This window comes from Cesiribacter sp. SM1, assembly GCF_020178975.1.
In the GTDB taxonomy this organism is placed as follows: Bacteria; Bacteroidota; Bacteroidia; order Cytophagales; family Cyclobacteriaceae; genus Cesiribacter.
This window is the reverse complement of record NZ_JAHXBU010000043.1, coordinates 115,344-171,366: the sequence shown is the minus strand read 5'-3', so window position 1 is coordinate 171,366 and position 56,023 is coordinate 115,344. Positions and strand designations below refer to the sequence as shown.

General features: G+C 46.6%; 65 protein-coding genes and 4 tRNA genes (2 of these 69 only partly in view). 61 read left to right on the top strand and 8 right to left on the bottom strand.

Annotated features, from left to right (window positions below):
• On the top strand, positions 1-2,659 hold the 3' portion of the coding sequence (locus KWJ01_RS08040; protein ID WP_224995914.1) for a tetratricopeptide repeat protein. It extends 1,475 nt beyond the left edge of the window; 2,659 of the gene's 4,134 nt are visible here — the last part of the coding sequence; its start codon lies beyond the left edge, outside the window; its stop codon occupies positions 2,657-2,659.
• Between the two features lie 90 nt (positions 2,660-2,749).
• Complete coding sequence (locus KWJ01_RS08035; protein ID WP_224995913.1) at positions 2,750-3,778, top strand: low specificity L-threonine aldolase; 1,029 nt, start codon at positions 2,750-2,752, stop codon at positions 3,776-3,778.
• Positions 3,779-4,095: 317 nt separating this feature from the next.
• Here KWJ01_RS08035 and KWJ01_RS08030 read toward each other — a convergent pair whose 3' ends face one another.
• Entirely contained in the window at positions 4,096-4,968 is an 873-nt protein-coding gene (locus tag KWJ01_RS08030; RefSeq protein WP_224995912.1) for a DMT family transporter, read from the bottom strand.
• 215 nt (positions 4,969-5,183) lie between these two features.
• Here KWJ01_RS08030 and KWJ01_RS08025 point away from each other — a divergent pair, with 215 nt between their 5' ends.
• Positions 5,184-6,467: a replication-associated recombination protein A gene (locus KWJ01_RS08025; RefSeq protein ID WP_224995911.1), complete on the top strand. Its 1,284-nt coding sequence runs from the start codon at positions 5,184-5,186 to the stop codon at positions 6,465-6,467.
• Positions 6,468-6,504: 37 nt separating this feature from the next.
• On the opposite strand, the gene KWJ01_RS08020 is transcribed toward KWJ01_RS08025, so the two are convergent.
• Entirely contained in the window at positions 6,505-8,367 is a 1,863-nt protein-coding gene (locus KWJ01_RS08020; protein WP_224995910.1) for a glycosyltransferase, read from the bottom strand.
• A gap of 654 nt (positions 8,368-9,021) precedes the next feature.
• On the opposite strand from KWJ01_RS08020, the gene KWJ01_RS08015 reads away from it, so the two are divergent.
• The 4 genes from KWJ01_RS08015 to nadD are packed head-to-tail and all read left to right on the top strand — an operon-like array spanning position 9,022 to position 11,074.
• Positions 9,022-9,555 (top strand): sigma-70 family RNA polymerase sigma factor, encoded by a 534-nt coding sequence (locus KWJ01_RS08015; RefSeq protein ID WP_061992134.1) that lies wholly within the window; start codon positions 9,022-9,024, stop codon positions 9,553-9,555.
• A 60-nt stretch (positions 9,556-9,615) separates the two neighbouring features.
• The gene (locus tag KWJ01_RS08010) at positions 9,616-9,873 is read left to right on the top strand and encodes an anti-sigma factor (RefSeq protein WP_224995909.1); all 258 of its coding nucleotides are present in this window, start codon (positions 9,616-9,618) and stop codon (positions 9,871-9,873) included.
• A gap of 29 nt (positions 9,874-9,902) precedes the next feature.
• Complete coding sequence (gene gmk / locus KWJ01_RS08005) at positions 9,903-10,505, top strand: guanylate kinase (protein WP_224995908.1); 603 nt, start codon at positions 9,903-9,905, stop codon at positions 10,503-10,505.
• Complete coding sequence (nadD, locus tag KWJ01_RS08000) at positions 10,502-11,074, top strand: nicotinate (nicotinamide) nucleotide adenylyltransferase (protein ID WP_224995907.1); 573 nt, start codon at positions 10,502-10,504, stop codon at positions 11,072-11,074. The genes gmk and nadD overlap by 4 nt, the downstream gene beginning before the upstream one ends.
• Positions 11,075-11,183: 109 nt before the next feature.
• Here nadD and frr read toward each other — a convergent pair whose 3' ends face one another.
• The 3 genes from frr to KWJ01_RS07985 form a co-directional block, all read right to left on the bottom strand.
• Entirely contained in the window at positions 11,184-11,747 is a 564-nt protein-coding gene (gene frr, locus KWJ01_RS07995) for a ribosome recycling factor (protein WP_224995906.1), read from the bottom strand.
• A gap of 46 nt (positions 11,748-11,793) precedes the next feature.
• A complete protein-coding gene (pyrH, locus tag KWJ01_RS07990; protein WP_224995905.1) occupies positions 11,794-12,507 on the bottom strand; it encodes a UMP kinase in 714 nt (237 codons plus the stop codon).
• Between the two features lie 116 nt (positions 12,508-12,623).
• The gene (locus KWJ01_RS07985; protein WP_224995904.1) at positions 12,624-13,121 is read right to left on the bottom strand and encodes an acetyl-CoA carboxylase biotin carboxyl carrier protein subunit; all 498 of its coding nucleotides are present in this window, start codon (positions 13,119-13,121) and stop codon (positions 12,624-12,626) included.
• Positions 13,122-13,299: 178 nt separating this feature from the next.
• On the opposite strand from KWJ01_RS07985, the gene KWJ01_RS07980 reads away from it, so the two are divergent.
• The 52 genes from KWJ01_RS07980 to KWJ01_RS07725 all read left to right on the top strand — a co-directional run bounded on the left by KWJ01_RS07980 (position 13,300) and on the right by KWJ01_RS07725 (position 50,737).
• Positions 13,300-15,732: a M1 family metallopeptidase gene (locus tag KWJ01_RS07980; protein WP_224995903.1), complete on the top strand. Its 2,433-nt coding sequence runs from the start codon at positions 13,300-13,302 to the stop codon at positions 15,730-15,732.
• A gap of 111 nt (positions 15,733-15,843) precedes the next feature.
• A tRNA-Tyr gene (locus KWJ01_RS07975) sits at positions 15,844-15,926 on the top strand.
• 73 nt (positions 15,927-15,999) lie between these two features.
• Positions 16,000-16,072 (top strand) — tRNA-Gly (locus KWJ01_RS07970).
• Between the two features lie 66 nt (positions 16,073-16,138).
• Positions 16,139-16,210, top strand: a tRNA-Thr gene (locus KWJ01_RS07965).
• Positions 16,211-16,262: 52 nt separating this feature from the next.
• Entirely contained in the window at positions 16,263-17,450 is a 1,188-nt protein-coding gene (gene tuf, locus KWJ01_RS07960) for an elongation factor Tu (RefSeq protein WP_224995902.1), read from the top strand.
• A 125-nt stretch (positions 17,451-17,575) separates the two neighbouring features.
• Positions 17,576-17,648 (top strand) — tRNA-Trp (locus KWJ01_RS07955).
• A 21-nt stretch (positions 17,649-17,669) separates the two neighbouring features.
• Positions 17,670-17,861 carry a preprotein translocase subunit SecE gene (secE, locus tag KWJ01_RS07950; RefSeq protein ID WP_224995901.1) on the top strand — a complete coding sequence of 64 codons (192 nt, stop codon included), beginning with the start codon at positions 17,670-17,672 and terminating at the stop codon, positions 17,859-17,861.
• 20 nt (positions 17,862-17,881) lie between these two features.
• Positions 17,882-18,436 carry a transcription termination/antitermination protein NusG gene (nusG, locus tag KWJ01_RS07945; RefSeq protein WP_224995900.1) on the top strand — a complete coding sequence of 185 codons (555 nt, stop codon included), beginning with the start codon at positions 17,882-17,884 and terminating at the stop codon, positions 18,434-18,436.
• Between the two features lie 4 nt (positions 18,437-18,440).
• Positions 18,441-18,887: a 50S ribosomal protein L11 gene (gene rplK / locus KWJ01_RS07940; protein ID WP_224995899.1), complete on the top strand. Its 447-nt coding sequence runs from the start codon at positions 18,441-18,443 to the stop codon at positions 18,885-18,887.
• A 4-nt stretch (positions 18,888-18,891) separates the two neighbouring features.
• The gene (rplA, locus tag KWJ01_RS07935) at positions 18,892-19,590 is read left to right on the top strand and encodes a 50S ribosomal protein L1 (protein WP_224995898.1); all 699 of its coding nucleotides are present in this window, start codon (positions 18,892-18,894) and stop codon (positions 19,588-19,590) included.
• 2 nt (positions 19,591-19,592) lie between these two features.
• Entirely contained in the window at positions 19,593-20,129 is a 537-nt protein-coding gene (gene rplJ, locus KWJ01_RS07930) for a 50S ribosomal protein L10 (protein WP_224995897.1), read from the top strand.
• A gap of 26 nt (positions 20,130-20,155) precedes the next feature.
• Positions 20,156-20,533, top strand: coding sequence for a 50S ribosomal protein L7/L12 (rplL, locus tag KWJ01_RS07925; RefSeq protein WP_224995896.1), 378 nt, complete (start codon positions 20,156-20,158; stop codon positions 20,531-20,533).
• A 171-nt stretch (positions 20,534-20,704) separates the two neighbouring features.
• Positions 20,705-24,571 (top strand): DNA-directed RNA polymerase subunit beta, encoded by a 3,867-nt coding sequence (rpoB, locus tag KWJ01_RS07920; RefSeq protein ID WP_224995895.1) that lies wholly within the window; start codon positions 20,705-20,707, stop codon positions 24,569-24,571.
• 123 nt (positions 24,572-24,694) lie between these two features.
• Positions 24,695-29,014 carry a DNA-directed RNA polymerase subunit beta' gene (rpoC, locus tag KWJ01_RS07915; RefSeq protein WP_224995894.1) on the top strand — a complete coding sequence of 1,440 codons (4,320 nt, stop codon included), beginning with the start codon at positions 24,695-24,697 and terminating at the stop codon, positions 29,012-29,014.
• A 10-nt stretch (positions 29,015-29,024) separates the two neighbouring features.
• Positions 29,025-29,357, top strand: a complete 333-nt coding sequence (locus tag KWJ01_RS07910) for a DUF3467 domain-containing protein (protein ID WP_224995893.1) — start codon at positions 29,025-29,027, stop codon at positions 29,355-29,357.
• Positions 29,358-29,478: 121 nt separating this feature from the next.
• On the top strand, positions 29,479-29,859 hold the full coding sequence (gene rpsL, locus KWJ01_RS07905; RefSeq protein ID WP_224995892.1) for a 30S ribosomal protein S12: 381 nt from the start codon (positions 29,479-29,481) through the stop codon (positions 29,857-29,859).
• Positions 29,860-29,877: 18 nt separating this feature from the next.
• Positions 29,878-30,345: a 30S ribosomal protein S7 gene (gene rpsG / locus KWJ01_RS07900; protein ID WP_224995891.1), complete on the top strand. Its 468-nt coding sequence runs from the start codon at positions 29,878-29,880 to the stop codon at positions 30,343-30,345.
• Positions 30,346-30,348: 3 nt separating this feature from the next.
• Positions 30,349-32,466 (top strand): elongation factor G, encoded by a 2,118-nt coding sequence (fusA, locus tag KWJ01_RS07895; protein WP_224995890.1) that lies wholly within the window; start codon positions 30,349-30,351, stop codon positions 32,464-32,466.
• A gap of 6 nt (positions 32,467-32,472) precedes the next feature.
• Positions 32,473-32,778 (top strand): 30S ribosomal protein S10, encoded by a 306-nt coding sequence (gene rpsJ, locus KWJ01_RS07890; RefSeq protein ID WP_224995889.1) that lies wholly within the window; start codon positions 32,473-32,475, stop codon positions 32,776-32,778.
• Positions 32,779-32,966: 188 nt separating this feature from the next.
• A complete protein-coding gene (gene rplC / locus KWJ01_RS07885; RefSeq protein ID WP_224995888.1) occupies positions 32,967-33,599 on the top strand; it encodes a 50S ribosomal protein L3 in 633 nt (210 codons plus the stop codon).
• Positions 33,600-33,602: 3 nt separating this feature from the next.
• A complete protein-coding gene (rplD, locus tag KWJ01_RS07880; protein WP_224995887.1) occupies positions 33,603-34,238 on the top strand; it encodes a 50S ribosomal protein L4 in 636 nt (211 codons plus the stop codon).
• Positions 34,235-34,522 (top strand): 50S ribosomal protein L23, encoded by a 288-nt coding sequence (gene rplW / locus KWJ01_RS07875; protein ID WP_061987299.1) that lies wholly within the window; start codon positions 34,235-34,237, stop codon positions 34,520-34,522. The genes rplD and rplW overlap by 4 nt, the downstream gene beginning before the upstream one ends.
• Positions 34,523-34,533: 11 nt before the next feature.
• Positions 34,534-35,358, top strand: a complete 825-nt coding sequence (rplB, locus tag KWJ01_RS07870) for a 50S ribosomal protein L2 (RefSeq protein WP_224995886.1) — start codon at positions 34,534-34,536, stop codon at positions 35,356-35,358.
• Positions 35,358-35,636, top strand: coding sequence for a 30S ribosomal protein S19 (rpsS, locus tag KWJ01_RS07865; RefSeq protein WP_224995885.1), 279 nt, complete (start codon positions 35,358-35,360; stop codon positions 35,634-35,636). Before rplB ends, rpsS begins: the two co-directional genes overlap by 1 nt.
• 1 nt (position 35,637) lies before the next feature.
• The gene (gene rplV, locus KWJ01_RS07860; protein WP_224995884.1) at positions 35,638-36,015 is read left to right on the top strand and encodes a 50S ribosomal protein L22; all 378 of its coding nucleotides are present in this window, start codon (positions 35,638-35,640) and stop codon (positions 36,013-36,015) included.
• Positions 36,016-36,017: 2 nt separating this feature from the next.
• On the top strand, positions 36,018-36,761 hold the full coding sequence (gene rpsC / locus KWJ01_RS07855; RefSeq protein WP_224995883.1) for a 30S ribosomal protein S3: 744 nt from the start codon (positions 36,018-36,020) through the stop codon (positions 36,759-36,761).
• Between the two features lie 22 nt (positions 36,762-36,783).
• On the top strand, positions 36,784-37,203 hold the full coding sequence (rplP, locus tag KWJ01_RS07850) for a 50S ribosomal protein L16 (RefSeq protein WP_224995882.1): 420 nt from the start codon (positions 36,784-36,786) through the stop codon (positions 37,201-37,203).
• A 9-nt stretch (positions 37,204-37,212) separates the two neighbouring features.
• Complete coding sequence (rpmC, locus tag KWJ01_RS07845) at positions 37,213-37,407, top strand: 50S ribosomal protein L29 (protein ID WP_224995881.1); 195 nt, start codon at positions 37,213-37,215, stop codon at positions 37,405-37,407.
• A gap of 1 nt (position 37,408) precedes the next feature.
• Positions 37,409-37,666, top strand: a complete 258-nt coding sequence (rpsQ, locus tag KWJ01_RS07840) for a 30S ribosomal protein S17 (RefSeq protein WP_224995880.1) — start codon at positions 37,409-37,411, stop codon at positions 37,664-37,666.
• A gap of 2 nt (positions 37,667-37,668) precedes the next feature.
• Positions 37,669-38,037 carry a 50S ribosomal protein L14 gene (gene rplN, locus KWJ01_RS07835; protein WP_224995879.1) on the top strand — a complete coding sequence of 123 codons (369 nt, stop codon included), beginning with the start codon at positions 37,669-37,671 and terminating at the stop codon, positions 38,035-38,037.
• A gap of 5 nt (positions 38,038-38,042) precedes the next feature.
• Entirely contained in the window at positions 38,043-38,390 is a 348-nt protein-coding gene (gene rplX, locus KWJ01_RS07830; RefSeq protein WP_224995878.1) for a 50S ribosomal protein L24, read from the top strand.
• Positions 38,383-38,937 (top strand): 50S ribosomal protein L5, encoded by a 555-nt coding sequence (gene rplE, locus KWJ01_RS07825; protein ID WP_224995877.1) that lies wholly within the window; start codon positions 38,383-38,385, stop codon positions 38,935-38,937. The genes rplX and rplE overlap by 8 nt, the downstream gene beginning before the upstream one ends.
• Before the next feature lie 3 nt (positions 38,938-38,940).
• The gene (rpsN, locus tag KWJ01_RS07820) at positions 38,941-39,210 is read left to right on the top strand and encodes a 30S ribosomal protein S14 (protein ID WP_224995876.1); all 270 of its coding nucleotides are present in this window, start codon (positions 38,941-38,943) and stop codon (positions 39,208-39,210) included.
• A gap of 85 nt (positions 39,211-39,295) precedes the next feature.
• Positions 39,296-39,691: a 30S ribosomal protein S8 gene (gene rpsH / locus KWJ01_RS07815; protein ID WP_224995875.1), complete on the top strand. Its 396-nt coding sequence runs from the start codon at positions 39,296-39,298 to the stop codon at positions 39,689-39,691.
• 7 nt (positions 39,692-39,698) lie between these two features.
• Positions 39,699-40,253, top strand: coding sequence for a 50S ribosomal protein L6 (gene rplF, locus KWJ01_RS07810; protein ID WP_224995874.1), 555 nt, complete (start codon positions 39,699-39,701; stop codon positions 40,251-40,253).
• Between the two features lie 4 nt (positions 40,254-40,257).
• Complete coding sequence (gene rplR / locus KWJ01_RS07805) at positions 40,258-40,608, top strand: 50S ribosomal protein L18 (RefSeq protein WP_224995873.1); 351 nt, start codon at positions 40,258-40,260, stop codon at positions 40,606-40,608.
• Between the two features lie 7 nt (positions 40,609-40,615).
• Entirely contained in the window at positions 40,616-41,134 is a 519-nt protein-coding gene (gene rpsE / locus KWJ01_RS07800; RefSeq protein WP_224995872.1) for a 30S ribosomal protein S5, read from the top strand.
• Positions 41,135-41,138: 4 nt separating this feature from the next.
• The gene (rpmD, locus tag KWJ01_RS07795; protein ID WP_224995871.1) at positions 41,139-41,318 is read left to right on the top strand and encodes a 50S ribosomal protein L30; all 180 of its coding nucleotides are present in this window, start codon (positions 41,139-41,141) and stop codon (positions 41,316-41,318) included.
• Position 41,319: 1 nt separating this feature from the next.
• Complete coding sequence (rplO, locus tag KWJ01_RS07790; RefSeq protein WP_224995870.1) at positions 41,320-41,766, top strand: 50S ribosomal protein L15; 447 nt, start codon at positions 41,320-41,322, stop codon at positions 41,764-41,766.
• Positions 41,767-41,780: 14 nt separating this feature from the next.
• Positions 41,781-43,106, top strand: coding sequence for a preprotein translocase subunit SecY (gene secY / locus KWJ01_RS07785; protein WP_224995869.1), 1,326 nt, complete (start codon positions 41,781-41,783; stop codon positions 43,104-43,106).
• Positions 43,106-43,879: a type I methionyl aminopeptidase gene (gene map, locus KWJ01_RS07780; RefSeq protein WP_224995868.1), complete on the top strand. Its 774-nt coding sequence runs from the start codon at positions 43,106-43,108 to the stop codon at positions 43,877-43,879. The genes secY and map overlap by 1 nt, the downstream gene beginning before the upstream one ends.
• 2 nt (positions 43,880-43,881) lie before the next feature.
• Positions 43,882-44,100 carry a translation initiation factor IF-1 gene (infA, locus tag KWJ01_RS07775; RefSeq protein ID WP_061987261.1) on the top strand — a complete coding sequence of 73 codons (219 nt, stop codon included), beginning with the start codon at positions 43,882-43,884 and terminating at the stop codon, positions 44,098-44,100.
• Positions 44,101-44,106: 6 nt separating this feature from the next.
• Positions 44,107-44,223 carry a type B 50S ribosomal protein L36 gene (ykgO, locus tag KWJ01_RS07770; RefSeq protein ID WP_009194175.1) on the top strand — a complete coding sequence of 39 codons (117 nt, stop codon included), beginning with the start codon at positions 44,107-44,109 and terminating at the stop codon, positions 44,221-44,223.
• 2 nt (positions 44,224-44,225) lie between these two features.
• Positions 44,226-44,603, top strand: a complete 378-nt coding sequence (gene rpsM, locus KWJ01_RS07765) for a 30S ribosomal protein S13 (RefSeq protein ID WP_224995867.1) — start codon at positions 44,226-44,228, stop codon at positions 44,601-44,603.
• A 10-nt stretch (positions 44,604-44,613) separates the two neighbouring features.
• Entirely contained in the window at positions 44,614-45,006 is a 393-nt protein-coding gene (gene rpsK / locus KWJ01_RS07760; RefSeq protein WP_224995866.1) for a 30S ribosomal protein S11, read from the top strand.
• A 25-nt stretch (positions 45,007-45,031) separates the two neighbouring features.
• Positions 45,032-45,637 carry a 30S ribosomal protein S4 gene (gene rpsD / locus KWJ01_RS07755; protein ID WP_224995865.1) on the top strand — a complete coding sequence of 202 codons (606 nt, stop codon included), beginning with the start codon at positions 45,032-45,034 and terminating at the stop codon, positions 45,635-45,637.
• A 25-nt stretch (positions 45,638-45,662) separates the two neighbouring features.
• Positions 45,663-46,652 carry a DNA-directed RNA polymerase subunit alpha gene (locus KWJ01_RS07750; protein WP_224995864.1) on the top strand — a complete coding sequence of 330 codons (990 nt, stop codon included), beginning with the start codon at positions 45,663-45,665 and terminating at the stop codon, positions 46,650-46,652.
• Between the two features lie 9 nt (positions 46,653-46,661).
• Positions 46,662-47,171, top strand: a complete 510-nt coding sequence (gene rplQ / locus KWJ01_RS07745) for a 50S ribosomal protein L17 (RefSeq protein ID WP_224995863.1) — start codon at positions 46,662-46,664, stop codon at positions 47,169-47,171.
• A 136-nt stretch (positions 47,172-47,307) separates the two neighbouring features.
• Complete coding sequence (gene carA, locus KWJ01_RS07740) at positions 47,308-48,408, top strand: glutamine-hydrolyzing carbamoyl-phosphate synthase small subunit (RefSeq protein WP_224995862.1); 1,101 nt, start codon at positions 47,308-47,310, stop codon at positions 48,406-48,408.
• A gap of 13 nt (positions 48,409-48,421) precedes the next feature.
• Complete coding sequence (gene eno, locus KWJ01_RS07735; protein WP_224995861.1) at positions 48,422-49,699, top strand: phosphopyruvate hydratase; 1,278 nt, start codon at positions 48,422-48,424, stop codon at positions 49,697-49,699.
• A gap of 131 nt (positions 49,700-49,830) precedes the next feature.
• A complete protein-coding gene (locus tag KWJ01_RS07730; RefSeq protein ID WP_224995860.1) occupies positions 49,831-50,133 on the top strand; it encodes a septum formation initiator family protein in 303 nt (100 codons plus the stop codon).
• Positions 50,126-50,737, top strand: a complete 612-nt coding sequence (locus KWJ01_RS07725; RefSeq protein WP_224995859.1) for a hypothetical protein — start codon at positions 50,126-50,128, stop codon at positions 50,735-50,737. Before KWJ01_RS07730 ends, KWJ01_RS07725 begins: the two co-directional genes overlap by 8 nt.
• A gap of 9 nt (positions 50,738-50,746) precedes the next feature.
• Here KWJ01_RS07725 and KWJ01_RS07720 read toward each other — a convergent pair whose 3' ends face one another.
• Positions 50,747-51,850, bottom strand: a complete 1,104-nt coding sequence (locus tag KWJ01_RS07720) for an Ldh family oxidoreductase (protein ID WP_224995858.1) — start codon at positions 51,848-51,850, stop codon at positions 50,747-50,749.
• Positions 51,851-51,915: 65 nt separating this feature from the next.
• Positions 51,916-52,908 carry an exopolyphosphatase gene (locus KWJ01_RS07715; protein WP_224995857.1) on the bottom strand — a complete coding sequence of 331 codons (993 nt, stop codon included), beginning with the start codon at positions 52,906-52,908 and terminating at the stop codon, positions 51,916-51,918.
• Positions 52,909-53,215: 307 nt separating this feature from the next.
• Here KWJ01_RS07715 and KWJ01_RS07710 point away from each other — a divergent pair, with 307 nt between their 5' ends.
• Complete coding sequence (locus KWJ01_RS07710; RefSeq protein WP_224995856.1) at positions 53,216-53,830, top strand: DUF2652 domain-containing protein; 615 nt, start codon at positions 53,216-53,218, stop codon at positions 53,828-53,830.
• A gap of 37 nt (positions 53,831-53,867) precedes the next feature.
• Here KWJ01_RS07710 and KWJ01_RS07705 read toward each other — a convergent pair whose 3' ends face one another.
• Entirely contained in the window at positions 53,868-55,070 is a 1,203-nt protein-coding gene (locus KWJ01_RS07705) for a Pycsar system effector family protein (protein WP_224995855.1), read from the bottom strand.
• Between the two features lie 134 nt (positions 55,071-55,204).
• On the opposite strand from KWJ01_RS07705, the gene KWJ01_RS07700 reads away from it, so the two are divergent.
• Positions 55,205-56,023 carry the 5' portion of a hypothetical protein gene (locus tag KWJ01_RS07700; protein ID WP_224995854.1) on the top strand. 120 nt of this gene lie beyond the right edge of the window, so the window shows 819 of its 939 coding nt (coding positions 1-819); it begins with the start codon at positions 55,205-55,207; its stop codon lies off the right edge, out of view.

Here is a 56,023-nt window from a genome sequence, read left to right as displayed (position 1 = left end):
CAGGCTGGCCCTGCAGGATTGGGCTGCTGCGGCCACCGACCTGGAAGCGGTGGTAAATGCCGGCAAAGGAGATGCACAGATCCATACCGGTTTGGGAACAGCACAGTATCATCAGAAAAACTGGTCTAAGGCGGTAGACAATCTTACCATCGCCCTGCGCAGTGGCAGCGTACCACAACTGCTTGCCTACAGGGGGCTTGCCTATTACCACCAGCAGCAGGCCGATAAAGCATTCCCCGACCTGGATAAAGCTATTGAAGGAGGTGTTAAAGATGCTGCCACCTTTGCTGCCCGCGGCGATCTGCACCTGGCAGCCAGCCGCTATGCCCCGGCCATTGCAGATTTCGACAAAGCCCTGGCTGCAGGAGCAAGCGATCCTGGCCTCTACCTGAAAAGAGGTAAAGCGCAGCTGTTGTCCGGTAACGCGGCAGCGGCCATTACAGATTTGAACAAAGCACTACAAGCGGATAGTCGACTGCAGGAAGCATACTGGCTGCGCGGCAAAGCGCTCTTTAGCCAGAAGAAAACTACAGAAGCCATTGCCGACCTGCAAAAAGCCGAAGCGGCAGGCGTGCAGGAGGCAGAGCTCTACAGCATGCTGGCACTGGGCTTATATGAGGGCGGGCAGAAAGAACAGGCGCTTCCTTATCTGGACAAAGCCATTGCCAAAGGTGTTAAAGATCAGAAGATCTTTCGCTACAGGGGCTTGATCATGCTGGAAAAGCAGCAGTATAAGAGTGCCGAGCGGGAATTTACACAAGCCATTGACCTGGGTGATAAATCAGCAGAAGCCTATACTGGCAGGGCCGAAGCCTACTACCAGCAAAAGAACTATAGCGCTGCCATTGCCGACTGGCAGCTTGGCGAAAAAATAAAGCCATTAAGCCCCGAGCAGCAGGCCCAGCGAGGTAATGCATACTATGAACAAAAGGAATGGAGTGCTGCTGCTGCCGACCTGCAGGCGATTGCTGCTACTGCAGCAGGTAATGGAGAGCTGATGCTAAAGCTGGGCAATGCTTATGTTGCGCTTGAAAAACCAGCAGAAGCCATCAAAGCCTTTGAGGGTGCCGAGGCAAAAGGCGTTAAAACAGCAGCACTTTATTATGCACGAGGCAGAGCACGCCAGCAGCTAAAGCAAAACGATGCAGCAGTGGCTGATTATAGCAAAGCCATTGCCCTTGATGCTGAATTTGCCAAAGCCTATGCAGGCAGGGGGCTCCTGAAGTTTGCAGCAGGCGATGCTGCGGGTGCACAGCCAGACCTGCAGAAGGCAGTAAGCCTGGGCGAAAACAGCAAAGAAGTATTAAGTGCCCTGGGATTGTGCCAGTATAAGGCAGGAGCCTATGCCGATGCAGTAGCTACACTGGATAAAGCAGTAACTGCCGGTGCAGCTGAAAATGAGGTGTTCGCAGCCCGGGGCAATTCCAGGTACTTCCTGAAGCAGTATACAGAGGCCCTGCCAGATCTTAACAGGGCAATCCAGGGAGGAGCAGACGATATGCAGATCTGGTTAAGCCGTGGCATTAGCCGATACGAAACAAAAGAGCTTGCTGCTGCTAAGGAAGATCTCGACAAAGCTATTGCCAAAGGAGCAAAAGATGCTGCTGCTTACCATCACCGTGGCCATGCGCTCTATGAAGCCAAAGATCTGGAGGCGGCCCTTGCAGACTTCAGCGAGGCCATTCGCCTGAAGCCAGACTATGCCGATGCCTACACGCAGCGGGCAAATACCTACTTCCGCAAAGATGCTTATGCCGAAGCAATAGCAGATTATGATAAAGCCGTACAGTTGGGCGTAAGTGATAAGGTAGTGCTCAACAACAGGGGCAAGGCCAAATTTAATCTAAAGCAATATGATGGTGCCATTACCGATTATACGGCAGCCCTTGCGCTGGATAAAGGCTATACCAAAGCCCTCTACAACCGCGGCCTGGCTTATTACGAAAAAGGCGATTCGCAGAAAGCTTTCGCCGACCTAAGAGAACTGGAGCAGTTGGAAGAGCCTGCCCCTGAAACCCTTAACCTGATGGCAGATATCAGCTTTAAGGACAAGCAGTGGGATAAATCAATCGACTATTTTCAGCGTTCTATTGATAAAGGAGTGAAAAATGCTGATTTGTATTATAAGATGGGCTATGCGCAGCTGGAGGTAAATGAATATCAGGATGCCTTGGGAAGCTTTACCCAGTCAATTCTGATAGACGATAAGCAGCTGGCCTCTTATAAAAAGCGATCACAGCTGTACCTGATGATGCAGCAGAACCGCCTGGCCATGGCCGATCTAGATCGTGTAATCAAGCTCAACCCCAGCGATACCAATGCCTATTACAACCGGGGTACCATTCGCAATTCTGAAAAAAGCTTTGCCGGTGCCGTAGAAGATTATACCAAAGTGCTGGAGTTAAATCCTAACGACCATGGTGCCTACTTTTTAAGGGGAAATGCGCAAATGGGTATGGAAAAATGGGAGGCTGCCTTTAACGATTTTACACGTGCTTTGAAAATCGATTCCACTCAGCCGGAATACACCAGGAACAGGGGGTATGTGAAATTTCAGCTGGGAGACCGGGAGGGTGCCTGTACCGACTGGGTAGAGGCCTCGGGCAAGGGCGACAGCAAAGCCAAATTCTACCTGAATCAGCATTGTAAAAGCAACTAAACTTTATACCAATTATATCAAGCCGGCCATTGCCGGCTTTTTTTTGTGCAGGAACTTGGCAGTGCCGGTGCTAAGGCCCTACTTTTGAGGATGCAAAAAGAAATAATTGATCTTAGAAGCGATACCATAACCAGGCCAACTCCTGCCATGCTGCAGGCCATGATGGCTGCCGAGGTTGGAGACGATGTATGGGGCGAAGACCCTACTGTTAAGGCTCTGGAAGAAGCTACAGCCAAAAGATTTGGCATGGAGGCCGGCTTGTTTTGCCCCTCTGGTACCATGACGAACCAGATTGCCATTAAGGTTCTTACCCAACCCGGGCATGAGGTGATATGTGCGGCAAATGCACACATTTATGTGTACGAAGGCGGGGGCATTGCCTTTAACTCTGGCTGCTCTGTTCGTTTACTGCCTGGCGACCGGGGGCGGCTGGATCCGGCAGCGGTTGTAGCCAACATCAATCCCGATGATATTCATTTTCCGGTAACCAGTCTGGTGGCACTGGAAAATACCATGAACAAGGGAGGGGGCAGTATTTACACCCTGGATCAGATAGCAGCCATTTATAAGGTGTGCAGTGAGCGGCAGATTCCGCTGCACCTCGATGGAGCGCGTGTGTTCAATGCCCTGGTAGAAACAGGAGAGGATTCTCGCGAATACGGACGCTATTTTACCACCATATCGGTTTGCCTGAGCAAAGGCCTGGGAGCCCCCGTTGGTTCTGTGTTGCTGGGCAGCAGGGAGCATATTAAAAAAGCGCTGCGCATCAGAAAAGCTATGGGTGGCGGTATGCGGCAGGCTGGTTACCTGGCAGCAGCTGGTTTGTATGCACTGGAGCACCATGTTGAACGCCTGCGGGAAGACCATGTACGTGCACGCCGGCTTGGTGAAACCCTGGCGCAGTTACCCTGGGTAGCGCAGGTGGCGCCGGTAGATACCAATATTGTTTTATTTGATCTGCAAGGATGCAGTGTTCCGCAGGTACTGGAAAAGTTGCTTCAGGAAGGTGTGAAAGCGGCAGCATTTGGCCCTGCCAGTATACGTATGGTTACGCACCTGGAGTTTACTGATGAAAAGCTGGAAAGGCTTTTGAAGATTCTGGAACAGCTCCGTTTCTAATTTAAAAAGGCAAAAAAATAACAGGTTGAGCTGCATTTAAAAAATTCTTGTGAGAGAAGGAAAAAATGCTCAACCTGTTATGGAGTACTGCCGAAAAATTTATTAACCCGCAAATAAACCAACAAATATTAAAAAATTATGTAATGTTTAGTCTAAAAAATTAACTTTATTGGCAGCTCTGTATTTCAAATGTACGCAGAATTATGTGATAATCAATAATATCACTAAAATATATTTAATTTTTTCATTGTTGCGACAATGTAATTTATAAGCCGGTTGTGAATGAATTGCAGGGCCTTCAGAGGCCGTTTTTTTAACTATTTGCGGCTAACAAGATATACACCTGAAAAAATCAGCATGCTGAATAGTAATTTTTCTAGAGTCAGCTGGTCCTGCCCCAGCAGTATAGCGGTAAGGGTAGCGAAGATTGGCTGCAGGTAAATGTAGATGCCCACCACTGATGAGTTTACATAGCGGAGGGTCCAGGCATTGAGCATATAGGCAACAAAAGTGGTAAACACCACCACATACACAATGGCCAGCCAGATGATGGGTGGTATGCTTTGCCAGCTGGTGCTGGTGAACTCCTGCCAGCCAAAAGGCAGCACCATAAAGAAGCCAAACAGGAAAATCCATTTTACAATGGTTGCAGCTTTGTAGTGCTGCATCAGCGGCCGCACCAGCACCAGGTACAGGCCATAAGAGGTGGCATTCAGAAATATGAGCAGGTCGCCTAACAGTCCTCCCTGTGCAGTACTTTCTCCCTGCTGGAGCACCAGTAATACCGCACCTGTGAGGCCAAGCCCAATGCCCAGGGCTTTTTTTGTTGTAACACGCTCCCTTAGCAGGAGGGCAGAACACAGGAGTACCAGCACCGGTGTAACCGTCATGATGAGGGCTGCATTGATAGGAGATGTGAGGTTAAGGCCTGCCAGGAAGAACAGCTGGTTTGCAGAAACGCCAAGAAGCGCACACAGCAGTAGCCGGGGCAGGTTCTTCTTAAGTGCTATGGGCTCTCCGCCATAGATGAAGTGGTAACACCAGAATAGAAAAGTGGCAGCACCAACCCGGAGCAGGGTAAAACCAAAGGGTTGTATGTAATGTGGCATTACCTCTTTGGCAATGCTGTAGTTGATCCCGTAAATTACGCCCACGGCCGTAAGTGCCCCGTGAACCTGATATTTTTGCATGCCGCAAAGGTAGGCCTAAATTAGTTTACCAACTGCTGCAGAATGCTGCAATAGAAACAGTGTATGCAGTGTTGGTGAGGAACAGCTACAATAGCAACTGCAGGGCCATTCTTCCATACACGATATACCATATTACCATCACCACATGCCCTATACATTTTCCCGCAATTTTCAGGCAACTACTATTTTTACTGGCAGATTACTACCTTTAATCCATGAATCTGTTTGATCAAACCTCCACACAGGCCCCGCTGGCAGAACGTATGCGTCCGCAGCGCATTGATGAAGTAGTCGGCCAGTCCCACCTGCTGGGGCAGGAGGCAGCCCTGCGGAAGCTGATAGAGGCTGGCCAGGTACCCAGCATGATTTTCTGGGGCCCTCCCGGCGTAGGCAAAACAACACTGGCCAGCTTAGTTGCCAACTATACCGATGCTGCCTTTTTTACGCTAAGTGCCATCAGCAGCGGGGTGAAGGAGGTGCGTGAAGTAATTGAAAAAGCTAAGAACCGCAGTCGCACCATTCTTTTTATTGATGAGGTACACCGCTTTAATAAAAGTCAGCAGGATGCCCTGCTGGCAGCTGTAGAAAGGGGTATCATTACCCTTGTAGGTGCCACTACAGAAAACCCCAGCTTCGAGGTAAACCAGGCACTCCTTAGCCGCTGTCAGGTATATGTATTAAAGCCGCTGGAGATAGAAGACCTCAAGGGTTTGGTGCAGCGTGCCCTGCAGGAAGACAAAAAGCTGGCTCCCCGTAAGCTGGAGGTAGGTGAGTGGGATGCCCTCATCAGGCTTAGCGGCGGCGATGCCCGCAGGTTACTCAACCTGCTGGAGCTTACCGCCGACAGCCTGCCGCCCAGCAAAAAGAAGATAAAAGATGAGGATGTGGTTGCCGTATCGCAGCAGCGCCTCTCGCGCTACGATAAAAGCGGAGAACAGCACTACGATATTATTTCAGCCTTTATCAAATCAATCCGTGGCAGTGATCCCAATGCGGCCGTCTACTACCTGGCGCGTATGATTGATGGGGGCGAAGATGTTAAATTCATTGCCCGCAGATTGTTGATTCTTGCTTCGGAAGATATTGGAAATGCCAACCCCACGGCACTGGTAATTGCTACCAACACCTTTCAGGCAGTAACGGTAATTGGCTACCCAGAGGCGGAAATTATTCTCTCGCAGTGTGCGGTATACCTGGCCTGCTCTGCCAAAAGCAATGCCAGCTACAAAGCCATTAAGGAGGCACGGCAGCTGGTGCAAAAAACCGGTGATCTGCCCATTCCCCTCTACCTGCGCAATGCACCTACTAAGCTCATGAAAGACCAGGGCTATGGCAAGGGCTACCAGTATGCCCATGATTATGAGCAGAATTTTGCCAGCCAGGAGTACCTGCCCGATGAACTAAAGGGAACTAAGCTGTATGAGCCCGGGCAGAACGCCCGTGAGCATGAAATGCGCCAGAAGCTGCGGGCACTCTGGAAGGAAAAGTACGGCTACTAAGGCTCCGCAGTCAGATAGCTGAGCAGCAAGGCTCTTGCTACTGTTTCTCTTGCAGTACCTGCCTGTAATGGGCAAGCGTTTGCAGGGCGGTTTGTTTTTTATCGAAAGATTTAACAAAAACATAGGCCTGTTCGCTAAGCTGTTTCCGGTACGCCTCCTGCTTTACAAGGCGCTCTACGCCATCGGCCAGGCCCTGCACATCCTTTACGGCTGCTGTTAAGCCTGTTTGTTCGTGGCGCACAATTTCCGGAATGCCCCCGGCTCTGGTGGCAACCACAGGTACTTTTGCAGCAAAGGCATCAAGCAAAGTAGTGCCCAGCCCTTCTGTCTCTGAGGTCATCAGGAAAATATCGAGCTCCGGGAGTATTTGCGGAATGTTGTTCAGAAATCCGGGAAAGATGATATGCTCCTGCAGTCCTTTCTCCTCTACATAGGCTTTGATTGTGCGTTCTTCGGGGCCGGAACCTATAATAAAAAAGGCAATGGGTAGTTTCCGCTTCAGTAGTTCTTCCGCGGTATCCACAAACGTAAAATAATCTTTATGCGGGGCAATGGCCGAAATGTTTCCCACCAACAGCTTATCCTGCGGAATGCCCCATTTGCTGCGTAAAAAGTTTGTAGACTGCTCCCTGCTGAATTTCTGCAGATCAATGCCGCTGTATACCGTATAGAGCTTGTCTTTTTCATCTATATGGGGCAGCATTACCTGGCGAATAGCCTCCGAAACACAAAGAATACGCCTGATGTGCGGGTAGTTATATTTGTGGCTGGTAAAAAAGTTTGTCTTGGGGGGGAAATCAACACGCCTGCTGAGAATGAGCTGTAGATCGTTACCAATAATATCTGCCATAATAGCAATACCATGTGATTTGGAGCTGTGAATATGCACCAGGTCTACATGTTCACTTCTGCAGATCTGCTTTACACTCAGGGCTGTTTTAAGATCAAGGGAATTTCTGAACGACAGGCTAAAATATTTGATACCCTTATCCCGGCAGTATGCCTCGAATGGAGAGCCTTTTTGGCAAGCCACTATGTTCTCAACACCCAGAGCTGCTAATTCTTCTATGAGGTAAGCAATTTGCTGTTCACCACCCCGCCAGGAGGTTTCGCTGCTTAGGTGCAGCACTTTCAGCGGCCTGTTTTCATATTCCCTCCTTCTCAATCGCCAGGCCTTTACATAGCGTAAATACACATGCCAGCCGTAAAGGCTGGCAATAAAAAGGCCCTCCTTTCCATCCAGAAACCCCAGTTTTAGTATGTAAGATCGGAAAAAACGGAATGCCGGTTTAACCAGCATATGGTAGTAGGTGACCCTTATTCCCCGGGCTGCCAGATCTTCGGCAGAGGCTTTACTGTACTCATTATGTTTTTCCAGGAAAGTCTCCAGGTTTTTATAGGTATAGTGGGACATAGGGTTTTTCAGGTTCCCTGTTTTACCCTCTACCAAAAGGCTTTCATGTACCGCTTTTTTGCCATAGCCTGCACGCCTGCGATCGAACAGACGCGTAACCCAGTCGTTTTGCCAGCCACTGTACCGAATGCGTTTGCCCATGAGGTAATTGTGGCGTTTTACCTGGTAGGCCGGAAAAGGAGGAGAGGTCTGCAGTAAAGAAACCATCTCTTCTTTCAGGGAAGAGCAAATCCTTTCATCGGCATCAAGCATAAAAATCCAGTTGTGCTTTGCCTGCTCAATTGCCCAGTTTCTTTGTTTACTGTAGTTCTCGAACTTATGCTGCAGGATTCGAACATTGTACTCACTGGCAATGTCCAGGGTATTATCATTGCTGTACGAATCTACAATCAGTACCTCATCTGCCCATAATACACTTTCTATGGCCTCGGCAACAGATGAGGCTTCATTGTAAGTTAAAATAACGACTGAAAGCGGTATGGACATTTTAGGCAGATCAACAGTTATGGGCGTAAAAATAGCGAAGATTTAATCAACAGCCTTAAAAATGAGCTGATGTGCAGCAGCTTTTTAGCCGGCCTTGTTTAAAAGAGACTGAACCTTCTGTATAAATAAATGTAGCAGCAGGTTAATGTGCGGAATGGTGCTGCTTAATTGTCCTGCTCTGTATTTTTCAAACTTTAACAGCAGATAAAGACCTGGAGGTATTATGCTTACCGGCTTAAACATTATGCAGGCTGTATAGTGTTATTGGCAGGAGTCTATACCATAGGCTGTTGAATTACGTTTAAATGCTTTAAACCGGCTGCCAGGCCCCCAGGCAGTGTGGTAAAGATTGTATTGTGTAGTTAATAAATACGAAAATATGCTGTGTGCGATAACAGTATTCTTCGTATGCCAGTTAAAGAAGAAAGAATTTTCTAAATGCCCCGCCTTATGATTGAGAACGAAGATTGGGAGCCAACAGGACAGAATTATTCAGATGATGAAGATCGCTCTGAGGAAAATCGTTATACCAACAAATCAGGAGAAGATGATGATAACGATGATTCCGGGGATACGAACGATTCTGATGAGGATCAGTTAGCAGATGCTCCTGAAGGTGAAGTTACCGTAGAACGTTATTCCGAAAGACAAAAGATGCGCATCTTTGATGGTGAGTTTTTGCCTCATATAGATGCGATGTATAACTTTGCCTTTCGCCTAACCTTCGATGAGGACGACGCGAAGGATCTGGTGCAGGAAACCTACCTTAAGGCTTTCCGTTTCATTAATTCATTTGAGGAAGGAACCAATGCAAAAGCATGGCTGTTCCGGATATTGAAAAACAGCTTCATTAACGACTACCGAAAGAAGAGCAAAGAACCTGCTAAGGTAGACTATAATGATGTTGAATCGTATTATAATTCGGAAGATGCCCAGGTAGAGATGACAACCGATTTAAGGGTGGAATCGTTACGGGATATGATCGGTGATGAAGTGTCTAACGCACTGAATTCGCTGGCAGTAGACTTCCGCACCGTTATCATCCTCTGCGACCTGGAAGGGTTTACCTATGAGGAGATGGCAAAAATACTGGATATCCCGATTGGCACGGTACGCAGCCGCCTTCACCGCGCACGTAACCTGCTTAAGGATAAACTTCGTTCATATGCACAATCAATGGGCTATTAAGCATCAACGGGTGTTGATATAGGTTTAATTTTTTTATCTGGCTAAACTAATACTTGAGCAATGGAAAAAACGGATAATCAAGGGTGTTGTTCTGAGCATGACCGATGCTTGGAGATTCTTCAGCTGGTGCTGGATGGCGAGGCTTCCGATACAGAGAAAGAGTATTACATGCATCACATAGAAGAATGCATGCCTTGCTACCGCAACTACAACATAGAGTCAGAAATCCGCAATATTTTGCGCAGCAAGCTTGAAAAAAAGCCGGTACCAACGGATCTTGTAACCGTAATTCGTTCTAAAGTCAACGAGACAGCTTAATACTCTAGTCTAAAACTTCAGTTTTCTTAATGCATCAGGGCAAGGCCATCATTTTCTCCGCTCCCTCGGGTTCTGGCAAAACCACTATCGTAAAGCATCTGTTACAGACAAACCCCAGCCTGGGGTTTTCTATTTCTGCCTGCACCCGCGACAAACGCGGACGTAACGAGCAGAATGGTAAAGATTACTACTTTCTTACCCCCGAAGAGTTTAAGGAAAAGATCGATCAGAATGCCTTTGTTGAATGGGAAGAAGTATATCCCGGCAACTTTTACGGTACCCTTAAAGAAGAAATAGAACGCATCTGGGCAGAAGGCCGGCACGTTATTTTTGATGTGGATGTAAAGGGAGGCCTGCACCTGAAAGAATTCTTTGGTGATAACGGCCTTGCCATTTTTGTGAAAGTACCCTCCCTGGAAGTGCTCACCCAGCGCCTGCGGGATAGAAAAACAGAAACAGATAACGCACTCTCGCAGCGTTTGTTCAAGGCACAGTTTGAAATGAAATTTGAAAACCAGTTTGATATAACCCTGGTGAACGAAGATCTGGAAACTTCGCTGCAGAAAGCCCAGGAGCTGGTTGATACTTTTATTGCGAAAGGTATGCCAGCCGTTAAGTCAGTTGTACTATGAAAATCGGGCTGTTTTTCGGCTCATTCAATCCTATACATGTTGGCCACCTCATGATTGCCAACGCCATGGTAGCAGATACCGATCTGCAGCGGGTGTGGTTTGTGGTATCGCCCCAAAACCCTTTTAAAAGCTCCAAAACACTGCTGCACGAGTTCGACAGGCTGGATATGGTACGTCTGGCCATTGAAGATAACGATGCCCTGGAAGCAACCGATATTGAGTTCAGGATGCCACGGCCCAGCTACACGGTAGATACCCTGGCCTGGTTGGGTGATAAATATCCGCAGCATGAGTTTAAGCTGATCATAGGAGAAGATAACCTGGCGAGCTTTCCTAAATGGAAGAACAGCAGCGTGATACTGGAACAGTGGGGTTTATATGTATATCCCCGCCCCGGAGCCCAGCCCTCGGAGCTGCGCACCCATGCAAATGTACGACTGGTGGAGGCTCCCCTGGTAGATATTTCTGCCACTTACATACGCCGTCGCCTGCAGGAGCATAAAAATATTCGTTACCTGGTACCCGCCAGGGTAGAGGAGCATATTAAGATCAGGAGATTTTATATCTAGAGCACTGCCTGTTCAGAAGAATCGGGTGGTCTCTCAGGAACAAAGCATTAAAAAACCCTGCCGCACCGGGTGCAGCAGGGTTTATTGATTTTAAGACTTTTGAAGTGCCTTAAACCGTCATGATGTCTTTTTCCTTTTTGGTGAAGAGCTCATCGATTTTTTCGATAAACTGATCGGTAAGCTGCTGCACCTGGTCCTGGCCACGCTTAACCTGGTCTTCAGAAACACCTTCTTTTTGCAGTTTGGTCATGTGGTTGTTCGCATCCTTGCGGATGGTGCGAATGCTGATCTTGCCCTGCTCAATTTCCTGCTTTGCCTGCTTTACTAAGGACTGGCGGCGCTCTTCTGTAAGGGGAGGGAGGGTAAGGCGAATGATTTCACCATCATTCTGGGGAGTCATGCCCAGGTCGCTGTTAATAATGGCCCGTTCAATGGTGCTTAGCATTTTCTTCTCGAACGGACGGATTACGATGGTGCGGGCATCGGGTGTGTTAACGGTAGCAACCTGGCTCACAGGAGTAGGAGAACCGTAGTAGTCAACACGCACATCGTCCAGCATGCTGGGCAGCGCTTTACCAGCTCTGATTTTAGTTAACTCGCTGTTGGTGTGCTCAATAGTTTTGCGCATCAGGTCCCGGGCTTCTTCCAGGCGTAACTGGATTTCTTCTTCCATGGGTATGTTCTGTTAAAAGTTTAGCAATAGAAAAATTCTGGCCCTTTTACTTTTTTGCAGTGATCAGGGTACCTACATCTTCGCCAACCACAAGATTATATAAGTTGCCAGGCTTATTCATATCAAAAACAATTATAGGCAGATTGTTTTCCTGGCACAGGGTAATTGCAGTCATGTCCATTACACTTAGCCCTTTTTCAAATACTTCCTGAAACGATATATTGCTGTAACGTTCGGCTGTTGGATCTTTCTCCGGGTCGGCGGTATAAACGCCATCTACACGGGTTCCTTTCAGTACCACATCGGCCTCAATTTCTATAGCCCTTAAGGAAGCAGTAGAGTCGGTAGTGAAATAAGGATTGCCAATACCTGCTCCAAAAATCACCACTCGTCCTTTCTCCAGGTGGCGAACGGCGCGGCGGCGAATAAAGGGCTCGCACACCTGCTCAATCTTAAATCCCGACATCAGGCGGGTGTAGATGCCGTGTTTTTCCAGGATGCTCTGCAGCGCCATTGCGTTTATAACCGTGGCAAGCATGCCCATATAATCGCCCTGAACCCGGTCTATACCGGTACGTTCGGCCTGTATGCCCCTGTAAATGTTGCCACCACCAATTACAATGGCCAGCTCCACGCCAAGCTCTTTTACCCTTTTTACTTCCTGAGCATATTGCTCCAGCCGGTGCGGATCTATACCGAACTGCTGATTGCCCATAAGGGCTTCGCCACTAAGTTTAAGTAATATGCGTTTATATTTCATGCTGCTGCAGATTATTTCCCTAAGTCTATGCCGGCGCAAATATAGCAATATGCCCCTGCCTTTCCTACCTAAAATTGCAAGTGCCTGCCTGATTTTAGGAGAATGCAAAAGCCATTTTAAAACTGTATCAGTACCTGGTTCTTTTCAACACTATCGCCTTTCTTCACTGCAATAGCCTGTACATGGCCATCGCCGGGGCTCTTCAACACATTTTCCATTTTCATGGCTTCCAGGATCAGTAGCGGATCACCTTTCTTCACGCTGTCGCCGGGAGCTACCTTAATATCAAGGATCAGGCCGGGCATAGGTGCTTTTATCTGGTTTACCCGGGTGCTGGCCAAATCTGTCATGCCCAGCTGGTCAAGCAGCAGATCGTATCGGTCTTTCAGCTTTATCTCCAGTATTTTTCCGTTTATTTTAATCAGGTAGGTTTTTTCCTCTTCCCTGTACTCTACCATTTCGGCCAGGTGAGCGCGGTTGTTCATGATAATATGAAAGCCACTGCCCGGCAGCTGGGCCAGGTCCCAGTTTAAAGGCTGGTCGTTGATGGTGAGCGTGCCGTTGGTTTGGCTTATCTGAAAAACATTTCCGTTATTTACAATTGCCTGATACATGCATATTAGTGTTGTATGAAAAGTAGGGCTCAAGTTAAAAAAAATTTCAAGCTTTATGCTGCATAGCACACACGGCAAGTTTTTAGCAGCTGTTTTTTTGCTGCTTCAGTTTGCTTCCTGTCGTTCATCTGCTCCTCAACAAACTCAAATTCCAGAAACAGCACCAGAAGCTGCAATTGTGGCAGATTCATCGGCACCGGATGTGGCCGGTATTGAGGCCAGTATCCATAACTACCGCCAGGCCGAAACCAGGCTGTTCGACCTGGTGCATACCAGGCTCGATGTATCTTTCGACTGGCAAAAGCAGCACCTGCTTGGTAAGGCAACGCTGGAGCTGCGCCCCTGGTTTTACCCGCAGAGTACGCTGGTGCTGGATGCAAAAGGTTTTGACCTGCACAGTGTACAGCTTCTGGAGGGCAGTAGCAACAAGCCCCTTAAGTATACCTACGACGGAGCTCAGCTGGTGATAGACCTGGAGCGGGAGTATAGCCGTAACGAGGCCCTGTTCGTAGAGATAGAATACACAGCCAAGCCAAATGAACTGCCGGTAGGAGGGAGCGATGCCATTACAGCCGATAAAGGCTTGTATTTCATTAACCCGCTGGGGGCAGATCCCAACAAACCCAGGCAAATATGGACTCAGGGCGAGACCGAAGCTAATTCTAAGTGGTTCCCTACCATAGATGCCCCTAATCAGAGAACCACCCAGGAGGTATACATTACGGTAAACAACCGCTACAAAACACTTTCCAATGGTATACTGGTACAATCTACCCTTGTTAACGATAGTACCCGCACCGACTACTGGCGTATGGATCAGTCACATGCCCCTTATCTTTTTATGATGGCCATCGGCGATTTTGCCGTGGTAGAAGATAAATGGAATGGTATTCCTGTAGAGTATTATGTAGAGCCGGAGTATCAGCGCTGGGCTAAAGCCATCTTTGGCAATACACCGGAGATGCTCACCTACTTCTCCGAAATTCTGGGCTATCCATATCCCTGGCCAAAATACGCCCAGGTAGTGGTGCGCGATTATGTCTCCGGGGCCATGGAAAATACCTCTGCCTCCCTGTTTATGGAGTCGCTGCAGGTAGACGACCGCTACCTGCTGGATGAAAACTGGGATTACATCATTGCCCATGAGCTTTTCCATCAGTGGTTCGGCGATCTGGTAACAACGGAATCCTGGGCAAACCTAACGCTTAACGAAGCCTTTGCAGAATATTCGGAATATTTATGGACCGACTATAAGTATGGCGATGACGCCGCTGCGGAAGTGCTGCTTAACCAGGGCGATTCCTATTTCAGGGAAGCTTCTGAAAAGCAGGTAGACCTGATCCGCTACTACTATAACGATCGGGAGGATATGTTCGACAGCCATACCTATGCCAAGGGTAGCCGTATATTGCATATGCTGCGCAAATATGTTGGCGACGATGCCTTCTTTGCCTCCCTTAATCGTTACCTGAAGAAAAATGAGTTTAAGCCGGTAGAGGTGCACGACCTGCGACTGGCATTCGAAGAAGTGACCGGCGAAGACCTGAACTGGTTTTTCAGCCAGTGGTTTCTTGCAAGCGGACACCCGGTCTTAAATGTAGAAAGCCATTGGGAAGGAGGCAGGGTGGTGCTGCAGGTAGAACAGCAGCAGGACCTAACCGAATTTCCGCTATATGTGCTGCCCGTATATGTAGATGTATTCATAAACGGGGAGAAAACCCGCTACGCCATCCGGATCAATGAGCAAAAGCAGGAGTTTACCTTCCCGGCGAGTCAGCAGCCGCAGCTGGTGCTGTTTGATGCAGAAGAGCAGCTGCTGGCCGAAGTAACGCACAACAAAACGCCTGAAGCGATGCGCTACCAGTTTCAGGTTGCCGAAAACTACATCAGCCGCTATAAGGCCTTAAACTCACTGCTGGAAGACAAAACTCCTGAAACCCGAAAAATTCTGAATGCTGCCCTGGCAGATAGCTCCAGCTTTATCCGCAGGCTTGCCCTGGCTGCCTTTGATGATTACCAGAGCAGTGACAGGCAGGCCGTGCTTAACCAGATAGCACGGATTGCAGAAACAGACAAAAGTAGCCTGGTGCGTGCCGATGCCCTGGCGCTGCTGGCAACAACCGAACCCGGAACATACCGGGAGCAATTCCGCAAGGGGCTTGACGACCGATCCTATGCTGTGGTTGCCTCTTCTGTTTATGGCTATGCCCTGGGTGATGCCACAGATAAAGATGCAGTTTTTAAGGGGCTGGAAGATGCCCGGGGTGTTGATGTTATCCTGGCCCTGGCGGATTATTATGCGGCAACCCAAAAAACAGATAAGTACGACTGGTATGTGAAACAGCTTAACAGGCTTTCGGGTAACGATCTGTACTATTTCATTAACTACTTCGGGCAGTACCTGATGCAGGCGCCGCAGGATCAGGTAGAAAAAGGAGCCGGGCTGTTGAAGGAATATGCTACCAATCACCAGGCATATAATGTACGTTTAGGAGCCTTTTATGCGCTGGCCATCCAGCAGAGCCTTGCAGAAAAAGAATCTATGTTGCGCGAAATAGCTGAAAAAGAGAAAGATCCGAGGGTATTGGAGCAGTATAAGAATTTCTTTTAGGGTGTAATCTGCATTTTTTTCCGGTCATAGTTTGATATAATTAAAAAAGCATATAATTTTGCACACTCGAAATCAAATTATGTCTGCGCTGCAGGTAAGATTTGAGTGTAGGGGGAGATTCCAGAGCGGCCAAATGGGACGGACTGTAAATCCGTTGTCTTACGACTTCGAAGGTTCGAATCCTTCTCTCCCCACGAACTTTTGGCAACAAAAGTGCATTAGTAAAGAAGCTATAAAAGTTTAGCTTCCCATGTATTGAGAAAATAAGCGGGAGTAGCTCAGTTGGTAGAGCGACAGCCTTCCAAGCTGTAGGTCGCGGGTTCGAACCTCGTCTCCCGCTCGCTTATCTGATCCAGAAGGGATTGGGGGAAAGTTTTCAGATTAGCAATAATCTGATGGTTTAAAAGCCGAGATAGCTCAGGGGTAGAGCGCGTCCTTGGTAAGGACGAGGTCGTGGGTTCAATTCCCATTCTTGGCTCAAAATTTTTATTTCAACTAACATTCGTAACTAAACCGAGGGATTTTCAAGTATGGCTAAGGAAACCTTTAACCGGTCGAAGCCCCACGTAAACATAGGCACTATCGGCCACGTGGACCACGGTAAAACTACCTTAACAGCTGCTATTACTAAAGTACTAGCTGAGAAAGGTCTTGCTAAAATGCGTGACTTTTCATCTATCGACAATGCTCCTGAAGAAAAAGAGCGTGGTATTACCATTAACACTTCACACGTAGAATACGAAACCAGCAAGCGCCACTACGCACACGTAGACTGCCCTGGTCACGCTGACTATGTGAAGAACATGATTACTGGTGCCGCTCAGATGGACGGTGCAATTCTGGTAGTAGCTGCAACAGACGGACCAATGCCACAAACTCGTGAGCACATCCTGCTGTCTCGTCAGGTAGGTGTACCAGCACTGGTTGTATTCATGAACAAAGTAGACCTTGTGGATGACACCGAGCTTCTTGAGCTTGTAGAAATGGAAATCCGCGAACTGCTTAGCGACTATGACTTCCCGGGTGATGATATTCCTGTAATTCAAGGTTCTGCACTTGGTGGCCTTAACGGCGATGCTCAGTGGGTTGCTAAAATCGAAGAACTGATGAACGCAGTTGACGATTATATCCCAGAGCCTACTCGTCTGACTGACCAGCCGTTCCTGATGCCAATCGAAGACGTGTTCTCTATCACTGGTCGTGGTACTGTAGCAACCGGTCGTATCGAGCGTGGTATCGTTAACACTGGCGAGCCTGTAGAAATCCTTGGTATGGGTGCTGAGAAACTGACTTCTACCGTAACTGGTGTTGAGATGTTCCGCAAGATCCTGGACCGTGGTGAGGCTGGTGACAACGTAGGTATCCTGCTGCGTGGTATCGACAAAGAGCAGATCCGTCGTGGTATGGTTATCTGCAAACCTAAGTCAGTTAACCCACACAAAAAGTTCAAGGCTGAGATCTACGTTCTTTCAAAAGAAGAAGGTGGTCGTCACACGCCATTCTTCACCAAATACCGTCCACAGTTCTACTTCCGTACAACTGACGTAACTGGCGAGATTCGTCTTCCAGAAGGTGTAGAAATGGTTATGCCTGGTGATAACGTTTCTATCGAGGTGGAACTGATCCAGCCGATCGCTATGGAAAAAGGTCTGCGCTTTGCGATTCGCGAAGGTGGCCGCACCGTAGGATCTGGTCAGGTGACTGAAATCCTTGCATAATAAGTATTCAGAAGATTAAAAAGCGTTTCTGATAATTTCAGAAACGCTTTTATTTGTCTTTTGATATCACTATCTTTGCACTCCTTTCCAGGAAAGGGGTAATCTCTTTTCAAGGAAAGAGACACACGGGTGTAGCTCAACTGGTAGAGTGGCGGTCTCCAAAACCGTAGGTTGTAGGTTCGAGCCCTACCACCCGTGCGAGATATAAATCCGAGAGCGATGGAAAAGCTAAAACTATTTGTTGCTGAGTCTTACGAAGAGATGAAGCACAAGGTAACCTGGCCAAAATATGGCGAGTTACAGCGTAGCTCAATTTTGGTGCTGGTTGCTTCGCTGATCTTCGCCTTAACGATTGGGTTGATCGACCTGGCGTTTGAGAATGCGCTGGAGTGGTTCTACAAAGCTTTTTAAACATTCAGTTAATCCGGCAGATGAACGAACTAAAATGGTACGTACTGCGGGTTGTGAGCGGTCAGGAAAAGAAGATCAAAACCTATCTGGAGAATGAAGTAACCAGGCAGGGTATGCAAGATGAAGTTCCTCAGATCCTTATACCTTCAGAGAAAGTATATGAAATGCGCAACGGAAAGAAAAGAGTCCGTGAGCGTAATTTCTTTCCGGGCTATGTGATCTTATCTGCCGATCTGAATAATGGCGAGGTGTTGCACGTGATCAACAGCATACCTGGCGTAATAGGCTTTTTAGGCGCTGGCGAAGGGCAAAGCAAGGTACCTGTACCGCTGCGCCAGTCAGAGATCAACCGGATTCTGGGTAAGGTAGAAGAGGGAGAAGTTGCAGGAGAAAAACTCGAAACACCGTTCATAGTTGGGGAGACGGTAAAAGTAATGGAAGGCCCCTTCAGTGGTTTCACCGGGACTGTCGAAGAAGTGTTCGAAGAACGCAAAAAGCTTAATGTTACAGTTAAGATCTTCGGCCGGAATACACCGGTAGAGTTAAATTACATGCAAGTAGAAAAACAAGAATAGCACAATGGCTAAGGAAGTAACCGGATATGTAAAACTGCAGGTTAAAGGCGGGGCAGCCAACCCGTCGCCGCCAATCGGTCCTGCATTAGGTAGTAAAGGTCTTAACATCATGGAGTTCTGTAAGCAGTTCAATGCCAGAACACAGGATAAAATGGGCCAGGTGTTACCGGTAGTGATTACCGTTTATTCTGATAAATCTTTTGAATTTGTTATCAAGACTCCTCCGGCAGCAGTGCTGTTGATGGATGCTATCAAAAAGAAAGGTGGTTCAGCAGAGCCTAACCGTGTAAAGGTAGGCAATGTTAGCTGGGATCAGGTTCGCCAGATCGCAGAAACTAAAATGCCAGACCTGAATGCATTTGAGCTGGAATCAGCCATGCGCATGGTTGCAGGCACTGCAAGAAGTATGGGTATAACAGTATCAGGCGAAGCACCTTGGGAAACAGCTTAAGACTATGGCAAAGTTGACAAAAAACAAAAAAGCTGCGCTTAGCAAACTCGATCGTCAGAAAGAGTATAGCCTTGAGGAAGCAGCACAACTGGTAAAGGACATTACCTTCACCAAGTTCGATGCCTCTGTAGACATAGATGTACGCCTGGGAGTTGACCCACGTAAAGCTGACCAGATGGTTCGTGGCGTAGTATCACTGCCACATGGCACAGGTAAAGAAGTTCGCGTATTAGCGCTTGTTACACCTGATAAAGAAGCCGAAGCAAGAGAAGCAGGTGCTGATTTTGTAGGGCTGGATGAGTTCATTTCTAAAATTGAAGGTGGCTGGACAGATGTTGATGTAATCATCACCATGCCAACTGTGATGGCCAAAGTTGGTAAACTTGGTCGTGTGCTTGGTCCGCGTGGTCTGATGCCTAACCCTAAGTCAGGTACAGTTACTATGGATGTTGCCAAAGCTGTTAAAGAAGTGAAGCAGGGTAAAATCGACTTTAAAGTTGATAAAACCGGCATCATTCATGCCAGCATCGGTAAAGTATCCTTTACCCCAGATAAACTTGTGGACAACGTGCGTGAGATGCTTAACACGATAGCACGCCTGAAGCCTTCTTCGGCTAAAGGTACCTATTTCAGAAGCATTCATATCTCAAGCACCATGAGCCCAGGGATCACGTTAGATAAAACTTCTGTAGCAGGATTGTAATCATGACCAGAGAAGAAAAAGCACAGATCATAGAGGATCTACAGGAAAAATTCCGTGAAAATATGCACTTCTACATTACAGATGCCTCTGGCATGACTGTAGCAGAAGTGAATGCACTGCGTCGTCAGTGTTTTCAAAGCGGACTGGAATACAGGGTAATCAAAAACACTTTCATAGCAAAAGCACTGGAAGGTTTGGATGCCGACTTCTCCGGACTTAACGAGAAGGTTCTGAAAGGTTTCTCAGGCGTACTTTTCTCAAAAGAGAATGGTAATGCACCTGCAAAGCTGATTCAGGATTTCCAGAAAAAGCACAGCAAAAAACTCACCTTCAAAGGGGCTTCCATCGATACCGATCTCTTTATAGGTGCAGAGCAGCTGGACATGCTGACTAAGCTTAAATCTAAACAGGAGCTTATCGGCGAAATCATCGGGTTGCTTAACTCGCCTGTACAGAACGTACTTGGAGCCCTTAACAGTGGCAAGCACATTATTGCGGGTGTAGTAAAAACCCTACAAGAAAAACAACAATCAGAATAACATTCAATTTTAAAAGGTAATCTAAAATGGCAGATCTTAAAGCGTTTGCAGAGCAGTTAGTTAACCTAACCGTTAAAGAAGTTAACGAGTTGGCAACTATCCTTAAGGACGAGTATGGTATTGAGCCTGCTGCTGCCGCTGCTCCCGCAGCTGTAGCTGGTGGTGGTGCTGAAGCCGCCGCTCCTGCAGAGAAAACAGAATTCGACGTAGTTCTGAAATCAGCTGGCGCCGCTAAACTTGCAGTAGTTAAGCTTGTTAAAGAACTTACTGGTCTTGGTCTGAAAGAGGCGAAAGATGTAGTTGACAACGCTCCTAAAGCAATCAAAGAAGGCATCGGTAAAGACGAAGCTGAAGCTCTTAAAAAACAACTTGAAGAAGCCGGAGCTGAAGTAGAACTGAAGTAGTCTCATGGACCTGTTAACACGGTCCGACCTATACTTTTAGGCCTGACGTAAAGTCAGGTCTTTTCCTGTTTGTACCTGTTCCTGATAAAATTTTTTCCAGCGAACTAATCTTATCAGGCTTCAGTTCTTACCAATAGCCGGTTCAATTTAGGTACTAAAAGTTCTATAGTCTTGGCAAATACAAAATATAACGAACGGATTAATTTTGCCTCCATTAAAACTGTACTGGACTATCCTGATTTTCTGGATGTCCAGTTACAGTCATATATGGACTTTCTTCAGTTAGAAACACCTGCCGACAAGCGTACGCAAGAAGGCTTGTACAAGGTGTTCATGGAGAACTTTCCTATTTCAGACTCCCGCGAAAATTTCGTGCTGGAGTTTGTAGATTATATGCTCGATCCGCCTAAGTACACTGTGGAGGAGTGTATCGAACGCGGACTAACCTACTCCGTTCCGCTTAAGGCTAAACTGCGCCTGCGCTGCAACGACGAGGAAAACGAAGATTTCGAAACTATCGAACAGGAAGTTTTCCTTGGCAATATTCCATACATGACCGAAAAAGGCTCCTTTGTGATCAATGGTGCCGAACGTGTTATTGTATCGCAGCTGCACCGCTCGCCGGGTGTGTTCTTTGCCCAGAGTAAGCACACAAACGGTACCAAGCTTTATTCGGCCAGGATCATTCCTTTCAAAGGTTCCTGGATAGAGTTTGCAACAGACGTGAACAATGTGATGTATGCCTACATCGACCGTAAGAAGAAATTCCCGGTTACTACGCTGTTGCGCGCTATCGGATATGGTACAGATAAAGAAATACTTGACCTTTTCGGGTTAAGTGAAGAAGTGCAGAACAACAAGGCTAACCTGAAGAAGGTTGTTGGCCGCCGCCTGGCTGCCAGGGTTCTGCGCACCTGGACAGAAGACTTTGTGGATGAGGATACCGGTGAAGTGGTATCTATCGACCGTAATGAAGTATTGCTGGAGCGTGATTCACTGATCACCGAAGATGATATAGAAACCATTCTGGATTCAGGTTCTGATTCCATCATCCTGCACAGGGAAGATGTGAATGTGAACGACTATACCATCATCTACAATACACTGCAGAAAGATAACTCTAACTCAGAGAAAGAAGCGGTTGAGCAGATCTACCGTCAGCTTCGTAACACCGAAGCACCAGACGAGCAGACTGCACGTGATATCATTCACAGCCTTTTCTTCTCAGACAAGCGTTACGATCTTGGTGAAGTAGGTCGTTACAGGATCAACAAAAAGCTTGGTCTGGAGATTGCTGCTGATACCAAAGTGTTAACCACACAGGATATCATCAGCATTGTTAAATACCTGATTACCCTGATTAACTCACGCGCGGTAGTGGACGATATTGACCACTTAAGCAACCGCCGTGTACGTACGGTAGGTGAGCAGCTGTATGCTCAGTTTGGCGTAGGCCTTGCGCGTATGTCTCGTACCATTAAGGAGCGTATGAACGTACGCGATAATGAGGACTTCAAACCGGTTGACCTTATTAACGCCCGTACGCTTTCATCTGTGATCAACAGCTTCTTTGGTACCAACCAGCTGAGCCAGTTCATGGACCAGACCAACCCTCTTGCCGAAGTAACGCACAAGCGTCGTATGTCGGCCCTGGGACCTGGTGGTCTTAGCCGCGAGCGTGCAGGTTTTGAGGTACGTGACGTTCACTATACCCACTATGGCCGCCTTTGTACCATTGAGACACCAGAAGGGCCAAACATTGGTCTGATCTCGTCTCTGTGCGTGCATGCCAAGGTAAACCACATGGGCTTTATCGAAACTCCATACCGCAAGGTAAAAGATGGTGTTGTAAGTAAAGACGTAGTGTTCCTGACAGCCGAAGAAGAAGATACCCATAACATTGCACAGGCCAATGCGCCTATCGATGAGCAGGGTAAATATCTTAATGATAAAGTAAAAGCTCGTTACGAAGGTGACTTCCCGGTGCTGGAGCCTGACCAACTGAGCTATATGGATATTGCGCCAAACCAGATTGTGTCTGTAGCAGCATCGCTTATTCCATTCCTTGAGCACGACGATGCCAACCGTGCCCTGATGGGTTCGAACATGCAACGTCAGGCAGTACCACTGCTTCGTCCGGAAGCACCCATTGTAGGTACTGGTCTGGAAGGAAGGGTAGCAGCTGATTCACGCGCGCTGATTGTAGCAGAAGATGATGGTGTGGTAGAGTTTGTAGATTCTACTGTAATCAAGATCCGTTACGATAAGACAGACGAGCAAAAGCTGGTTTCTTTTGATAACGACATCATTGAGCATAACCTGACGAAGTTCCGTCGTACTAACCAGGATACCTGTATTAACCTGAAGCCTATCGTTTACAAAGGCGAGCGGATTACAAAGGGACAGATCCTGTGCGATGGTTACGCAACAGATGGTGGTGAGCTGGCCCTGGGTCGTAACATGCGTGTGGCATTCATGCCATGGCAGGGTTATAACTTCGAGGATGCGATCGTAATCTCTGAGCGCGTGGTACGCGAAGATATCTTTACCTCAATTCACATAGAGGAATTTGAGATGGAGGTACGTGATACCAAGCGTGGTGAAGAAGAGCTTACTTCGGAAATTCCTAACGTAAGCGAAGAAGCGGTACGTAACCTGGATGAGAACGGTATTATCCGCCTGGGTGCCGAAGTACGTGAGGGAGACATTCTGATTGGTAAAATCACTCCTAAAGGTGAAACCGATCCGACTCCTGAAGAAAAACTGCTTCGTGCCATCTTTGGTGATAAAGCCGGCGACGTGAAGGATGCCTCTATGAAGGCACCTCCATCACTCACTGGTGTTGTGATCGACACTAAATTATTCTCACGCCCTAAGCGTGATAAAGACTCTCGTGCCCGTGCCAAGAAAGAGGTAGATAACCTGAAAGCACGTTACAGCAAAGATCTGCTAAGCCTGCGCGGCCGCATGATCGATAAACTGGTACAACTGCTGGATGGCAAAACCTCCCAGGGCATCAGGCATAAGTTCGGTGATGAGATCATGTCTAAAGGTGTGAAATTCACCCGTCAGAACATTGAGAACAACATCTTCCCTGAGAAGAACATCTACCGCGACGAGAGTACCTATGCAGTAGCAGAGGAAGTAAACATGATAGCCGACCTTAACCTGGAAGGCTGGACTGAAGACGAGCATACCAATGGACTTGTACAGTCTCTGGTGAAAAACTACAACCGCCGTCGTAACGAAATCAACGCACACTTTAAGCGTAACCGCTTTACGCTTGAGGTAGGTGATGAGTTACCGGCAGGTATCGTGCAGCTGGCTAAAGTGTACATTGCCAAGAAGCGTAAGCTGAAGGTAGGTGACAAGATGGCGGGCCGCCACGGTAACAAGGGTGTAGTTGCCAAGATTGTACGTGCAGAAGATATGCCATTCCTGCCAGACGGCACACCAATGGACATCGTACTAAACCCGCTGGGCGTACCTTCGCGTATGAACATCGGTCAGATCTACGAAACCGTATTGGGCTGGGCCGGTCTTGAACTGGGCCGCAAGTATGCAACGCCAATCTTCGATGGTGCATCCATGGAAGAAGTAGCCGCCGAGCTGAAAGCTGCAAATGTTCCTGAATTTGGCCGTGCTTATCTGCATGACGGTCGTACAGGCGAGCGCTTCGACCAGCCGGTAACGGTAGGTGTAATCTATATGCTGAAACTGGGTCACCTGGTAGATGATAAGATGCACGCCCGTTCTATCGGACCATACTCACTTATTACACAGCAGCCATTGGGTGGTAAAGCACAATTTGGTGGTCAGCGTTTTGGTGAGATGGAAGTGTGGGCACTGGAAGCATTCGGTGCTGCCAATATTCTGCAAGAGATCTTAACGGTAAAATCAGACGACGTAGTAGGTCGTGCCAAAGCATACGAAGCCATTGTAAAAGGCGAAAATATGCCACGACCTAATATTCCGGAGTCATTCAATGTACTGGTACACGAGCTTCGTGGCCTAGCACTTGAAATTACAATGGACTAAATATTCATACTGGCCGGGCACCTTGGTGTCCGGCCTTTCATGAACTTAAGAGTTCGGGTAACGAACTTAATTGTCTGAATATTCCTTAAAGGTCTGCTAAACAACGATTCAATAAACATCGGTATGGCATTTCGTAAAAATAAAAAGCTCAACATTGACTTCTCAAAGGTTACCATTAGCCTGGCCTCTCCGGAATCTATTCTGGAAAGCTCACATGGCGAAGTAACGCAGCCAGAGACCATCAACTACCGGACGTATAAGCCGGAGATGGGCGGTCTTTTCTGCGAGCGTATCTTCGGGCCGGTGAAAGACTGGGAGTGTCATTGTGGTAAGTATAAGCGTATTCGTTATAAAGGCATTATCTGCGACCGCTGCGGTGTAGAAGTAACCGAGAAAAAGGTGCGTCGGGAGCGGATGGGCCATATAGAGCTGGTAGTACCTGTTGCTCACATCTGGTATTTCCGCTCACTTCCTAATAAAATTGGTTACCTGCTGGGCTTGCCAACCAAAAAGCTCGACCAGGTAATTTACTATGAGCGCTATGTGGTGATTCAGCCAGGTACCAAGGCAGAAGATGGTGTTAACACCATGGACTTCCTTACTGAAGATGAGTACCTGGATATTATCGATAAGCTGCCTCGTGAAAACCAGATGCTGGACGACAGCGATCCGAACAAGTTCATCGCTAAGATGGGTGCAGAAGCGCTTGAAATGCTGCTGGCTCGTACTCAGCTGGATGAACTTTCGTATGAGCTGCGCCACCAGGCTGCCACTGACTCTTCTCAGCAGCGTAAGGCAGAAGCCCTTAAGCGTCTGAAAGTAGTTGAGGCTTTCCGTGATGCAAACACCCGTGTGGTGAACCGTCCTGAATGGATGATCATCAAAATGGTGCCGGTTATTCCACCGGAGCTGCGTCCGCTGGTGCCCCTGGATGGTGGCCGTTTTGCTACCTCCGACCTTAACGACCTGTACCGCCGCGTAATTATCCGTAACAACCGTCTGAAACGCCTGATCGATATCAAAGCGCCAGAGGTAATCCTGCGGAACGAGAAGCGTATGTTACAGGAAGCAGTAGACTCCTTATTCGACAACAGCCGTAAGGTTAATGCCGTTCGTTCGGATGGTAACCGTGCACTGAAGTCGCTTTCAGACATGCTGAAAGGTAAGCAGGGTCGTTTCCGCCAGAACCTTCTAGGTAAGCGTGTTGACTATTCCGGTCGTTCGGTTATCGTGGTAGGTCCTGAGCTTAAGCTGCACGAGTGCGGTCTGCCTAAGAACATGGCAGCCGAGCTGTTCAAACCATTCGTAATCCGTAAGCTGATTGAGCGCGGTATTGTTAAAACCGTAAAATCAGCCAAGAAAATAGTAGATCGCAAAGATCCCGTGGTGTGGGATATCCTGGAGAACGTACTGAAGGGCCACCCTGTGCTCCTTAACCGTGCGCCAACCCTGCACCGTCTGGGTATCCAGGCATTCCAGCCTAAACTGATCGAAGGTAAGGCTATTCAGCTGCACCCACTGGTGTGTACAGCGTTTAACGCCGACTTTGACGGTGACCAGATGGCGGTACACGTACCACTGGGTCATGAGGCTATCCTGGAAGCATCACTACTGATGCTTGCTTCGCACAACATCCTGAACCCTGCGAACGGTGCGCCAATTGCAGTACCATCTCAGGACATGGTGCTTGGCCTGTACTACGTGACCAAAGGTCGCCGCAGTACAGAAGGTAATCCTGAAAAAGGAGAGGGCATGCGTTTCTATTCAGCCGAAGAGGTAATCATTGCGCTGAACGAGAAACGCCTGAGCAAGCATGCGTACATCTTTGTGAAAACAAAAGTACGTAACCCTGAAACAGGTCAGCTGGAAGAGAAAATGGTAGAGACCGTAGCCGGTCGTGTACTGTTCAACCAGTATGTACCTGAAGAAGTAGGTTATGTGGATGAGCTGCTTACCAAGAAGAAGCTTCAGCAGATCATTTCGCAGGTATTCAAGATCGTAGGCATGGCCCGTACGGCTCACTTCCTGGACGACATCAAGGAACTTGGTTTCCAGAGTGCGTACCGTGGTGGTCTGTCAATGGGTCTGGGCGATATCCTGGTACCGGAGAATAAAGATCAGATGATTGATCAGGCCAAAGAGGAAGTTGATGCCGTATGGAACAACTACCTGATGGGTCTGATTACAGATAACGAGCGTTACAACCAGGTAATTGACATCTGGACCCGCGTTAACTCACAGTTAACAGGCCGCCTGATGCAGCAGATGGAGGATGACAAGCAAGGCTTTAACTCTATCTTTATGATGATGCACTCCGGAGCCCGTGGTTCCAGAGAGCAGATCCGTCAGCTGGGTGGTATGCGTGGTCTGATGGCCAAGCCACAGAAAAACCTTCAGGGTTCAGTAGGTGAAATTATCGAAAACCCAATCCTTTCTAACTTCAAAGAAGGTCTGGACGTAATCGAGTACTTCATTTCTACCCACGGTGCCCGTAAAGGTCTTGCCGATACTGCCCTTAAAACTGCCGACGCAGGTTACCTGACCCGTCGTCTGGTAGACGTTGCTCAAGACGTGGTAGTGAATGAGCCTGATTGCGGAACCCTGCGTGGTATTACCGTAACAGCTCTGAAAGACAACGAAGATGTTGTTGAGCCGCTAAGCGAGCGTATCCTGGGTCGTGTAACCGTACATGATGTGTATGATCCGATCACAGATGAGCTGATCGTTAAGGCAGGGGAGGAAGTTACAGAAGAACTTGCTACTCGTATAGACGAATCTGCGGTAGAAGAAGTAGAGATCCGTTCTGCGCTTACCTGCGAAACCCGTCAGGGTATTTGCGGCAAATGCTACGGTCGTAACCTTGCTTCCGGCCGTATGGTACAGAAAGGTGAGTCTGTAGGTGTAATCGCTGCACAGTCGATCGGTGAACCGGGTACACAGCTTACGCTTCGTACCTTCCACGTAGGTGGTACTGCCTCTAACATTGCAGTAGAAGCACAGATCAGGGCTAAGTTTGATGGTACCATTCGCTTTGAGGAGCTGCGTACTATCCAGACGACCAACGACGAAGGCAACGACATTACAGTAGTAATGGGCCGTTCCGGTGAGATCCAGATTGTAGATGAGAAATCAGGAAAAGTACTGATCTCTAACCACGTACCTTATGGTGCATTCCTGACTGTGAAGGATGGAGCTAAGGTTAGCAAAGGGGATCAGATCTGCTTCTGGGATCCATACAATGCGGTAATTCTCTCCGAGCTGGATGGTACCATTGAGTTCGATGCCATAGAAGAAGGTATTACCTATCGTGAAGAGTCGGACGAACAGACCGGCCACCGTGAGAAAGTAATTGTAGAAACTAAAGACAAGGCAAAGAACCCGTCTATCGTAGTTAATACAGGTTCTGATACTACAAAAGGTTATAACATCCCTGTGGGTGCTCACCTGGTAGTAGATATCGGAGATAAAGTGAAGAGAGGACAGGTCCTGGCGAAAATACCACGTACCATGGGTAAATCACGCGATATTACCGGTGGTCTGCCACGTGTAACAGAGCTTTTCGAAGCACGTAACCCATCTAACCCGGCTGTAGTGTCTGAGATTGATGGTGTGGTAACCTATGGTTCTATCAAGCGTGGTAACCGCGAGATCTTCATCGAATCTAAAGATGGTGTGAAGAAGCGTTACCTGGTACCGCTGTCCAAGCACATCCTGGTACAGGATAATGACTTTGTGCGTGCCGGTATTCCATTGTCTGATGGTGCTGTAACGCCTGCAGATATCCTGAACATTAAAGGTCCTACTGCTGTGCAGGAGTATCTTGTAAATGAGATCCAGGAAGTTTACCGTCTGCAGGGTGTGAAGATCAACGATAAGCACATTGAAGTGATCGTACGCCAGATGATGCAGAAGGTATTTGTTGTAGATCCGGGAGATACCAGCTTCCTGCCAAACCAATTGGTAGATCGCTTTGCTTTCTTTGAAGAGAACGACAACATTCTGGATAAGAAAGTGGTAACAGACGCAGGTGATTCTACCAGCCTGAAACCAGGTATGATCGTGAATGCACGCCGTTTAAGAGAAGAAAACTCTAAACTGAAGCGTAACGACCAGAAGCTGGTAGAGGTACGTGATGCAGCACCTGCTGTATCGCAGCCTACACTTCAGGGTATTACACAGGCCTCTTTGGGTACAGAAAGCTTTATCTCGGCTGCTTCCTTCCAGGAAACAACCAAGGTGCTAAGCGAAGCCTCAATCCGTGGTAAAACAGATTACCTGATGGGTCTGAAAGAAAACGTGATTGTTGGTCACCTGATCCCTGCCGGTACTGGTATGCGCGAGTTTAACCGTGTGCTGGTTTATTCAGAAGATGAGTACAGCAAGGTTAAAGCAGGACATGAAGATGAGCCTGTAGCACGTGAAAGACAATTAGAAGCAAGATAAAGGAAAACCTATGTCAGATCAGGATCCTAAAAAGTCCCTTAAGCCACAGCAGATCAACATCGAACTGACTGAGGAGATAGCCGAGGGCGTATATTCTAATCTGGCCATGGTGGCCCACTCCAATTCGGAGTTTGTAATAGACTTTATCCGGTTAATGCCGGGTGTACCAAAAGCAAAGGTAAAAGCGCGGGTGATTTTAACACCTGAACATGCAAAGCGTTTGCTGCAGGCTCTAAACGATAATATCTCCAAGTATGAAGATAATTTCGGGGCCATAAAGCAGGCAGATGAGGAGCAGGTACGCTTTCCGATGAATTTTGGAGGCACCATAGGCGAAGCCTGAAGGAGTATATCCTAGTTATTTTAAAATAGTACACACATTCTTTGCAATGTGTGTACTATTTTTATATTTTTGCAGTCCGAAAATCCGATCTTGGGATAAGTAGCTAAACAAGGTAATAAGAATGCCTACTATTCAGCAATTAGTAAGAAAGGGCAGAAAACAACTGACCTCAAAATCAAAATCACCGGCGCTGGACGCATGTCCGCAGCGTCGAGGCGTTTGTACACGTGTGTACACCACAACGCCAAAGAAGCCGAACTCTGCAATGCGTAAAGTTGCACGTGTACGCCTCACCAATGGTAAAGAAGTAAACGCATACATTCCGGGCGAAGGACACAACCTGCAGGAGCACTCAATCGTGCTGATTCGCGGTGGTCGTGTGAAGGACCTTCCAGGTGTGCGTTACCACATCATTCGTGGTGCACTTGATACCGCAGGTGTTAATGGTCGTCTGCAAGCACGTTCAAAATACGGTGCAAAGAGACCAAAAGCAAAAAGCTAATATTCGAGTAATAATACAATGAGAAAAAGTAAGCCTAAAAAGAGATATATTCTACCGGATCCAAAATTTGGAGATGTAATGGTTTCCAAATTTGTAAACTACATGATGGTGGACGGTAAGAAGAGTATTGCCTACAGCATTTTCTATGACGCAGTAGCGCTGATAGAAAGCAAGACTGGCGAGAATGGTCTCGAAACCTGGCGCAAGGCACTCAACAATGTGATGCCTGGCGTAGAGGTGAAAAGCCGTCGTGTAGGTGGTGCAACATTCCAGGTTCCCCAGGAAGTGCGCCCTGAACGCAAGACCTCGCTGGGTATCAAATGGCTCATCAGCTATGCTCGTAACCGTGGTGAAAAAACCATGACAGAGAAGCTGGCAGGAGAAATAATTTCTGCTTCTAAAGGTGAGGGAGCTGCGATCAAGAAGAAAGACGATACACATCGTATGGCTGAGGCAAACAAGGCATTCTCACACTTTAGATTCTAAAAAATGGCGAGAGACTTAAAATTCACTAGAAATATAGGTATAGCAGCGCACATTGATGCTGGTAAAACAACCACCACAGAGCGTATTCTATACTATGCCGGCGTTAGCCACAAGATCGGAGAAGTTCATGATGGTGCTGCTACCATGGACTGGATGGAGCAGGAGCAGGAGCGTGGTATTACCATTACCTCTGCTGCTACTACTGTAAAATGGCCTTACAGAGGTCAGGAATATCATATAAACATTATTGACACCCCAGGTCACGTTGACTTTACCGTAGAGGTAAACCGTTCACTGCGTGTACTGGATGGTCTTGTTTTCCTGTTTAGTGCTGTTGATGGTGTAGAGCCACAATCAGAAACTAACTGGCGCCTTGCTGACAACTATAAAGTTGCCCGTATCGGATTCGTGAATAAAATGGACCGTTCTGGTGCAGACTTTCTGGGCGTTTGTAAGCAGGTGAAAGAAATGCTGGGCAGCAATGCTGTGCCGCTTCAGCTGCCAATCGGTGCTGAAGAAAACTTCAGGGGTGTTGTTGACCTGGTGAACTTCCGTGGTATTGTTTGGAACGAAGAGGATAAAGGCATGACCTTTACCGAAGTAGCAATTCCGGACGATATGATGGAAGAAGCACAGGAATATCGTGAGAAGCTGCTGGAAGCAGTAGCTGAATACGATGAGAGCCTGATGGAAAAGTACTTCGAAGATCCGGAGTCGATCACAGAAGCTGAAATTCTTGCTGCGCTTCGTGCTGCAACCATCGACATGGCGATTGTACCTATGCTTTGTGGTTCTTCTTTCAAGAACAAAGGCGTACAAACCATGCTGGATTATGTAATGGCGCTGTGTCCTTCTCCGCTTGATCGTGAGAATATCACAGGTATCAACCCTGATAATGATAAGGAAGTGGTACGTAAGCCAAAATACGAAGAACCATTTTCAGCCCTTGCATTTAAGATCGCTACTGACCCATATGTAGGCCGTCTTTGCTTTATCCGTGCTTATTCAGGCATGCTGGAGTCAGGCTCATATGTGTTCAATACACGCTCAGGTAACAAAGAAAGGATCTCCCGTATTTTCCAGATGCATGCTAACAAGCAGAACCAGATCGAAAGACTGGGTGCTGGTGATATTGGTGCGGTTGTTGGTTTCAAAGATATCAAAACCGGTGATACACTGTGTGATGAAAAGCATAAGATTGTGCTTGAATCAATGGTGTTCCCTGAGCCTGTTATTGGTTATGCAATCGAGCCTAAGAAACAGGCCGATGTAGATAAACTGGGTATGGCCATTGCCAAACTGGTAGAGGAAGATCCAACCCTTCATGTTGAGACTGATCATGAAACAGGTCAGACTATCCTTAAGGGTATGGGTGAGCTTCACCTTGAAATTATCATTGACCGTATGCGTCGTGAATTCAAGGTAGAGATCAACCAGGGTGCGCCACAGGTTGCTTACAAAGAAGCCCTTACTGCTAACGTTGAGCATAAAGAGGTTTATAAGAAGCAAACAGGTGGTAAAGGTAAATTTGCAGATATCGTGTTCGAATTAGGTCCGATTGATGCAGAAGCCGATCCTAAAGAAGTAAGAAACGGCCTTCAGTTTGTGAATAACGTGGTTGGTGGTGTAATTCCTCGTGAATTTATCCCATCTATCCAGAAGGGATTTGAAGGTGCCATGAAAAATGGTCCACTGGCAGGATACCCGATCGAGCAGATGAAAGTACGTCTGTTCCACGGTTCATTCCACGATGTGGACTCTGATGCACTTTCATTCGAACTTGCTGCCCGTATTGGATTCAAAGAAGCTGCGAAAAAAGCTAAGCCTATCATTCTTGAGCCAATCATGAATGTAGAAGTAGTAACGCCAGATGAATATACTGGTCCTGTAACAGGTGACCTGAACCGTCGTCGTGGTATTATGAGGGGTATGGACCCTAAAGGTGTAGCACAGGTGATCAGAGCTAATGTGCCGCTTTCTGAATTGTTTGGTTATGTAACAGATTTACGTACCATCACTTCAGGACGTGCAACTGCATCTTTAACATTCTCTCACTACGAGCAGGTGCCAAACAATATTGCCGAGCAGGTAATTGCTAAAGTAAAAGGGCCGCAAAAATAAATTGGTATGAACCAGAAAATTCGCATAAAACTAAAGTCGTACGACCACAATCTGGTAGATAAATCATCTGAGAAGATTGTACGTGCTGTAAAGGCTACCGGAGCTGTGGTAAGTGGCCCGATACCTTTGCCTACCGAGAAAGAGATATTCACTGTACTGCGTTCACCGCACGTGAATAAGAAAGCTCGTGAGCAGTTTCAGCTTTGTACCTATAAGCGTCTGGTAGATATTTATTCTACCAGTGCTAAAACTGTAGATGCCCTGATGAAACTTGAGCTACCAAGTGGTGTTGATGTTGAGATCAAAGTTTGATCAATAAAACATATGAAATGGGAGAACCAACTGCCGGAATACGGTAGTTGGTTCTTTTTTGTTGTAATGTAAAGTAGAAAAAGTGCAACAACATTTTTCTAGTAGAAATAAATTGTCTAACTTTGCAGTCCTTTATGGAAAGTAAGTTGCGGTAAGAAGAAGCAACTGCTAAACAAACAGCATAGAAGATGTCTGGTATTATTGGAAAAAAAATCGGGATGACTAGCATCTACAGTGCCGATGGACAGAATGTCGCATGCACAGTAGTGGAGGCTGGTCCTTGCGTTATAACGCAAGTAAAAGATGAAGCAACTGACGGATATCGTGCCGTACAGTTAGCCTATGGTGAGAAGAAAGAAAAGCATACCACCAGGGCGCTTGCAGGTCACTTTGCAAAAGCGAATACTACTCCCAAGAAAAAGGTAGTAGAGTTTCGTGATTTCAGAGTAGAGTTTGAGGGTGGTGTTTCCATCGGAAATATCATCAAAGCAGGGGAGGTATTCATCGAAGGTGATTTCGTTGATGCAATTGGTACCTCAAAAGGTAAAGGCTTTCAGGGCGTTGTGAAGCGTCATGGATTTGCCGGTGTAGGCGAAGCAACACATGGTCAGCATAACCGTTTGCGTGCTCCTGGTTCAATCGGTGCCTGTTCTTTCCCTTCAAGAGTATTCAAGGGTCAGCGTATGGCAGGTAGAACTGGCGGACGTCGTGTTAAGATGGTTAACTTACGTATCCTTAAGATCTATCCAGAGCAAAATCTGATGCTGGTAAGTGGCTCAATCCCCGGAGCGAAAAATTCTTACGTAATTCTAGAGAAGTAAACCATGGAAGTTGCAGTATTAAAACAATCTGGAGAAGACACAGGACGTAAAATCGCGCTTGCTGAGTCAGTGTTTGGCATTGAGCCAAACGATCATGCAATCTACCTGGATGTAAAGCAGTATTTGGCTAACCAACGTCAGGGAACGCATAAGTCGAAGGAGAGAAATGAGGTAGCCGGATCTACTCGTAAGATCAAAAAGCAAAAAGGTACCGGTGGTGCCCGTGCAGGTAGCATCAAGTCTCCTGTATTCCGTGGTGGTGGACGTATCTTTGGTCCTCGTCCGCGTAACTACAGCTTTAAGCTTAATAAGAAAGTGAAGCAGCTGGCAAGACAGTCAGCCCTGGCTTATAAACTGAAAGATAACAACATCAGCATCCTGGAAAGCATTAGCTTTGATGGTCCTAAGACTAAGGATTACCTGAAGCTGCTGAATGGTCTGTCGCTTACTAACAAGAAAACACTTTTAGTACTGGCTGATGTAGATCAGAATGTTGTGCTTTCTAGCCGCAACATCAAGAATGCTCAGGTTACCACTGCCAGCAACCTGAATACCTACGAAATTATTAAAGCCGATACCCTTATTATTAGTGAGGGTGCCGTTCAAAAACTGGAAGAAATATATAACTCTGCGTCATGAGTGTGCTGATTAAACCTCTAGTAACCGAAAAGGTATCTGCCCTGAACGAAAAAGGCAAGTATGGCTTTGTTGTAGCTAAAACTGCCAACAAAGTTGAGATTGCAAAAGCGGTAGAGAAAACCTATGGCGTAACGGTGGAGACAGTAAACACCATGCGTTACAATGGAAAAGAAAAATCCCGCTACACTAAAACAGGTGTAGTGAGCGGCCGGACACCTTCCTTCAAGAAAGCAATCATAACTGTTGCAGAAGGTGAAGTAATCGATTTTTATAGCGGCATTTAATAAGATTAGTGATGGCAATTAAAAAACTAAGACCTGTTACACCAGGTTCTCGTTTCAGAATAGCTCCCACCTTCAGTGAAATAACCAGCGATCAGCCGGAAAAATCACTGCTGGTGTCGAAGAATAAATCAGGTGGCCGCAATAACCAGGGCCGTCGCACCATGCGTCATATCGGTGGTGGTCATAAGCAGAAAATTCGTGTAATCGATTTTCAGCGTGCTCACTTCGATGTTCCTGCAACAGTAAAGGCAATTGAGTACGATCCAACCCGTACAGCCCGTGTAGCACAGATCTGGTATGCCGATGGCACCAAATCATATATCCTTGCTCCGGAAGGTCTTGCAGTTGGTCAAACAGTAGTAAGCGGTGCAAGTGTAGCGCCAGAACTTGGTAATACACTTCCATTAAGAAGCATACCACTGGGTACTATTGTGCATAACATTGAGCTGAAGCCTGGTAAAGGTGGCGCAATGGCACGTAGTGCAGGATCTTACGCACAGCTTGTAGCCCGTGAGGGTAAGTATGCAACTGTAAAGCTGCCTTCAGGCGAAACACGCCAGGTGCTTGTAGAGTGCCTTGCAACTGTAGGTACTGTATCTAATGGTACTCACATGAATGAGAGCCTTGGTAAAGCAGGTCGTAAGCGCTGGTTAGGTCGTCGTCCTCGCGTTCGTGGTGTAGCCATGAACCCGGTAGATCACCCTATGGGTGGTGGCGAAGGTCGTGCATCAGGTGGTCATCCACGTTCACGCAATGGCCAGATAGCAAAAGGTAAGAAAACTAGAAGTCCGAAAAAGTACAGCAACGGCTTAATCATTAGCAAAAGGAAGAAATAATGGCACGTTCACTTAAAAAAGGACCATACATAGATTTCCGGCTGGAAAAGAAAGTAGATAAAATGAACGAAGGAGGCAAAAAGTCTGTAATAAAGACCTGGTCTCGTCGCTCTATGATTTCTCCGGACTTCGTTGGTCACACATTTGCCGTTCATAATGGCAACAAATTCATACCGGTTTTCATCACAGAAAACATGGTAGGACATAAAATGGGCGAGTTTGCGCCTACCCGTAACTTCAGAGGTCACACAGCTAAAAAAGATAAAGGCAAGAGATAATATGGAAGCAGTAGCAAAGCTTAATAATGTGCCTACGTCTCCGCGCAAGATGCGCCTGGTGGCTGATATGATTCGTGGAATGGCAGTAGACAGAGCACTTAGCGTATTGAAGTTCGATTCAAAACATAGCTCTGATCGTCTTGAGAAACTGTTGGTTTCAGCTATTTCAAACTGGCAGAACAAGCATACAGATGAGCGTCTTGAAGATGCGAACCTGTTCATCAAGGAGATTAAGGTAGACAGCGGCAGAATGCTGAAACGTTTACGCCCGGCTCCACAGGGAAGGGCTCACCGGATCAGAAAACGCTCCAACCATGTAACGCTGGTAGTTGCCAGCCGCAACGGCCAGTCGAACGAGGTAAATAATAAAGAAGAATAATCATGGGACAAAAAGTTAATCCAACAGGTCTCCGATTAGGTATAATAAAAGGTTGGGACTCGAACTGGTACGGTGGCAAGACCTTTTCCGATAAACTGGTCGAAGATCATAATATTCGTAAGTATATCCTTGCCCGTATTCCTAAGGGCGGTATCGCTAAGATCATCATTGAGCGCACGCTGAAGCGTATCACCCTTACCATTCATACGGCTCGTCCGGGTGTGGTAATTGGTAAAGGCGGTGCTGAAGTAGATCGTCTGCGTGAAGAGCTGAAAAAAGTAACCGGTAAAGATGTTCAGATCAACATTTTTGAGATCAAACGTCCGGAACTTGATTCACAGCTGGTAGGCGAGTCAATTGCTCAGCAGTTAAAAGCCCGTATTTCTTACCGTCGTGCCATGAAACAGGCAATAGCAAGTGCTATGCGTGTAGGTGCGCAGGGTATCAAGATCAAATGTTCAGGCCGTTTAGGTGGTGCTGAAATGGCTCGTACAGAGCAATATAAAGAAGGTCGTATCCCATTGCATACCCTTCGTGCCGATATCGATTATGCAATCTCTGAAGCAGAGACTGTATACGGTAAAATCGGTATCAAGGTATGGATCTTCAAGGGTGAGATCTATGGTAAGCCAGACCTTTCTCCTAATGCTGCCGCCCAGGCTCCTTCTGGTAACGACTCACGTCGTCCTGCAGGCCCAGGCAAGCAAAGAAGAGACGGTGGACGCAATAGAAAGAAAAGAAAATAAGCTGTATTAAATCTGTACGAACATGTTACAGCCCAAGAGAACAAAATTTAGAAAGCAACAAAAGGGTAGAGTTAAAGGCATCGCACAGCGCGGCCATACGTTGGCATTTGGCAACTTTGGCATTAAATCGCTGGAAGCAGGCTGGATTACTTCTCGCCAAATAGAGGCAGCTCGTATTGCCATGACCCGTGCCATGAAACGTGAAGGTCGCGTATGGATCAGAATATTCCCTGATAAGCCTATCACCAAGAAACCAGCCGAAGTAAGGATGGGTAAAGGTAAAGGTGCTCCGGAGTATTGGGTAGCCGTAATCAAACCAGGAACGATCCTTTTCGAGTCAACCGGTGTTACCACTGAACTGGCTCAGGAATCACTTCGTCTGGCTGCACAGAAGCTTCCTATCAAAACGAAATTTATTGTACGTAACGACTTTGCAGGATAAGCCACGGCCATGAAAAACGAAGAAATACGTTCACTGTCGAATGAAGAACTGAAAGAGCGCATTGCAGCAGAAAGGGAGAGCCTTACAAAGCTGAAGTTTGCTCATGAAATTTCTCCAATCGAGAACCCAACAAAAATCCGGCACTCCCGGAGGCTGATAGCCAAATTGGAAACTGAATTAAGGGCTAAAGAAACTAATAAATAAAATGGAGCCTCGCAATCTACGTAAAGAACGGGTAGGCAAGGTGGTGAGCAATAAGATGGAGAAGACCATCACTGTAGAAGTGTCACGTAAAGTGAAGCACGAGATCTATGGTAAATTCATCGGCAAAACTACCAAATTTAAAGCCCACGACGAGAAGAACGAGTGTAACATAGGTGACACAGTTCTGATCATGGAAACACGCCCGCTGAGCAAAGAAAAACGCTGGCGATTAGTTGAAATCATAGAGAGAGCCAAGTAATCATGATACAGCAAGAATCAAGACTCGCAGTAGCCGATAACAGCGGTGCAAAAGAAGTAATGTGTATCCGTGTGCTTGGTGGTACCGGTAAAAGATATGCTTCTGTAGGCGATAAAATTGTAGTAACTGTTAAAGCAGCAATTCCAGCTTCTAACATCAAGAAAGGAACTGTTAGCAAGGCAGTTGTTGTTCGCACTAAAAAAGAAATTCGTCGCAAAGACGGTTCTTATATTCGCTTCGAAGAAAATGCCGCAGTGCTCCTGAACAACCAGGATGAGCCAAGAGGCACTCGTATCTTCGGACCAGTAGCAAGAGAATTGCGTGAGAAGCAATTCATGAAAATCGTTTCTTTGGCTCCAGAAGTATTGTAATGGGTATGAAAGCAACTACATCAAAAACTACAAAGCTACACATTCGCAAAGGCGATACCGTGAAAGTGCTGACAGGCGCTGATCGTGGTAAAACCGGCAAAGTGCAGGAGGTGTTGCGTGACGAGCAGAAGGCAATTGTGGAAGGTGTGAATATGAAGCACAAGCACCAGAAGCCAAATGCTCAGAACCCAGAAGGTGGCATCACACAAAGTGAAGCCCCAATTCACATCAGCAATCTGATGGTGGTAGACCCAGCTTCCGGAGAAGCCAGCCGCATAGGCCGCAAGGTAAACGACCAGGGGAAGCTGCAACGCTATTCAAAGAAAAACGGACAATTTATAACCAATGGCTAAGACAAGGTTAAAAAACAAGTATCTTAACGAGGTCGTTCCTGCGATGCAAGAGAAGTTCGGCTATAAGTCGATCATGCAGGTGCCAAAAATCGTAAAGATAAGCATCAACCGTGGTGTTGGTGCAGCAGTAGCCGATAAAAAGCTTGTTGATGTAAGCATCGACGAGCTTAGCACAATTACAGGACAAAAAGCTGTTCCTACCAAGGCTAAAAACTCTATCTCTAACTTCAAACTTCGTGAAGGGATGCCAATTGGCGCTAAAGTTACCTTACGCGGAGAGAGAATGTATGAATTCCTTGACCGTCTGATGACAATCGCACTACCTCGTGTACGTGACTTCAAAGGCATCAGCAGCAAAGGTTTTGATGGCCGTGGTAACTATACCTTAGGTGTAACAGAACAGATCATCTTCCCGGAGATCAGCATCGACAAAGTAAACCGTATCACTGGTATGAACATTACTTTTGTGACTACGGCAGAAACTGACGAAGAATGCTATACCCTTCTGAAAGAATTTGGTCTTCCATTTACAAATAAAAACGCTTAATCAATGGCAAAAGAATCAATCAAAGCCAGAGAGCGCAAAAGAGCTGCAACAGTAGCCAAATATGCAGAGAAACGTGCAGCCCTTAAGGCTGCAGGTGATTATGAAGCACTGGACAAACTGCCTAAGAATGCTTCTCCTGTACGTTTGCACAACCGTTGCAAGTTAACCGGCCGTCCAAGAGGTTATATGCGCAAATTTGGTATTTCACGTGTTACTTTCCGTGAAATGGCTTCTGAGGGTAAAATCCCAGGTGTTACAAAAGCCAGCTGGTAATTACTGGTAGAAAGATTTTATATTAAGAAAAAAAGTGCTACTTTTGCAGGCCATTACGGCATGTAAGATAACTTATATTATTTAAATGGATCCTATAGCAGATTACCTGACCAGGCTGAGAAATGCCATTAAGGCCAACCATAGAGTGGTTGAGATTCCTGCTTCTAACATCAAAAAAGAGATAACTAAGGTATTATACGATAAAGGGTATATCCAGAGTTACAAGTTTGATGATGAAGCCCAGGTAGGCGGTATCATTAAGATTGCCCTTAAGTATAATCCGGTTACTAAAAACTCAGCGATCGTAAAGCTGGAAAGAATTAGTAAACCTGGTTTGCGTAAATACGCAAAAGCAGATGCTCTTCCCCGTGTTCTGAACGGTATGGGTGTGGCCATTGTGTCTACATCACATGGGGTAATGACAGATAAAGAAGCTCGCCAGCAGAATATTGGCGGCGAAGTTTTATGTTACGTTTACTAAGATCGCTATGTCTAGAGTTGGTAAAAAACCCATAAGTATACCCAGCGGTGTTGACATCAAAGTTGACAGGAACTTAGTGACTGTAAAGGGTCCTAAAGGAGCGCTGGCTCAACAAATAGATTCTGATTTCACGCTTTCTCAGCAGGATGGCACTCTTTTAGTAGAGCGTCCTACTGAACAGAAGCGTCATAAAGCTCTTCACGGTCTCTATCGTGCCCTCATCAACAACATGGTTGTTGGTGTAAGCCAGGGATACAAAAAAGAGCTGGAATTAGTAGGTGTAGGTTATAAAGCGGCTGTACAAGGTAATGTTCTTGAACTGAACGTTGGTTATTCACACAGCATCTTTTTAGCAGTGCCCGATGAGATAAAAGTTAGTGCCGAAACCCCAAAAGGTAAAAACCCACTGGTTACCCTTGAAGGAATCGACAAGCAACTGATCGGTCAGATTGCTGCTAAAATAAAGTCGATACGTAAAGTTGAGCCTTACAAAGGCAAAGGTATCCGCTTTGTTGGTGAATTTGTAAGAAGAAAAGCTGGTAAGTCTGCTTCTAAAAAATAAGTAAATGAGTAAGAACATTCGTTTAAACAGCAGGGACCGCATTAAGAAGAGCATCCGTAAAAAAATCAGCGGCACTGCAGAGCGTCCCAGACTTTCAGTATTCAAGAGCAACCGCAGCATATACGCTCAACTGATAGATGATTTAAAAGGTCATACTATTGCCTCTGCATCAAGCAAAGATCTTGAAACAACCAATGCAACTATCTCTACAGCTAAAACAGTAGGTACTACACTTGCTGAAAAAGCTAAAGAAGCAGGTGTTTCAGCAGTAGTATTTGACCGTAACGGATATAAATACCACGGACAGGTTAAAGCGCTGGCTGACGGCGCCCGTGAAGGTGGTTTAAATTTCTAATAGCATCATGGCTCAAGCAACAGTAAAATCAGTAAAAGCCAGCGAAATCGATCTTAAAGAGAAGGTTGTCGCTATAAACAGGGTTGCCAAAGTTGTGAAAGGCGGACGTCGTTTCAGCTTTGCAGCGATCGTAGTAGTTGGTGATGGTCAGGGCGTAGTAGGTTACGGTCTGGGTAAAGCTAACGAAGTAACCGATGCTATTGTGAAAGGTATCGAAGACGCTAAGAAAAACCTGATCCGTGTACCAATCATCAATGGTACAGTACCTCACTCACAGGAAGGTAAATACAGCGGTGGTTTTGTACTAGTGAAGCCAGCAGCAGCTGGTACCGGTGTAATTGCAGGTGGTGCTATGCGTGCCGTTTTTGAAAGTGCCGGTGTACATAACGTACTGGCTAAATCAAAAGGATCTTCTAACCCGCACAACGTGGTGAAGGCAACTTTTGATGCACTTACTAAAATGCGTGATGCTCATTCAGTATCCATGCAAAGAGGAATTCCAATGTCTAAAGTATTTAACGGTTAATGTCATGGCAAAACTGATCATTACCCAGGTTAAAAGCTCCATCAAGCGTCCGGCCAGACAAAAGGCAACGCTGCAAGCATTGGGCTTGAAAAAACTGCATCAGACTGTAGAGCACGAAGGTACTCCTCAGATTCTGGGTATGCTAAATAAAGTACAACACCTCGTAAGCTATAAAGAAGCATAAGATGAAACTGCATACATTAAAGCCTGCTGAGGGCTCAGTAAAATCTGAGAAGCGAATTGGCCGTGGTACCGGTTCTGGCATGGGTGGTACTTCTACCCGTGGTCACAAAGGTGCCCAGTCTCGCTCTGGTTATAGCAAAAAGAATGGTTTTGAGGGTGGTCAGATGCCGCTTCAGCGCCGTGTTCCGAAGTTCGGTTTTAAGAACAACAATAAAATCGTATACAAACCAATCAACCTGAATACCCTGCAGCAGCTTGCTGAGGATTTCAAGCTTGATAAAATCACTGTAGCTGATCTTCAGCAACATGGTTTAGCTGGTAAAAACGATAAAGTGAAGATCTTAGGACAAGGTGAACTCACGAAGGCGTTGGAAGTAGAAGCTCATGGTCTTTCCGTTTCTGCACAGGAAGCGATTGAAAAGGCTGGGGGCAAAGTGACTAAACTCTAAGAAGATCTAAGAGGATGAAAAAATTCTTCACCACCATACGGAACATATTTGCTATTGAAGACCTAAGAACCCGTATTCTGAATACACTTGGGTTTTTGGTTATTTTCCGCCTGGGAAGCCACATCGTTTTACCAGCCGTTAATCCTGCTGCGCTTAATGAAGCAGGAGGCATGGGTGGTATATTCGATCTGCTGAATACCTTCCTGGGTGGAGCATTTAGCAGAGCTTCTGTATTTGCACTTGGAATCATGCCTTACATCTCTGCATCTATTGTGGTGCAGTTATTAACGGTTGCAGTTCCATATTTCACAAAATTACAGAAGGAGGGGGAGTCTGGCAGAAAGAAAATAAACCAGATAACCCGTGTGCTAACCATTCTGATTACACTGGCACAAGGATATGGTTATTTATCAACAACCATTCCTTCAGAAGCTATCACAATGGATTCAACGTTCTGGTGGACCATTACAAACATGATCGTGTTAACAGCCGGTACTATGTTCGTAATGTGGCTTGGTGAAAAGATAACAGATCGTGGTATAGGCAATGGTATTTCCATGCTGATCATGATTGGTATCATATCTCTTCTTCCGGGATCACTTTGGGCTGAAGGATTAAGCCGTGGTGGTAGTGAATTGCTGTTCTTCATACTTGAACTGATTGCACTCTTCTTTGTGGTTATGGCAGTAGTAATGCTGACCCAGGCAACAAGACAAATACCTATACAATACGCAAAACAGGTAATTGGAGGAAAAGTATATGGTGGTCAACGCCAGTATATCCCTCTTAAAGTAAACGCAGCTGGTGTAATGCCAATCATATTTGCACAATCACTGATGTTCCTACCTGGCCTTATTGCCAGTATCTGGGCAGATACAAGTGATCTTGCAAACTCAATTGGCCAGACATTTAACTCGTACACATCCTGGCAGTATAACCTGGTGTTTGCACTGCTGATCATTGTCTTTACATTTTTCTATACAGCCATCACTGTTAATCCCAACCAGATTGCAGATGACCTGAAAAGAAATGGTGGTTTCGTGCCAGGCATTAAGCCAGGTGCTGATACCAGCAACTTTATAGACAGTGTATTAACCAGAATCACTCTTCCTGGCGCTATTTTCTTAGCACTGGTAGCCATCATGCCGGCACTGGCAGTATTGGCAGGGGTAAGCCAGCAGTTTGCACAGTTCTATGGAGGTACTTCTCTGCTGATTATGGTTGGAGTTATTCTTGATACCCTGAATCAGATCAATAGTTATTTGCTCATGCGTCACTACGAAGGAATGATGAAATCAGGAAAAATTCGTGGTAGATCCGAAAATGTGGCAGTTGCTTAATGATCTGGCTTAAATCAGAAGAAGAAATAGCCCTCATCAAAGAGGGTGCAGAAATATTAGGACAAGCTCATGGTCTTGTAGCAGCTCATGTAAAGCCAGGTGTAACAACCGAAGCTTTAGATAAACTTGCAACAACATTTATACAGGATCATGGCGCTTCGCCTTCTTTCAAGGGATACAACGGATTCAAACACGCCCTGTGCATTTCACCAAATGAACAGGTTGTTCACGGAATTCCGGGAAAATATGAACTAAAAGAAGGAGATGTTGTTTCAATAGACTGTGGAGTTTACTATAAGGGGTTTCACAGTGACAGTGCTTACACATATGGTGTAGGAACAATTGAAACGAAGGTTGCTGAACTACTGAAGGATACGCTGGCCTCGCTTTACCTTGGTATAGAGCAGGCAGTAGCAGGTAAACGTACAGGTGATATCGGATTCGCTATCCAATCTTTTGTTGAAGCTAAAGGATATAGCGTTGTAAGGGAGCTTGTAGGACATGGTGTTGGGAAACACCTGCATGAAGAACCTGAAGTACCTAACTACGGCAAACGTGGAAAGGGGCAGTTACTCAAAAAAGGAATGGTGCTGGCAATTGAGCCAATGATCAACCTTGGTAAGAGAAATGTAGTTCAGGAAAGTGATGGTTGGACAATTCGTACAGCTGATCGAATGCCTTCTGCTCATTTTGAACATACAGTTGTTGTGCTGGAAGGCAAAGCTGAGATATTGACAACTCATAAATACATAGAAGAAGTACTCGCTAAATAAGTATGGCCAAACAATCCTCAATAACGCAGGATGGTACAATTGTCGAAGCACTGTCTAATGCCATGTTCCGCGTGGAATTAGAGAATGGGCACCAGGTAATTGCACATATTTCCGGAAAGATGCGCATGAATTACATCAAAATCCTTCCAGGAGACAAAGTGAAATTAGAAATGTCGCCATATGATTTAACGAAAGGAAGAATCGTTTACCGATATAAATAAGCAGCGATGAAAGTTAAAGCTTCTGTAAAGAAACGTAGTGCCGACTGCAAGATCATACGCAGAAAAGGCAAGATTTACGTGATTAACAAAAAGAACCCTAGGTTTAAACAAAGACAAGGATAAGTATGGCCCGTATTGCAGGAGTAGATATTCCGGATAATAAGAGAGGCGAGATCAGCCTGACCTACATCTTTGGCATCGGCCGTAGCTCTGCCAAGAGCATATTGGAAAGAGCCAATGTAGATCTGGATAAAAAAGTACGTGACTGGACCGAAGATGAGTCTGGTGCTATTCGTGCTATTATTACTAACGAGTTTAAGACAGAAGGTGTACTGAAATCAGAGATTCAGTTAAACATCAAACGTCTGATGGACATCGGTTCTTACCGTGGCCTTCGCCACCGTAAAGGCCTGCCAGTTCGTGGTCAGAAGACAAAGAACAACGCTCGTACACGTAAAGGTAAACGTAAGACTGTGGCTAACAAGAAAAAAGCTACTAAATAAGGTTTAGGACATGGCTCAAAAACGTAAAGACAAGGCTAAAAAACGCGTCGTTGTTGTAGAAGCAATCGGTCAGGCGCACATCAAAGCCTCTTTCAACAACATTATTGTTAGCATGACTAACAACAATGGAGAAGTAATTTCTTGGGCATCTGCCGGTAAAATGGGATTCAAGGGTTCTAAAAAGAACACTCCTTATGCTGCGCAGGTTGCTGCTACTAATGCCGCTCAGGCTGCTTATGATCTTGGCCTGCGTAAGGTTGAGGTTTATGTAAAAGGACCCGGTGCAGGACGTGAGTCCGCGATCCGTACAATCCAGAATGCTGGTATTGATGTAACTACTATTAAAGATGTTACACCTCTGCCTCACAATGGATGTCGTCCTCCTAAACGCAGAAGAGTTTAATTCCTGAACCAGAAGAGATCTTAAAATGGCTAGATATACAGGACCCCAAACTAAAATTGCCCGTCGTTTCGGAGAACCTATCTTCGGTGCAGATAAAACCCTGCAGAAGAAGAACTACCCTCCGGGAATGCATGGCCGTGGTCGTCGTAAAAAGCAATCTGAATATGCTGTCCAGTTAATGGAGAAGCAAAAGGCTAAATATATCTATGGTATATTAGAGCGTCAGTTTGCCAACACTTTCGAAAAGGCAAGCCGTATGCCAGGTATCACAGGTGATAACCTGCTTCGCCTGCTAGAGGCACGCCTCGACAACACGGTTTATCGTCTGGGCATTGCTCCATCACGCCGTGCTGCTCGTCAGCTAGTGCTTCACAAGCATATTCTTGTGAATGGTGAAGTTGTTAACATCGCAAGTTATACACTGCGCCCTGGTGACCAGGTTAGCGTACGTGAAAAATCTAAGTCACTGGAAGCAATCACAAACAGTCTTGCTGGTCGCGGTGCGGCTCGCTTCAACTGGCTGGAATGGAATGCTTCTGACATGACAGGTAAATTTGTAGCCCTACCTGCCCGTGAAGATGTTCCAGAGAATATCCGCGAGCAGCTGATTGTAGAGCTTTATTCTAAGTAATTTTTAATCTTAATTCCTTTTCTTTATGTCTATACTAGCATTTCAGATGCCCGAAAAGGTTGCCATGGAAAAGGCAGACGACTTTCGCGGTCTGTTTACCTTCAAACCACTGGAACCAGGCTACGGTGTGACAATCGGAAATGCGCTGCGCAGGATTCTACTGTCATCGCTGGAAGGGTATGCTATTGTTGGTATAAAGATTCCTGGCGTACTGCATGAGTTTTCCTCTATAGAGGGAGTAGTGGAAGATGTGAGCGACATCATTCTTAACCTGAAACAGGTTCGCTTCAAAAAAGTAGCGGATATTGTAGACAACCAGTTTACAGTACACGTGAAAAACCAGAAGCAGCTGAAAGCAGGTCAGTTGGTGAATGCACAGAAAGGCTTTCAGGTACTAAACCCTGAGCTGGTTATCTTTAACTCCGACGAATCTGTAGATCTGGAAATTGAAGTGTATGTTGAAAAAGGCCGTGGCTATGTTCCGGCTGACGAAAACAAACCTTCAGAGCAGGCTTTTGGCTACATAGCCACTGATGCCATCTTTACTCCGATCAAAAACGTACAGTATCGAATCGAGAATACTCGCGTAGAGCAGAAAACTGACTACGAACAACTGGTACTGGATATTGAAACTGATGGCTCTGTTCACCCTGAGAAAGCACTCCAAGGCGCTGCTAATATCTTAATTCAGCACTTTATGCTGTTCTCCGATCAGAACATGGTTCTTGAATCAGGAGCACAGGGAGAGCCGGAGGCAGTAGACGAGGAAATGCTGCATATGCGCAAAATGTTGAAGACACCACTGAACGATCTTGATCTTTCAGTACGTGCCTATAACTGCCTGAAAGCAGCAGACGTTCGCACACTAGGAGATCTTGTAATGCTTGAGATCTCTGATATGATGAAATTCCGCAACTTCGGTAAGAAGTCGCTGGCCGAATTAGAACAGCTTGTACAAGAAAAAGGTCTGGTATTCGGCATGGATATATCCAAGTACAAACTTGATGAGGACTAAGAAGGTATCATGAGACACGGTAAGAAAATAAATCATCTAGGAAGAACTGCCTCACATCGCGGTGCGATGCTATCTAACATGGCAGCTTCTCTGATCCTGCATAAGCGCATCACCACTACGGTTGCTAAAGCTAAAGCACTTCGTAAATATGTGGAGCCGCTTATCACTAAGGCTAAAGATAATACAACTCATTCCAGAAGGATTGCTTTCTCCTATCTGCAAAGCAAAGAAGCCACTCAGGAACTGTTTGGCTCTGTAGCAGAGAAAGTAGCAGCACGTCCGGGAGGTTACACCCGCATCATCCGTACAGGCTATCGCCTGGGTGATAATGCAGAAACCTGCCTGATGGAGCTTGTTGATTTCAACGAGCTGTTGCTGAAAGGCACTGCACCAGCTGGTAAAGCTACCAAGCGTACCCGCCGCAGAGGTCGTGGTAAAGGCGCTGCAGAAGGTAACACTGCAGAAACCAAAGCTGCTGCCGATAATTCTGGTGAAGATACCACCAATACTGAAGCATGATGCTAGCAGCATCCATATCGGTGCTGACTGCATCTGTACATATAAGGGATTAGGCTTCGGCTTAATCCCTTTTTTATTGCCCCGCGTAATGTTGTTAAAAGTTTTGAATGTAAATTTGGCGAGAACTTCAGAGAGCATGAAATACTACACTAAAAAGCCCGCTGTACTTATTTTGAAAGATGGATCCGTTTTCCACGGTTCTTCCATCGGCAAAACAGGAACAAGTGGTGGAGAAATCTGCTTCAATACCAGTATGACTGGCTATCAGGAAGTATATACAGACCCTTCTTATTATGGTCAGGTAGTTGTAAACACAACAGCACACATCGGAAATTATGGTGTGGTTGATCTTGAACAGGAGTCTGCCAAACCAACCATCAGTGGTCTGGTAGTACATACTTTTTCTACCCTTGCCAGCCGCAAAACTGCTTCTGACAGGCTGCAGGAGTACCTGGAAAAACATGGTATCGTAGGCATAGCAGATGTGGATACACGCCAGCTGGTGCGCCACATCCGTACAAAGGGTGCCATGAACTGCATCATTTCCTCTGAAATTCTGGATCTTGAACAGCTCAAAGCAGAGCTGGATAAAGTACCTGATATGGATGGCCTTGAGCTGGCTAGCCAGGTAAGCACTAAAGAAACCTATGAGCTTGGACCCGAAGATGCGGCCAAACGTATTGCCGTACTTGATCTTGGTATCAAGAAAAGCATTATGTCCAATCTCACAGAGCGTGGTTGTAAACTGAAAGTTTTTCCAGCAACTACACCTTACGAGGAGATTGCACAGTGGCAGCCGGATGGTTATTTCATCTCCAACGGACCAGGTGATCCCGGTGCCATGCCTTATGCAGTTGAAACTGTAAAAAACATGCTGGAGAGCAATAAACCACTTTTCGGGATATGCCTGGGCCACCAGGTGCTGGGGCTGGCAGTGGGTGCCAATACCTACAAAATGCACCACGGACACAGGGGTGCTAACCAGCCGGTTAAAAACCTTGTTACAGGCCGCAGCGAAATTACCTCACAAAACCACGGTTTTGCAGTTAAATCAGAAGACATCATTGAAAAGGGAAAACTTAAGGTAACCCACGTTAACCTTAACGATGGTACAGTAGAAGGCTTCGAAATGAAAGATAAGCCTGCCTTCTCGGTACAGTATCACCCCGAATCTTCTCCCGGACCACATGATTCCCGATACCTCTTCGATCATTTTATAGAGTTACTAAACGATTAAACAACCTATCACTATGAGCATTATTTCTCACATTCATGCCCGCCAGATTCTCGACTCACGCGGAAACCCAACTGTTGAAGTTGATGTGATCACCTCTAATGGCGTTTTAGGCCGCGCTGCAGTTCCATCTGGCGCTTCTACAGGTGCACACGAAGCAGTAGAGCTCCGCGACGAAGAGAAGGGTCGTTATATGGGCAAAGGTGTAACCAAAGCCGTAGCGAACGTAAATGATACAATCAGCGAAGAGCTGGTAGGTATGTCTATTTTTGATCAGAACCTGATTGACCAGACAATGATCGAACTGGATGGCTCTGAAAACAAAGGTAAGCTGGGTGCCAATGCTATACTGGGGGTGTCCCTTGCTGTTGCAAAGGCAGCTGCACAGGAGGCAGGTCAGTCGCTTTACCGTTACGTAGGTGGTGTTAGCGCTAATACCCTGCCAGTACCTATGATGAACATCCTGAATGGTGGCAGCCACGCAGATAATGCGATCGACTTCCAGGAGTTCATGGTAATGCCTGTAGGTGCCGATACTTTCTCTGAATCACTTCGTATGGGTACCGAGATCTTCCATAACCTGAAAAAGGTACTGAAAGATGCGGGCCTTTCTACCAATGTTGGTGATGAGGGTGGTTTTGCGCCAAACATCCGCTCAAACGAAGAGGCAATCGAAATGGTACTGCGTGCCATTGAAAAAGCAGGTTTCCGTGCTGGTGAAGATGTTTTCATCGCTATGGATGCTGCCGTTACCGAATTTTACGATGCTAAAACTGGTCTTTATACTTTCCACAAGTCAGACGGACGCCAGCTGAGCAGCGATGAGATGGCTGATTACTGGGCAAACTGGGTAAATAAATACCCTATCCTTTCTATCGAAGATGGTATGTCTGAAGATGACTGGAATGGCTGGAGCCGCCTGACCAACCTGGTAGGCAACAAAATTCAGCTGGTAGGTGATGACCTTTTCGTTACAAACGTAAAGCGCCTGCAGCAGGGTATCGATCAGCGTATTGCTAATTCAATCCTGATAAAAGTAAACCAGATTGGCTCTCTTAGCGAAACTATTGCCGCTGTTAACATGGCACACCGTGCCGGTTACAAGAGCATCATGAGCCACCGCAGCGGTGAAACTGAAGATAACACCATTGCAGACCTTGCAGTAGCCCTGAACACCGGACAGATCAAGACTGGTTCTGCCAGCCGTTCTGACCGTATGGCAAAATACAACCAGCTGCTTCGCATTGAAGAAGAACTGGGTGATGTTGCCTACTTCCCTGGCCGCAAGTTCTAATTTGCTGATAAAGCAATTGATCTGTAAGCGAAGCGATTAAATCTGTCGCTATTGATATTGAAAAACGGGCTCCTGAACAGGCCCGTTTTTCTTTTTTGTGTATCTTTAGCCTGCGCTACTTTCGCCAGGCTATGTCATTATTAAGTAAAGTACCTCCTTATTTACGCAACATATATGTGTTAACAGTTATCGGATACCTGATCTGGATGCTGTTTCTTGATGCGAATAATATACCCAACCAGCTAAAAACAAAAGTAAAGCTGGTGCGGCTGCAAAACGAAAAGGAATATTACCAGCAAAAGATAGAAGAAGTAAAGCATGACAGGGAAGAGCTTCTTAGCGATCCGGAACTGCTGGAAAAGTTTGCACGTGAGAAATACCTCATGCGTAAGCCTAAGGAAGATGTTTACGTTATCGAAGAAGGAAATGAATAGTAAAAGAACCCTGCTGACCCTGCTCTTTTTATGTTTCTCCCTGCTAGCCTGGTCGCAGCAGGGTGAGGAAGGCTCCTGGGCCGAAGGTGCAGATCCTGAAGAATATAAGACTGAAGTAGATTCGGTTGCTGAACAGCCGGAGCCAGAGGAGGCGCCAGCCTGGCGTGAAAAAGTGTTTTTCGGGGCAGGAGGGGGGCTGCAGTTTTCCAGCTTTGCCACTGTTATTGAGCTGATGCCTTCAGTAGGATATAGAATAACGCCTAAAGTACATGCAGGTGTAATAGGTATCTACCAGTACGTGCGTGACCGTGGCTATCAGTTGAATATTCATAATTACGGTGCAAGCCTTTTTGCCCGTTACTTTGTTGTGCAGCAGTTTTATGCCACGGCAGAGTATGAGCAGATCAGTTATGGATTTGCTGTTCCCGGGAGAGAAACCAACCGGCAATGGGTAGACAGGCCCATGTTGGGTGCCGGCTATTTTCAGCAGGGGAGCAGGGGTGGCGGGTTCTTTATCAGCATACTTTATGACCTGAACTATACGAACAGCCCGGGCTATCCCTACAACTCACCACTGGTGTACCGCGCAGGGCTCATTTTTTAGCCTGTCCTTCTAAGCCTCCATTGGCTGTAGTTGTGCAACACCTAATTTCTGGGCCAGTTGCTGCAGATCTTCTACCACAGGTGTTAGCAGGGGCACACCTTCTGTAATTCTCCTGGCTTCCATTTCTCTTTCAGGATCACCGGGGATCAGCACCTTTTCCCGGCCCTCAACAGTTTTAGTTGAGCGGAAGCGACGTATCCAGTTATCCATGCTAGCCTTAAACTCTTCGGCTGGTCTGAAGGCATCTACACGCATGGCGCCAAAAAAGTGGCCAATGCCATCGCCTACCAGGTTAGGGGCCAGTGGCAGAAAAGCCACAAAGGGTGGTACCCAGGGGCCGTAATTTGCGCCTGAAAGCACTCCACTCAAGATATCTACAATGCTACCCAGGCAGTAGCCCTTATGGCTGCCCCTTTCAATATCGCTGCCCAGTGGCAGTAAAGCACCACCGCTTTTTAACTCATTAGGGTTGGTGCTGCTCTGGCCGCTGGCATCCTGCACCCAGCCGGTTGGTGTAGGCAGCTGCTTGCGCTGCAGTATCTCAAGCTTCCCGTTTGCTGCTGTGGTGGTAGCAAAGTCTGCTACAAAAGGGGGCTCTTCGCCTGCAGGTACAGCCACTGCAATGGGGTTAGTACCCAGCATGCGTTCTGCGGCAAAGGTAGGTGCCACCAGCGGGCTGGCATTGGTCATGGCAAAGCCAATCATATCGTGGGGCAGGGCCTGCATGGCATGGTAACCGGCGATGCCAAAGTGGTTGGAATTGCGTACAGCCACCCAGCCGGTACCAACAGTTTTAGCCTTTTGTATGGCAAGATCTATGGCTGCAGGACCACTTACCAGGCCCAGCGAACCATCCGCATCGAGTACAGCTGTGCCAGGTGTTTCATGCACCACCTTAATATTGGGTCGGGCATTGATGCGTTTGGCTTCCCACAGCCTTACATATCCCGAAAGGCGGGCAACGCCATGAGAGTCTACCCCACGTAAATCTGCGCTCACCAGTACTTTGGCGGCCAGAGATGCCTCTTCTGCAGAGCAGTTCATTGCCCTGAAAATATCTTCAGTAAACTGAAGGAGGTGCTGATAAGAGAAAGTTGTTGTTGTAGTTGCCATACGCCTGCTGCCAGAATGCCTTAAAGGGCCTTGAAAACGGGCGCAAGTTACTGTTTTTGGAAGAATTAGGAGAGGCTCTGTCCTAAAAAGTTGCGGCTTGTGCTGCTGGGAGCGGATTTTCTGATGTTGGTAAGGGGCTGGGTTATTACCTGGCCCAGCACACCTTCTTTAAGTGCATAGGCCGATACGCGTATATTCTGAAGCTTAAACTGCTTAACCACATACTGGATGAGACAGGAGGCAACCACGATCATATCCACACGGAGGGGAATCATACCAGGGATCAGCAGTCTTTCGGCCTTGTCTTTTACCAGCAGCTCCTGGTGTATGGCAGCACATGCCTCCAGCGTAAGCGGAAATTCTGTAGCCACCAGGTCACGCTCAATGCCATTCTCAAGGGAGTATATCTCGCTAAGGGTATCGAAAGATCCGCTGGAGCCTACCAGGGTAGTGGGACGAAAGCGCTTAACTGCTTTGCCTAGTGGTCCCAGCTTTTCATGCAGGTATTTTTCCAGGTTCTCAACCTCTGCAGGCAGCATGGGGTCGTGGTGATGAAAGAGGTCCAGCAGTCGCTGGGCACCTATTTCAAAACTCTGGCGGTAATACGCTTTTTGAGCATCCGCTATGATAAATTCAACACTGCCGCCGCCAATGTCCATGATCAGGCTCTTTTCATCACCCAGTTCCATAGCCCGGCGCACACCAAAATAAATCAGTTCTGCCTCCTCTTCGCCTGAAATAACCTTTACCTGTATGCCGGTTTCCTCGAAGATCTTATTGGTGATTATTTTGCTGTTGCTGGCATTGCGGATGGCACTGGTGGCAGTTGCATATACCTCCCTGATCCCATGCTCCTCAATTATTTTGCTGAAGTGCTTTAGGGCCGATATGGCACGTGCCTGCGCTTCATCAATAATGATGCGGGCGTTAATACCACCCTCACCAATCTTTACCGCTACTTTTTCACGATGCAATAGCTCTGTCTTTTGTCCGCGGATACGGGCAATCAATAAATGGAATGTATTAGTTCCTAAATCGATGACGGCTACTTTGCGCATAATGAAAAACTTCGGCAAATATATATTTATTTCTCTAGCTCCGGTATGCTCAAATGCAAATGTTTTGCCGGAAATGGAAAATATTTTATTTAGATAATCCTGTTAATATATAGGGCATAAACTATGCCACTTTTGTATTATTACGTAAAATGAAATGGAAATGTGGCGGTTTTGTAAAAAATTGTAAATACAGTTGTAGAACAGCAGGCGCAGCAGATAACATTGTTATTTGTATTGCCGTTTACAATAACCGAATTTAGCAGGAGTTAAGTAGCTAATTAATCTGCCTTGCTTAAGCAAAATTTTTATGGCAAATAGCCTTGATAGTGCCCCCGCTCTTATCTACATACCAGATATAAATGGTTTTACTTCCTACATCAGCAAAACAGACATACGTATTGCAAAAAAGGTTATTCCGGCCCTGCTGGATACTATCATTGAGCAGAACGAACTTGGTCTGAAGCTGGTGGAGATACAGGGAGATGCTATCCTGTTTTACCGCATTGGAGAGCCACCCTCTCCCTACGAAATGGTATCCCAGTCTAAAAAGATATTTTCTGCCTTCACCAGCAAGCTGGAAGCGCTAAGTGACAGCCTGCCCGATGAGGCCATGTCGCTGCCGGAGCGGCTGGGTATTAAAATAGTAGCCCATTACGGCAAAATAGCCATCACCAAAATCAGGGGTAATCTTCGCCTGATTGGCGAAGATGTGATCATTGCGCACCGCCTGCTTAAAAACAGCGTTTCTGCAGATGAATACCTGCTCATGACCGAGCAGTATACCAGCCGCTTTGAAGAAGCTGAGCTGGATAAGGTTTTTGCCTTTGGCGAGCTGATGCACGGGCAGGATGAATACGAACATATCGGTATCGTCAACTACCGCTATGCCAGCCTTAAACCACTGTTTAGCAGGTCAGTCTAGCGTGAGTGATTGTGGAAACATTCACTCACCCACTTTATTACCTCATGTTAAGTTGTGTGTAGAAGAATATGCCAACAAAGGCAACTACCGATAAAACCAGTGATGCCATAAAGATATTGTAGGAGATGCGAAGCAGCCTGTATTTTTGGGTGAGCACCAGGCCCAGGTAATATATATCGATGCTCATGCTGTCGTACAGCAGCGATTTGGAACTACCCAGTACCTGCATGTTTTCAATAAACTCCTTAAGCTTCATTTGGGTAAAGTTGCCAAAGAAAAGGGAGCTGCTCTGCTTGTTTTTGATTTTCTCCATATCCACCTTTTTCTCGGTGATATTTGGCCTGGCAGAAATTACAGCATAGATCACAGAGGCCAGCGAACCCAGCAGCAGAATACAGATAGGCACCGTATACCGCAGGTTTTCAATAAATGCATTTTCTGTCAGTGTAAAACCACCACCTACAACTGTTATGATAACAGACATGATGATGGTGTTGATGCTGATCATCATATTGGCCTTGCTGTCTGCAATGGCACTTAATTCTATGTGTGTACGGTAGGTAGCACGGTACATGGTTTCTATACCACGCTTTGGGTCATCATCCTTTGCTTTTTTCTTCTTAACCTTTTTTACCTCTCCGCGCTGCTTGTTGATGTTCTTCTCCCTGCGCTCGCCATACTCCCTGCGGAAGTAATCAGTGTAGAAGTTTGTAGACAAAATGTACTGCTGCTGCAGTTTATGCCACTCCTCCTTTTTATAATGCTTTTCCAGAAATACCTCCCACTCTATCCTAAGCAGCTCTGCCTTTCTGAAAAAGCTCTTTTTACCAATGCTGATACGGTCGGCATCGTGAATAATTTCTTCCAGCAGGTCTTTAGGCTCATGACCTGCCCTGGTGGAATCAATGAGCCTCACCACTTCCGCTATTTTACTGTCAGGATATCCTTCTTTGCGCAAGTACTCCTGCGCATACTTTATGCTGTAGTCTTCATGGCCTTCGTAGGTGCGTATGTAACCCGCATCATGAAACCAGGCAGCCAGCTGAAGCAGCTCTCTTTGCGCAGGCTCAAGGCTATAAGCCTCTGCAGCTTCGGCACAGGCCTCTGCCGTTTGGCGTGTATGATTTAAATTATGGTATACATGTTTGTTAGAGAGCTCTGAGGTAAACAAATCAGCAATATATGATCTGACTTTATCAACTATTTTGCTGGTCTGATGCTCCGTCTGTTGATCCATCATATGAACGTGCAAAGAGGTTTATCATTGGTATTTTATACAAACAATCTGCTTGGGCCCTATGTTTTATAGATGGTCCGTTTTATGGCCGGAACAATTTATCCTTCCAGATTATCTGCCATAAATGTTTCTGAATAATGAAAATCATATTCCTTCTTTTACCTGTTCTCCTCTGTTTAGGTTGCAATGAAAAACCGGCAGCTGATGATGCGCCCACAGACAACGGTCAGACTATAACAACGGTTAATCCCGATACGCTTGAGCTTGAATTTCCCTACACTTTATCGAAAGCAGACACTACGTTCATCCTGCCCGATAAACTGAAGGAGCTGTCTGGCATGGAATACATAAGTAATTCAATGGTTGCCTGCATACAAGACGAAAATGGTATTGTTTTTATGTTTGATGTATCGCAGGGCAGGCTGGTGAAGGAAATACACTGGGGTGAAGACGGAGATTATGAGGGTGTTGCCGGTACCGACGCTGTTCTCTACATACTGGAGAGTGGGGGCGGGCTGTACAAACTTACCAATTTCAATACCGATGAAAAACCGCAAGTACAAAGCCTGGAAAGCAGCCTTGATGACTGCGATGCTGAAGGACTGGCCTTGTTGCCTGATATGAGCGGCTTACTTATTGCCTGTAAGCAGGGTTCCTATGGTGTGCGCAACATATGGTCTTTCAACCTTAATACACAGGCGCTGGCAGCAGAACCCTACCTGCAGATTCATCAAAAGGCACTGGAGGATAAGCTGACCGACAGTGGCCTGGACAAGATTTCACTGGGGGTGAGAAAGCTGCTGGATGCCCAGGGTGAGTCTGGCATACTGGCTCCTTCCGGTATTGCCGTACATCCCGATACCCGTGACCTGTACATCCTGTCTTCGGCCAGTAAGCTAATGGCTGTAATTGGCAGCAACGGCGTGGTGAAACATATTCAGGAGCTGCCCGTAAGT

Coding starts and splice junctions, on each gene's coding strand:
- rpsD (WP_224995865.1), top strand. CDS start 45,032: ATGGCTAGATATACAGGACCCCAAACTAAAATTGCCCGTCGTTTCGGA.
- gmk (WP_224995908.1), top strand. CDS start 9,903: ATGCATCAGGGCAAGGCCATCATTTTCTCCGCTCCCTCGGGTTCTGGC.
- nadD (WP_224995907.1), top strand. CDS start 10,502: ATGAAAATCGGGCTGTTTTTCGGCTCATTCAATCCTATACATGTTGGC.
- rplC (WP_224995888.1), top strand. CDS start 32,967: ATGTCTGGTATTATTGGAAAAAAAATCGGGATGACTAGCATCTACAGT.
- KWJ01_RS07715 (WP_224995857.1), bottom strand. CDS start 52,908: ATGCGCAAAGTAGCCGTCATCGATTTAGGAACTAATACATTCCATTTA.
- ykgO (WP_009194175.1), top strand. CDS start 44,107: ATGAAAGTTAAAGCTTCTGTAAAGAAACGTAGTGCCGACTGCAAGATC.
- rpsN (WP_224995876.1), top strand. CDS start 38,941: ATGGCAAAAGAATCAATCAAAGCCAGAGAGCGCAAAAGAGCTGCAACA.
- KWJ01_RS08035 (WP_224995913.1), top strand. CDS start 2,750: ATGCAAAAAGAAATAATTGATCTTAGAAGCGATACCATAACCAGGCCA.
- rplX (WP_224995878.1), top strand. CDS start 38,043: ATGAAAGCAACTACATCAAAAACTACAAAGCTACACATTCGCAAAGGC.
- rplF (WP_224995874.1), top strand. CDS start 39,699: ATGTCTAGAGTTGGTAAAAAACCCATAAGTATACCCAGCGGTGTTGAC.
- frr (WP_224995906.1), bottom strand. CDS start 11,747: ATGGAAGAAGAAATCCAGTTACGCCTGGAAGAAGCCCGGGACCTGATG.
- rpsE (WP_224995872.1), top strand. CDS start 40,616: ATGGCTCAAGCAACAGTAAAATCAGTAAAAGCCAGCGAAATCGATCTT.
- rpsQ (WP_224995880.1), top strand. CDS start 37,409: ATGGAGCCTCGCAATCTACGTAAAGAACGGGTAGGCAAGGTGGTGAGC.
- rplP (WP_224995882.1), top strand. CDS start 36,784: ATGTTACAGCCCAAGAGAACAAAATTTAGAAAGCAACAAAAGGGTAGA.
- rpmC (WP_224995881.1), top strand. CDS start 37,213: ATGAAAAACGAAGAAATACGTTCACTGTCGAATGAAGAACTGAAAGAG.
- KWJ01_RS08020 (WP_224995910.1), bottom strand. CDS start 8,367: ATGTCCATACCGCTTTCAGTCGTTATTTTAACTTACAATGAAGCCTCA.
- rpsM (WP_224995867.1), top strand. CDS start 44,226: ATGGCCCGTATTGCAGGAGTAGATATTCCGGATAATAAGAGAGGCGAG.
- rpsJ (WP_224995889.1), top strand. CDS start 32,473: ATGAACCAGAAAATTCGCATAAAACTAAAGTCGTACGACCACAATCTG.
- rplV (WP_224995884.1), top strand. CDS start 35,638: ATGGAAGCAGTAGCAAAGCTTAATAATGTGCCTACGTCTCCGCGCAAG.
- nusG (WP_224995900.1), top strand. CDS start 17,882: ATGAACGAACTAAAATGGTACGTACTGCGGGTTGTGAGCGGTCAGGAA.
- KWJ01_RS07750 (WP_224995864.1), top strand. CDS start 45,663: ATGTCTATACTAGCATTTCAGATGCCCGAAAAGGTTGCCATGGAAAAG.
- rplR (WP_224995873.1), top strand. CDS start 40,258: ATGAGTAAGAACATTCGTTTAAACAGCAGGGACCGCATTAAGAAGAGC.
- KWJ01_RS08010 (WP_224995909.1), top strand. CDS start 9,616: ATGGAAAAAACGGATAATCAAGGGTGTTGTTCTGAGCATGACCGATGC.
- rpoC (WP_224995894.1), top strand. CDS start 24,695: ATGGCATTTCGTAAAAATAAAAAGCTCAACATTGACTTCTCAAAGGTT.
- secE (WP_224995901.1), top strand. CDS start 17,670: ATGGAAAAGCTAAAACTATTTGTTGCTGAGTCTTACGAAGAGATGAAG.
- rplQ (WP_224995863.1), top strand. CDS start 46,662: ATGAGACACGGTAAGAAAATAAATCATCTAGGAAGAACTGCCTCACAT.
- rplN (WP_224995879.1), top strand. CDS start 37,669: ATGATACAGCAAGAATCAAGACTCGCAGTAGCCGATAACAGCGGTGCA.
- rpsH (WP_224995875.1), top strand. CDS start 39,296: ATGGATCCTATAGCAGATTACCTGACCAGGCTGAGAAATGCCATTAAG.
- eno (WP_224995861.1), top strand. CDS start 48,422: ATGAGCATTATTTCTCACATTCATGCCCGCCAGATTCTCGACTCACGC.
- rpsC (WP_224995883.1), top strand. CDS start 36,018: ATGGGACAAAAAGTTAATCCAACAGGTCTCCGATTAGGTATAATAAAA.
- rplD (WP_224995887.1), top strand. CDS start 33,603: ATGGAAGTTGCAGTATTAAAACAATCTGGAGAAGACACAGGACGTAAA.
- KWJ01_RS07730 (WP_224995860.1), top strand. CDS start 49,831: ATGTCATTATTAAGTAAAGTACCTCCTTATTTACGCAACATATATGTG.
- map (WP_224995868.1), top strand. CDS start 43,106: ATGATCTGGCTTAAATCAGAAGAAGAAATAGCCCTCATCAAAGAGGGT.
- rplE (WP_224995877.1), top strand. CDS start 38,383: ATGGCTAAGACAAGGTTAAAAAACAAGTATCTTAACGAGGTCGTTCCT.
- rpmD (WP_224995871.1), top strand. CDS start 41,139: ATGGCAAAACTGATCATTACCCAGGTTAAAAGCTCCATCAAGCGTCCG.
- fusA (WP_224995890.1), top strand. CDS start 30,349: ATGGCGAGAGACTTAAAATTCACTAGAAATATAGGTATAGCAGCGCAC.
- rplK (WP_224995899.1), top strand. CDS start 18,441: ATGGCTAAGGAAGTAACCGGATATGTAAAACTGCAGGTTAAAGGCGGG.
- pyrH (WP_224995905.1), bottom strand. CDS start 12,507: ATGAAATATAAACGCATATTACTTAAACTTAGTGGCGAAGCCCTTATG.
- rplO (WP_224995870.1), top strand. CDS start 41,320: ATGAAACTGCATACATTAAAGCCTGCTGAGGGCTCAGTAAAATCTGAG.
- tuf (WP_224995902.1), top strand. CDS start 16,263: ATGGCTAAGGAAACCTTTAACCGGTCGAAGCCCCACGTAAACATAGGC.
- KWJ01_RS07910 (WP_224995893.1), top strand. CDS start 29,025: ATGTCAGATCAGGATCCTAAAAAGTCCCTTAAGCCACAGCAGATCAAC.
- rplW (WP_061987299.1), top strand. CDS start 34,235: ATGAGTGTGCTGATTAAACCTCTAGTAACCGAAAAGGTATCTGCCCTG.
- rplB (WP_224995886.1), top strand. CDS start 34,534: ATGGCAATTAAAAAACTAAGACCTGTTACACCAGGTTCTCGTTTCAGA.
- KWJ01_RS07705 (WP_224995855.1), bottom strand. CDS start 55,070: ATGATGGATCAACAGACGGAGCATCAGACCAGCAAAATAGTTGATAAA.
- rplL (WP_224995896.1), top strand. CDS start 20,156: ATGGCAGATCTTAAAGCGTTTGCAGAGCAGTTAGTTAACCTAACCGTT.
- KWJ01_RS08015 (WP_061992134.1), top strand. CDS start 9,022: ATGCGCATCTTTGATGGTGAGTTTTTGCCTCATATAGATGCGATGTAT.
- rpsL (WP_224995892.1), top strand. CDS start 29,479: ATGCCTACTATTCAGCAATTAGTAAGAAAGGGCAGAAAACAACTGACC.
- infA (WP_061987261.1), top strand. CDS start 43,882: ATGGCCAAACAATCCTCAATAACGCAGGATGGTACAATTGTCGAAGCA.
- KWJ01_RS07725 (WP_224995859.1), top strand. CDS start 50,126: ATGAATAGTAAAAGAACCCTGCTGACCCTGCTCTTTTTATGTTTCTCC.
- KWJ01_RS08030 (WP_224995912.1), bottom strand. CDS start 4,968: ATGCAAAAATATCAGGTTCACGGGGCACTTACGGCCGTGGGCGTAATT.
- secY (WP_224995869.1), top strand. CDS start 41,781: ATGAAAAAATTCTTCACCACCATACGGAACATATTTGCTATTGAAGAC.
- rplA (WP_224995898.1), top strand. CDS start 18,892: ATGGCAAAGTTGACAAAAAACAAAAAAGCTGCGCTTAGCAAACTCGAT.
- rpsS (WP_224995885.1), top strand. CDS start 35,358: ATGGCACGTTCACTTAAAAAAGGACCATACATAGATTTCCGGCTGGAA.
- KWJ01_RS07710 (WP_224995856.1), top strand. CDS start 53,216: ATGGCAAATAGCCTTGATAGTGCCCCCGCTCTTATCTACATACCAGAT.
- KWJ01_RS07985 (WP_224995904.1), bottom strand. CDS start 13,121: ATGTATCAGGCAATTGTAAATAACGGAAATGTTTTTCAGATAAGCCAA.
- rpsK (WP_224995866.1), top strand. CDS start 44,614: ATGGCTCAAAAACGTAAAGACAAGGCTAAAAAACGCGTCGTTGTTGTA.
- rplJ (WP_224995897.1), top strand. CDS start 19,593: ATGACCAGAGAAGAAAAAGCACAGATCATAGAGGATCTACAGGAAAAA.
- KWJ01_RS08025 (WP_224995911.1), top strand. CDS start 5,184: ATGAATCTGTTTGATCAAACCTCCACACAGGCCCCGCTGGCAGAACGT.
- KWJ01_RS07720 (WP_224995858.1), bottom strand. CDS start 51,850: ATGGCAACTACAACAACAACTTTCTCTTATCAGCACCTCCTTCAGTTT.
- rpsG (WP_224995891.1), top strand. CDS start 29,878: ATGAGAAAAAGTAAGCCTAAAAAGAGATATATTCTACCGGATCCAAAA.
- carA (WP_224995862.1), top strand. CDS start 47,308: ATGAAATACTACACTAAAAAGCCCGCTGTACTTATTTTGAAAGATGGA.